The 56256-nt window shown below is 72.4% G+C and carries 51 protein-coding genes (1 of these 51 only partly in view); 25 read left to right on the top strand and 26 right to left on the bottom strand.

Annotated elements, in window-relative coordinates:
- Positions 1-666, bottom strand: the 5' portion of a protein-coding gene (locus ACGFQC_RS07110) for an adenylate/guanylate cyclase domain-containing protein (protein WP_363092916.1). Its footprint begins 462 nt before the window's first position; only the first 666 of its 1128 coding nucleotides appear in the window; its start codon is at positions 664-666; its stop codon lies beyond the left edge, outside the window.
- Positions 667-856: 190 nt separating this feature from the next.
- Positions 857-1747, bottom strand: a complete 891-nt coding sequence (locus ACGFQC_RS07115) for a biotin--[acetyl-CoA-carboxylase] ligase (protein ID WP_363092917.1) — start codon at positions 1745-1747, stop codon at positions 857-859.
- Positions 1748-1857: 110 nt separating this feature from the next.
- On the opposite strand from ACGFQC_RS07115, the gene ACGFQC_RS07120 reads away from it, so the two are divergent.
- Positions 1858-3450, top strand: coding sequence for an acyl-CoA carboxylase subunit beta (locus ACGFQC_RS07120; RefSeq protein ID WP_363092918.1), 1593 nt, complete (start codon positions 1858-1860; stop codon positions 3448-3450).
- Between the two features lie 9 nt (positions 3451-3459).
- Complete coding sequence (locus ACGFQC_RS07125) at positions 3460-3666, top strand: acyl-CoA carboxylase epsilon subunit (RefSeq protein WP_363092919.1); 207 nt, start codon at positions 3460-3462, stop codon at positions 3664-3666.
- A gap of 250 nt (positions 3667-3916) precedes the next feature.
- On the opposite strand, the gene ACGFQC_RS07130 is transcribed toward ACGFQC_RS07125, so the two are convergent.
- Positions 3917-5047, bottom strand: a complete 1131-nt coding sequence (locus ACGFQC_RS07130; protein ID WP_363091326.1) for an SGNH/GDSL hydrolase family protein — start codon at positions 5045-5047, stop codon at positions 3917-3919.
- A 116-nt stretch (positions 5048-5163) separates the two neighbouring features.
- Here ACGFQC_RS07130 and mmpB point away from each other — a divergent pair, with 116 nt between their 5' ends.
- Together mmpB and ACGFQC_RS07140 are read left to right on the top strand one after the other, a co-directional pair.
- A complete protein-coding gene (mmpB, locus tag ACGFQC_RS07135; RefSeq protein WP_393287977.1) occupies positions 5164-5292 on the top strand; it encodes a morphogenic membrane protein MmpB in 129 nt (42 codons plus the stop codon).
- A 40-nt stretch (positions 5293-5332) separates the two neighbouring features.
- A complete protein-coding gene (locus ACGFQC_RS07140) occupies positions 5333-5953 on the top strand; it encodes a nucleoside triphosphate pyrophosphatase (RefSeq protein ID WP_363091325.1) in 621 nt (206 codons plus the stop codon).
- Here ACGFQC_RS07140 and ACGFQC_RS07145 read toward each other — a convergent pair.
- Entirely contained in the window at positions 5922-6410 is a 489-nt protein-coding gene (locus tag ACGFQC_RS07145) for a hypothetical protein (protein WP_363091324.1), read from the bottom strand. The two genes, ACGFQC_RS07140 and ACGFQC_RS07145, sit on opposite strands and share 32 nt — an antisense overlap.
- Before the next feature lie 374 nt (positions 6411-6784).
- Between ACGFQC_RS07145 and ACGFQC_RS07150 the strand changes: the two genes are divergently transcribed.
- Positions 6785-8557, top strand: a complete 1773-nt coding sequence (locus ACGFQC_RS07150) for a biotin carboxylase N-terminal domain-containing protein (RefSeq protein WP_363091323.1) — start codon at positions 6785-6787, stop codon at positions 8555-8557.
- 349 nt (positions 8558-8906) lie between these two features.
- Here the strand turns inward: ACGFQC_RS07150 and ACGFQC_RS07155 are convergent, their stop codons facing one another.
- A complete protein-coding gene (locus ACGFQC_RS07155) occupies positions 8907-9869 on the bottom strand; it encodes a DeoR/GlpR family DNA-binding transcription regulator (RefSeq protein WP_363091322.1) in 963 nt (320 codons plus the stop codon).
- Between the two features lie 189 nt (positions 9870-10058).
- Positions 10059-11507: an NAD(P)H-quinone dehydrogenase gene (locus ACGFQC_RS07160; RefSeq protein ID WP_363091321.1), complete on the bottom strand. Its 1449-nt coding sequence runs from the start codon at positions 11505-11507 to the stop codon at positions 10059-10061.
- Between the two features lie 116 nt (positions 11508-11623).
- Between ACGFQC_RS07160 and ACGFQC_RS07165 the strand changes: the two genes are divergently transcribed.
- From ACGFQC_RS07165 to ACGFQC_RS07175, 3 genes are all read left to right on the top strand, one after another.
- On the top strand, positions 11624-12061 hold the full coding sequence (locus tag ACGFQC_RS07165; protein ID WP_363091320.1) for a gamma-glutamylcyclotransferase: 438 nt from the start codon (positions 11624-11626) through the stop codon (positions 12059-12061).
- 120 nt (positions 12062-12181) lie between these two features.
- Positions 12182-13006 carry a purine-nucleoside phosphorylase gene (locus ACGFQC_RS07170; RefSeq protein ID WP_363091319.1) on the top strand — a complete coding sequence of 275 codons (825 nt, stop codon included), beginning with the start codon at positions 12182-12184 and terminating at the stop codon, positions 13004-13006.
- Between the two features lie 237 nt (positions 13007-13243).
- Positions 13244-14875, top strand: coding sequence for a phospho-sugar mutase (locus ACGFQC_RS07175; RefSeq protein WP_363091338.1), 1632 nt, complete (start codon positions 13244-13246; stop codon positions 14873-14875).
- A gap of 271 nt (positions 14876-15146) precedes the next feature.
- Here ACGFQC_RS07175 and ACGFQC_RS07180 read toward each other — a convergent pair whose 3' ends face one another.
- The gene (locus ACGFQC_RS07180; protein ID WP_363091318.1) at positions 15147-15836 is read right to left on the bottom strand and encodes a PH domain-containing protein; all 690 of its coding nucleotides are present in this window, start codon (positions 15834-15836) and stop codon (positions 15147-15149) included.
- 185 nt (positions 15837-16021) lie between these two features.
- On the opposite strand from ACGFQC_RS07180, the gene deoC reads away from it, so the two are divergent.
- From deoC to ACGFQC_RS07195, 3 genes are read left to right on the top strand one after another with little or no spacing between them, the layout of a single operon-like run.
- Positions 16022-16990: a deoxyribose-phosphate aldolase gene (gene deoC / locus ACGFQC_RS07185; RefSeq protein ID WP_363091337.1), complete on the top strand. Its 969-nt coding sequence runs from the start codon at positions 16022-16024 to the stop codon at positions 16988-16990.
- Between the two features lie 5 nt (positions 16991-16995).
- Entirely contained in the window at positions 16996-18432 is a 1437-nt protein-coding gene (locus tag ACGFQC_RS07190) for an aldehyde dehydrogenase family protein (RefSeq protein WP_363091317.1), read from the top strand.
- Positions 18425-19312, top strand: a complete 888-nt coding sequence (locus ACGFQC_RS07195; protein ID WP_363091316.1) for an aldehyde dehydrogenase family protein — start codon at positions 18425-18427, stop codon at positions 19310-19312. The genes ACGFQC_RS07190 and ACGFQC_RS07195 overlap by 8 nt, the downstream gene beginning before the upstream one ends.
- 73 nt (positions 19313-19385) lie before the next feature.
- On the opposite strand, the gene ACGFQC_RS07200 is transcribed toward ACGFQC_RS07195, so the two are convergent.
- Positions 19386-19799: a hypothetical protein gene (locus ACGFQC_RS07200; RefSeq protein ID WP_363091315.1), complete on the bottom strand. Its 414-nt coding sequence runs from the start codon at positions 19797-19799 to the stop codon at positions 19386-19388.
- Positions 19800-19861: 62 nt separating this feature from the next.
- Here ACGFQC_RS07200 and ACGFQC_RS07205 point away from each other — a divergent pair, with 62 nt between their 5' ends.
- Positions 19862-20566, top strand: coding sequence for a uridine kinase (locus ACGFQC_RS07205; RefSeq protein ID WP_363091314.1), 705 nt, complete (start codon positions 19862-19864; stop codon positions 20564-20566).
- Positions 20567-20847: 281 nt separating this feature from the next.
- On the opposite strand, the gene ACGFQC_RS07210 is transcribed toward ACGFQC_RS07205, so the two are convergent.
- On the bottom strand, positions 20848-21642 hold the full coding sequence (locus ACGFQC_RS07210) for a SigE family RNA polymerase sigma factor (RefSeq protein ID WP_363091313.1): 795 nt from the start codon (positions 21640-21642) through the stop codon (positions 20848-20850).
- 683 nt (positions 21643-22325) lie between these two features.
- On the opposite strand from ACGFQC_RS07210, the gene afsQ1 reads away from it, so the two are divergent.
- The 5 genes from afsQ1 (at position 22326) to ACGFQC_RS07235 (ending at position 26077) form a co-directional block, all read left to right on the top strand.
- Positions 22326-23003: a two-component system response regulator AfsQ1 gene (gene afsQ1, locus ACGFQC_RS07215; RefSeq protein WP_363091312.1), complete on the top strand. Its 678-nt coding sequence runs from the start codon at positions 22326-22328 to the stop codon at positions 23001-23003.
- Positions 23000-24556, top strand: a complete 1557-nt coding sequence (locus ACGFQC_RS07220; protein ID WP_363091311.1) for a HAMP domain-containing sensor histidine kinase — start codon at positions 23000-23002, stop codon at positions 24554-24556. The genes afsQ1 and ACGFQC_RS07220 overlap by 4 nt, the downstream gene beginning before the upstream one ends.
- Positions 24553-25161, top strand: coding sequence for a hypothetical protein (locus ACGFQC_RS07225; RefSeq protein WP_363091310.1), 609 nt, complete (start codon positions 24553-24555; stop codon positions 25159-25161). Before ACGFQC_RS07220 ends, ACGFQC_RS07225 begins: the two co-directional genes overlap by 4 nt.
- Before the next feature lie 67 nt (positions 25162-25228).
- Positions 25229-25777, top strand: a complete 549-nt coding sequence (locus tag ACGFQC_RS07230; protein ID WP_363091309.1) for a VanZ family protein — start codon at positions 25229-25231, stop codon at positions 25775-25777.
- Between the two features lie 96 nt (positions 25778-25873).
- Entirely contained in the window at positions 25874-26077 is a 204-nt protein-coding gene (locus tag ACGFQC_RS07235) for a PspC domain-containing protein (RefSeq protein ID WP_363091308.1), read from the top strand.
- 67 nt (positions 26078-26144) lie between these two features.
- Here the strand turns inward: ACGFQC_RS07235 and ACGFQC_RS07240 are convergent, their stop codons facing one another.
- Both ACGFQC_RS07240 and ACGFQC_RS07245 read right to left on the bottom strand, forming a co-directional pair.
- Positions 26145-26498: an ATP-binding protein gene (locus ACGFQC_RS07240; protein WP_363091307.1), complete on the bottom strand. Its 354-nt coding sequence runs from the start codon at positions 26496-26498 to the stop codon at positions 26145-26147.
- A gap of 133 nt (positions 26499-26631) precedes the next feature.
- Complete coding sequence (locus tag ACGFQC_RS07245; RefSeq protein ID WP_363091306.1) at positions 26632-27795, bottom strand: adenosine deaminase; 1164 nt, start codon at positions 27793-27795, stop codon at positions 26632-26634.
- Between the two features lie 113 nt (positions 27796-27908).
- Here ACGFQC_RS07245 and ACGFQC_RS07250 point away from each other — a divergent pair, with 113 nt between their 5' ends.
- Complete coding sequence (locus tag ACGFQC_RS07250) at positions 27909-28670, top strand: alpha/beta hydrolase (protein ID WP_363091305.1); 762 nt, start codon at positions 27909-27911, stop codon at positions 28668-28670.
- Positions 28671-28687: 17 nt separating this feature from the next.
- On the opposite strand, the gene ACGFQC_RS07255 is transcribed toward ACGFQC_RS07250, so the two are convergent.
- A complete protein-coding gene (locus ACGFQC_RS07255; protein WP_363091304.1) occupies positions 28688-29638 on the bottom strand; it encodes a LysR substrate-binding domain-containing protein in 951 nt (316 codons plus the stop codon).
- A 63-nt stretch (positions 29639-29701) separates the two neighbouring features.
- Between ACGFQC_RS07255 and ACGFQC_RS07260 the strand changes: the two genes are divergently transcribed.
- Positions 29702-31012: an MFS transporter gene (locus ACGFQC_RS07260; RefSeq protein WP_363091303.1), complete on the top strand. Its 1311-nt coding sequence runs from the start codon at positions 29702-29704 to the stop codon at positions 31010-31012.
- Between the two features lie 162 nt (positions 31013-31174).
- On the top strand, positions 31175-32191 hold the full coding sequence (locus ACGFQC_RS07265) for a sigma-70 family RNA polymerase sigma factor (protein ID WP_363091302.1): 1017 nt from the start codon (positions 31175-31177) through the stop codon (positions 32189-32191).
- Here ACGFQC_RS07265 and ACGFQC_RS07270 read toward each other — a convergent pair.
- Complete coding sequence (locus ACGFQC_RS07270) at positions 32075-32461, bottom strand: STAS domain-containing protein (RefSeq protein ID WP_363091301.1); 387 nt, start codon at positions 32459-32461, stop codon at positions 32075-32077. The genes ACGFQC_RS07265 and ACGFQC_RS07270 overlap by 117 nt on opposite strands.
- Before the next feature lie 97 nt (positions 32462-32558).
- On the opposite strand from ACGFQC_RS07270, the gene ACGFQC_RS07275 reads away from it, so the two are divergent.
- Together ACGFQC_RS07275 and ACGFQC_RS07280 are read left to right on the top strand one after the other, a co-directional pair.
- Positions 32559-33161 carry a WHG domain-containing protein gene (locus tag ACGFQC_RS07275; RefSeq protein WP_363091300.1) on the top strand — a complete coding sequence of 201 codons (603 nt, stop codon included), beginning with the start codon at positions 32559-32561 and terminating at the stop codon, positions 33159-33161.
- A gap of 4 nt (positions 33162-33165) precedes the next feature.
- Positions 33166-34338, top strand: a complete 1173-nt coding sequence (locus ACGFQC_RS07280; protein ID WP_363091299.1) for an SGNH/GDSL hydrolase family protein — start codon at positions 33166-33168, stop codon at positions 34336-34338.
- Positions 34339-34510: 172 nt separating this feature from the next.
- Here ACGFQC_RS07280 and ACGFQC_RS07285 read toward each other — a convergent pair whose 3' ends face one another.
- The 12 genes from ACGFQC_RS07285 to ACGFQC_RS07340 all read right to left on the bottom strand — a co-directional run bounded on the left by ACGFQC_RS07285 (position 34511) and on the right by ACGFQC_RS07340 (position 50081).
- Positions 34511-35788: a thymidine phosphorylase gene (locus tag ACGFQC_RS07285; protein WP_363091298.1), complete on the bottom strand. Its 1278-nt coding sequence runs from the start codon at positions 35786-35788 to the stop codon at positions 34511-34513.
- A 97-nt stretch (positions 35789-35885) separates the two neighbouring features.
- Complete coding sequence (locus tag ACGFQC_RS07290; RefSeq protein WP_363091297.1) at positions 35886-36290, bottom strand: cytidine deaminase; 405 nt, start codon at positions 36288-36290, stop codon at positions 35886-35888.
- A complete protein-coding gene (locus ACGFQC_RS07295; RefSeq protein ID WP_363091296.1) occupies positions 36287-37549 on the bottom strand; it encodes an ABC transporter permease in 1263 nt (420 codons plus the stop codon). Before ACGFQC_RS07295 ends, ACGFQC_RS07290 begins: the two co-directional genes overlap by 4 nt.
- Entirely contained in the window at positions 37549-38673 is a 1125-nt protein-coding gene (locus tag ACGFQC_RS07300; protein WP_363091295.1) for an ABC transporter permease, read from the bottom strand. The genes ACGFQC_RS07295 and ACGFQC_RS07300 overlap by 1 nt, the downstream gene beginning before the upstream one ends.
- On the bottom strand, positions 38670-40322 hold the full coding sequence (locus ACGFQC_RS07305) for an ABC transporter ATP-binding protein (protein WP_363091336.1): 1653 nt from the start codon (positions 40320-40322) through the stop codon (positions 38670-38672). The genes ACGFQC_RS07300 and ACGFQC_RS07305 overlap by 4 nt, the downstream gene beginning before the upstream one ends.
- 257 nt (positions 40323-40579) lie before the next feature.
- Positions 40580-41626, bottom strand: coding sequence for a BMP family ABC transporter substrate-binding protein (locus tag ACGFQC_RS07310; RefSeq protein ID WP_363091294.1), 1047 nt, complete (start codon positions 41624-41626; stop codon positions 40580-40582).
- A 557-nt stretch (positions 41627-42183) separates the two neighbouring features.
- On the bottom strand, positions 42184-43254 hold the full coding sequence (locus ACGFQC_RS07315) for a BMP family protein (protein WP_393287922.1): 1071 nt from the start codon (positions 43252-43254) through the stop codon (positions 42184-42186).
- A gap of 275 nt (positions 43255-43529) precedes the next feature.
- The gene (locus ACGFQC_RS07320; protein WP_363091335.1) at positions 43530-44759 is read right to left on the bottom strand and encodes an amidohydrolase; all 1230 of its coding nucleotides are present in this window, start codon (positions 44757-44759) and stop codon (positions 43530-43532) included.
- Positions 44760-45129: 370 nt separating this feature from the next.
- Positions 45130-46218: a hypothetical protein gene (locus ACGFQC_RS07325; protein ID WP_363091292.1), complete on the bottom strand. Its 1089-nt coding sequence runs from the start codon at positions 46216-46218 to the stop codon at positions 45130-45132.
- Positions 46219-46273: 55 nt separating this feature from the next.
- A complete protein-coding gene (locus ACGFQC_RS07330) occupies positions 46274-47212 on the bottom strand; it encodes an N-acetylneuraminate synthase family protein (RefSeq protein WP_363091291.1) in 939 nt (312 codons plus the stop codon).
- A gap of 12 nt (positions 47213-47224) precedes the next feature.
- Positions 47225-48511 carry an N-acylneuraminate cytidylyltransferase gene (locus ACGFQC_RS07335; RefSeq protein ID WP_363091290.1) on the bottom strand — a complete coding sequence of 429 codons (1287 nt, stop codon included), beginning with the start codon at positions 48509-48511 and terminating at the stop codon, positions 47225-47227.
- 208 nt (positions 48512-48719) lie between these two features.
- Positions 48720-50081, bottom strand: coding sequence for a DUF6716 putative glycosyltransferase (locus ACGFQC_RS07340; protein WP_363091289.1), 1362 nt, complete (start codon positions 50079-50081; stop codon positions 48720-48722).
- Between the two features lie 197 nt (positions 50082-50278).
- Here ACGFQC_RS07340 and ACGFQC_RS07345 point away from each other — a divergent pair, with 197 nt between their 5' ends.
- From ACGFQC_RS07345 to ACGFQC_RS07355, 3 genes are all read left to right on the top strand, one after another.
- Positions 50279-51280 carry a glycosyltransferase family 2 protein gene (locus ACGFQC_RS07345; RefSeq protein ID WP_363091288.1) on the top strand — a complete coding sequence of 334 codons (1002 nt, stop codon included), beginning with the start codon at positions 50279-50281 and terminating at the stop codon, positions 51278-51280.
- The gene (locus ACGFQC_RS07350) at positions 51280-52614 is read left to right on the top strand and encodes a polysialyltransferase family glycosyltransferase (RefSeq protein WP_363091287.1); all 1335 of its coding nucleotides are present in this window, start codon (positions 51280-51282) and stop codon (positions 52612-52614) included. The genes ACGFQC_RS07345 and ACGFQC_RS07350 overlap by 1 nt, the downstream gene beginning before the upstream one ends.
- Before the next feature lie 123 nt (positions 52615-52737).
- Complete coding sequence (locus tag ACGFQC_RS07355; protein ID WP_363091286.1) at positions 52738-53898, top strand: acyltransferase; 1161 nt, start codon at positions 52738-52740, stop codon at positions 53896-53898.
- A gap of 116 nt (positions 53899-54014) precedes the next feature.
- On the opposite strand, the gene ACGFQC_RS07360 is transcribed toward ACGFQC_RS07355, so the two are convergent.
- Positions 54015-55595, bottom strand: a complete 1581-nt coding sequence (locus tag ACGFQC_RS07360) for a methylmalonyl-CoA mutase family protein (RefSeq protein WP_363091285.1) — start codon at positions 55593-55595, stop codon at positions 54015-54017.
- Positions 55596-56256: the final 661 nt, after the last annotated feature.

Here is a 56256-nt window from a genome sequence, read left to right on the forward strand (position 1 = left end):
CAGGTCGGCGGCGGTGGTCTCGAAGGCCTCGACCAGTTCGCCGAGCTCCTCCTCCTCCATGCGGCGGGTCAGCCGCGTGAAGCCGACGAGGTCGGCGAAGCCGACCGCGAGCCGGCGGTCGACCATCTCCTCGTCGTCCGCGGCCTGCACGACCCGCCCCGCCGAGGCGGCGAGCTGCCGGCGCCACACGTAGACGAGGAACTCCTCCAGTTCGGGCAGCAGCAGCTCGACGATCGGGTACGTCACCTCGGTGCGGGTCATCCCCGGCTCGGGCGGCTCGGTCAGCCCCTCCAGGAAGGAATCGATCTGCCACTCCGCCAACCGGGCGGTGGTCTGCCCGGTGGACCGCGCGACCTGCACCGCCATGGCCTCGCTCAGCAGCCCCGCCTCGACCAGACCGGCGAGGCGGCGCAGGGCCAGTACGTCGGCCTCGGTGAGCGCCTTGGCCTGCCCGATGTCGGCGAAGCCCATGGCCCGCCAGAAGCGGGAGGCCAGCTCCATGGAGACACCGGCGCTGCGGGCCGCCTGGAAGGGGGTGTAGCGGCGCTCGGCGCCGAGGATGAGCTGCTCGAGGCGCAGGGCGAGAGGGTCGTCACCGGGGTCGGCGGCCGGCACGTCAACCCGGCCGTCCGCGCCCTCGTCGGAGCCCGTGTCGTCGACGGTCACGCCTGCTGCCCTTCCGATCTATCGCGGTCAGGTTTCGACCGGCCCCAACTCTACGGCAGGTGTGCGCCAGCTCACTCCGTTCGGAGAAGCGGCCCGTTCCGCTCCCGGCCGCCCCGCCGGCCGGCGATCAGCCGTGCCGACGCCGCCGCGGGCCGACACGCCCGGGCCGCCCGGGCCGCCCGGGCCCGGCTCACGCCGGCCGCAGGTGCACGATGTCGCCCGCGCCCACCGGCTCGCGCACCCCCTCCTCCGTGGCGATGACCAGCCGCCCGTCCCCGTCCACGGCCACGGCCTCCCCCACCGTCGAGCGCTCCCCGGGCAGCTCCGCCCGCACGGTCCGCCCCAGCGTCGCGCACCCCGCCGCGTACGCCTCCTGGAGCCCGGACAGGGACGGGTCCCCGCCGGCCGACCGCCACCGCCCGTACCACTCCTCCAGCGAACGCAGCACGGCCCGCAGCAGCGGATCGCGGTCCGTGCTCACCGCCCCGGCCAGCACCAGCGACCCCGCCTGCGGCACCGGCAGCTCCTCCGCACGCAGGGTGACGTTGATGCCGACGCCCACCACGACCCCGTCCGCCCCGGCCCGCTCCGCCAGGATCCCCCCGGCCTTGCGCTCCTGGCCGCCGACGGTCACCAGAAGGTCGTTGGGCCACTTCAGCGCCGTGTCGACGCCCGCCGCCCGGGACAGGCCGGTGGCGACCGCGACGCCGGTCAGCAGCGGCAGCCAGCCCCACCGCGCCACCGGCACCTCGGCCGGCCGCAGCAGCACGGAGAAGAACAGCCCCGACCGCGGGGGCGCCGTCCAGCGCCGGTCCAGCCGCCCCCGGCCGGAGGTCTGCTCCTCCGCCACCAGGACGGTGCCCTCGTCGGCCTTCCCGGCGGCGGCGAGCGCGACCAGGTCGGAGTTGGTGGACCCGGTGCGGGGCACGATGTCGACCGCCGTCCACAGCCCGCCCTCGCGGAGGAGTCCTCGTCGCAGCGCGACGGCGTTGAGGGGCGGGCGGTCCAGATCGGACCACCGGCTGCCGTGTCCTGAATTTCCTGGGGTTCCGGGTCTTCCTGCTGCATCTCGCGGCGTCATGCAAGCCACCCTAGGTGTGGTAAATGCCGCACTGCCGATCGGTGGGGCCGCCACTACCCTACGAATGAGTAACCGTCCCCCCTTTTGAGCAGGCAGGGAGCCGCATCCCGATGTCCGAGTCGGAAGAGATCGACATCCACACGACCGCGGGAAAGCTCGCGGATCTCCAGCGCCGCGTCACGGAGGCGACGCACGCCGGCTCCGCACGCGCCGTCGAGAAGCAGCACGCCAAGGGCAAACTGACGGCCCGTGAGCGCATCGAACTCCTCCTCGACGAGGATTCGTTCGTAGAACTGGACGAGTTCGCCCGGCACCGCTCCACCAACTTCGGCCTGGAGAACAACCGCCCGTACGGGGACGGTGTCGTCACCGGGTATGGCACCGTCGACGGCCGGCCCGTCGCCGTGTTCTCGCAGGACTTCACCGTCTTCGGCGGTGCTCTCGGCGAGGTCTACGGCCAGAAGATCGTCAAGGTCATGGACTTCGCGCTGAAGACCGGCTGCCCGGTCATCGGCATCAACGACTCCGGCGGCGCCCGCATCCAGGAGGGCGTGGCCTCGCTGGGGGCGTACGGCGAGATCTTCCGCCGCAACACCCATGCGTCCGGGGTGATCCCGCAGATCAGCCTGGTCGTCGGGCCGTGCGCGGGCGGCGCGGTCTACTCGCCCGCGATCACCGACTTCACCGTCATGGTCGACCAGACCTCGCACATGTTCATCACCGGTCCGGACGTCATCAAGACGGTCACCGGCGAGGACGTCGGCTTCGAGGAACTGGGCGGCGCGCGCACCCACAACTCCACGTCGGGTGTGGCCCACCACATGGCGGGCGACGAGAAGGACGCCATCGAGTACGTCAAGCAGCTGCTGTCGTACCTGCCGTCGAACAACCTCTCCGAGGCCCCGGCGTTCCCGGAGGAGGCGGACCTCGCCGTCACCGACGAGGACCTGGAGCTGGACGCGCTCGTCCCGGACAGCGCCAACCAGCCGTACGACATGCACACGGTGATCGAACACGTCCTGGACGACGCCGAGTTCTTCGAGACGCAGCCGCTGTACGCGCCGAACATCCTGACCGGCTTCGGCCGGGTGGAGGGCCGTCCGGTCGGCATCGTCGCCAACCAGCCGATGCAGTTCGCGGGCTGTCTGGACATCAAGGCCTCCGAGAAGGCGGCCCGGTTCGTGCGCACCTGCGACGCGTTCAACGTCCCGGTCGTCACCTTCGTGGACGTGCCCGGCTTCCTGCCCGGCGTGGACCAGGAGCACGACGGCATCATCCGCCGCGGCGCCAAGCTGATCTACGCCTACGCGGAGGCGACCGTCCCGCTGATCACGGTCATCACCCGCAAGGCCTTCGGCGGGGCGTACGACGTCATGGGCTCCAAGCACCTGGGCGCCGACCTCAACCTGGCCTGGCCGACCGCCCAGATCGCGGTGATGGGCGCGCAGGGCGCGGTCAACATCCTGCACCGCCGCACGATCGCCGAGGCGGAGTCCGCGGGAGACCTCGAGGCGACCCGCGCCCGGCTGGTCCAGGAGTACGAGGACGCGCTCCTCAACCCCTACATCGCCGCCGAACGCGGTTACGTCGACGCGGTGGTCATGCCGTCGGACACCCGCCGGCACATCGTGCGGGGCCTGCGTCAACTGCGCACGAAGCGGGAATCCTTCCCTCCGAAGAAGCACGGCAACATCCCCCTGTGAGGAGCCTTCGTGATCAAGGTCGTACGGGGCAATCCGACCCCGGAGGAGCTGGCCGCCGCACTGGCGGTGGTGCGCGCCCGCGCCGCGGCGGCGACGGCCGAGCCGTCCGGCGCGCAGGACGCCGGGGACGCCTGGTCGGACCCCTCCCGCATCGCGGCCCGCCGCCTGCCCCGGCCGGGCCCGGCCGCCTGGGGCCGCACGTACTGGCCGGGCTAGGGCGTGTCTGGCAATTCGTGTCGGATCAGCGCGCGGCGTCCGGTGCTGGGGGCACCTCCCACGCCGTTCGGGCAGTGGGGGAGGATCGCAAGGCGGAGGATCGCCCGTGTACCGGATGTACTCGGGTGATCCGACAACGCGGCGCGGGGGTGCCCCCGGCCGAAGGCCGGGGGAGTGCCGTGCCAGGCGTCGCGCGCCCGACGGGAATCGTCAGACACGCCCTAGCCGGGCCGGTCCGGCCGCCCGCCCCTCACAGACGGGCGGCCACGGCTTCGGCCATCACCGCGTATCCCGCGTCGCCCGGGTGCAGGTGGTCGCCGGAGTCGTAGGCGGGGTGCAGCCGGTCCGGGTCCGCCGGGTCGGCCAGGGCCCGGCGCAGGTCCACGACCGCGTCGTAGGCGCCGGAGCCGCGCACCCACGCGTCCACCTCGCGGCTCACCCCGGCCGCGTGCCCGCCCCAGTGGTCCGAGCCCCCGAACGGCAGCAGGGTCGACCCGATCACCCGCAGGCCCCGCCCGCGCGCCTGCCGTATCAGCTCCCGGTGCCCCGCGATCAACTCGTCCGCCTCCACCACGGGGGCGGGCTTGTACGTGGGCTGCTCGTCCGTCTCGCCGAAGCCGACGTCGTTGAGGCCGAGGAGCACCACGAGGGTGTCCACGCCCGGCTGGTCCAGCACGTCGCGGCGCAGCCGGTGCAGGGCCTTCTCGCCGTACCAGGCGGAGTCGTTGAGCAGCAGGTTCCCGCCGATCCCGGCGTTGAGGACGGGGCGTCCGGTACGCCGGGCCAGCTGGTCGGACCAGCGCCGGTCGGCGCCGGGTGTCGAGCCGAAGCCGTCGGTGAGGGAGTCGCCGAGGAGGGCGATGCCGTCCGCCCGGCCCGCGTCGGTCTCGACGGCGGTGAGGAAGTACCAGGACTCGCTCCTCGCGTCGAAGCGCTCCCCGCCCACGTCCGCCGTGAGGTCGCCCTCGCCGCGGTGGCTGGTGGTGAAGGCCTGCGCGTGGAAGGTGGCGGGGCCGGTGACCGCGTCGAAGTGCAGGGTCAGCGTCAGCGCCTGTCCGGGGGCCACGGCGAGGGGGGCCGGGTCGCTGAGCAGGTGGCCCCGGGCCGGGATCGCCGCGGGCCCCGCGCCCCCGAAGGTGAGGCGGGTGACGGAGCCCGGCTCGACGGCGGCGGCCGCGGCCGTGCGGGCCACCGTGGCGGCGGCGATCCTGACCGGGGAGGTGCCGTAGGCGTTCGACAGCCGGACGCGCACCCGGTCGCCGCCCGCCGTCAGCCGGACGGTCTGGCGCACGGACTGGCGCCAGAAGCCCTCGCGGGACCAGTTGGGGGTGAAGCCCTCGCTGGGGAGCTGGGGCGGGGCGGTCCAAGCGGTGGTGAACACGGGCGTGTCCTCTCGTCGGCCGACACGGTGAGGCCTTAATGAAACCACAGTCCCGTTTAGAGGAGTTGAGTATGCGTACTCAGGCGGCCGCCACCGCGTCGTCGCAGGCTGGACGCATGCTGTGGTCCGACCCCGAGAACGAACCGCCCGAGGAGCTGCGCGACACGCAGGAGATGCTGCGGCGGCTCGGGGTCCTCATGGCGCTGGCCATGGTGCTCGCGATGATCGTCATCGGCCTCGGATGACCGGGGTGAACGCGGCGCGGCGCGCCGATACCCTGGCCGCATGACCGATCAGCCGCGCCGCCGTCTCGTGCTCGCCTCCCAGTCCCCCGCCCGGCTGGGCCTGCTGCGCCAGGCGGGCCTCGACCCCGAGGTGATCGTCAGCGGGGTCGACGAGGACGCCGTGACCGCCCCGAACCCCGCCGAACTGGCACTCGCCCTCGCCGAGGCCAAGGCCTCCGTCGTGGCCGCGAAGCCCGAGGTCCGGGGCGCCCTGGTGATCGGCTGCGACTCGGTCCTCGACCTGGACGGCGAGGCCCTCGGCAAGCCCGCGGACGCCGAGGAGGCCACCGCCCGCTGGAAGTCCATGCGCGGCCGCGTGGGCACGCTGCAGACCGGCCACTGCGTCTACGACACCGTCACCGGGCGCTACACCTCCGCCGTCGCCTCCACCGTCGTCCGCTTCGGCGAGCCCACGGACGAGGAGATCGCCGCGTACGTCGCCTCCGGCGAACCCCTCCACGTCGCCGGGGCGTTCACCCTGGACGGCCGCTCGGCGCCGTTCATCGACGGCATCGACGGCGACCACGGCAACGTGATCGGCATCAGCCTGCCGCTCGTACGCCGGCTGCTGACACAACTGGGCGTGGGCATCACGGAGTTGTGGGCGCCGGCGGACCGCTGACCGGGGCCGGCCCCTGGCCCTTCGGCCCCTCGTCCCGGGGCCCGGCGGCGGGCGCGGCGGGCCCATCGTGGCGGTCGTACGTCATCAGCAGCAGCACGATGAGCGCGAGCACGACGACCATGGACAGGAAGGCGGGCCACCCCACCAGCCCCCACGCGGCGGCGGCCAGCAGCCCGTGCACCACCGCGGCGCTGATCAGCAGGACGCGGCCGAAACCGGCCGGCGGCCGGTCGCGGACCGCCACCAGCAGGGCGACCAGCCCGCAGAAGGCGAAGTAGAGACCGAAGACGATCCCGCCGGCCTTCGACGACGTCGACATCACGTCCGGGTCCAGGCCCGCCAGGGACATGTCCTGACGGTCGACGACGATCCCGAGGAACCAGTTCAGCGCGGCGACGCCGAGTGCCTCCACGACGAGCACGACCGCCACGACGACTGCCACCGGTCTGCGCACCACCGGCCCCACCCACTTTCGACCCGGCCCGTACGGGCTCCCTAGTTACCCCGAGTAGCGTTCGAGACGTCACGAACGCTACTAACGGGTAAACCAAGGGACAAGGGTCCTGCCCGCGGCAAAGAATCATTGGGCCATTCGTAGGGACTCCACAAAGAAACGGAGTGGGCCGCAGCACGTGCTCACAGAGACCTTGGCCACAGTGGAGGGCTAGGGTTTCCGGAAGGAGTGCTGCGTACGGCGGTACTGCAAGGGATTTCGCAATCGAGTGAGCCTGACATCACGCTCCGTGTGGGCAAGCTCACCATCGAGGACGGGTCGATGAGTCGTGTCGGCAGTCCCTAAACTCGGCTTGTTTCAAGGAGGGAGCCTCAATCGTGCGCAAGGTGCTCATCGCCAACCGTGGCGAAATCGCAGTCCGCGTGGCCCGGGCCTGCCGGGATGCCGGTATCGCAAGCGTCGCCGTGTATGCCGAACCGGACCGGGACGCTCTGCATGTCCGCGCCGCGGATGAGGCGTTCGCCCTGGGCGGTGACACTCCCGGCACCAGCTACCTCGACATCGAGAAGGTGCTGAACGCCGCCCGCGAGTCCGAGGCGGACGCGATCCATCCCGGCTACGGGTTCCTCTCGGAGAACGCCGAGTTCGCCCAGGCCGTCCTGGACGCGGGCCTGATCTGGATCGGCCCGCCGCCGCAGGCCATCCGCGACCTCGGCGACAAGGTCGCCGCCCGGCACATCGCCCAGCGCGCCGGCGCGCCGCTGGTGGCGGGCACGCCGGACCCGGTGTCGGGCGCCGAGGAGGTCGTCGCCTTCGCCGAGAAGCACGGCCTGCCCATCGCGATCAAGGCCGCCTTCGGCGGCGGCGGACGCGGCCTCAAGGTCGCCCGCACCCTCGAAGAGGTCCCCGAGCTGTACGACTCGGCGGTCCGCGAGGCCGTCGCCGCCTTCGGCCGGGGCGAGTGCTTCGTCGAGCGCTACCTCGACAACCCCCGGCACGTCGAGACCCAGTGCCTCGCCGACACCCACGGCAACGTCGTCGTCGTCTCCACCCGTGACTGCTCCCTCCAGCGCCGGCACCAGAAGCTGGTCGAGGAGGCCCCGGCGCCGTTCCTGTCCGACGAGCAGATCGCCGAGCTGTACTCCTCCTCCAAGGCCATCCTCAAGGAGGCCGGCTACGTCGGCGCCGGCACCGTGGAGTTCCTCGTCGGCATGGACGGCACGATCTCCTTCCTGGAGGTCAACACCCGTCTCCAGGTGGAGCACCCGGTCACCGAGGAGGTCGCCGGCATCGACCTGGTGCGCGAGATGTTCCGCATCGCCGACGGCGAGGAACTCGGCTACGACGACCCGGCGCTGCGCGGCCACTCCTTCGAGTTCCGCATCAACGGCGAGGACCCGGGCCGCAACTTCCTGCCCGCCCCCGGCACCGTCACCACCTTCGACGCCCCTTCGGGGCCGGGTGTGCGGCTCGACGCGGGCGTGGAGTCCGGCTCGGTCATCGGCCCGGCCTGGGACTCCCTGCTGGCCAAGCTGATCGTCACCGGCCGCACCCGCAAGGAGGCCCTCCAGCGGGCCGCCCGCGCCCTGGAGGAGTTCCAGGTCGAGGGCATGGCCACGGCCATCCCCTTCCACCGCGCGGTGGTGAAGGACCCGGCGTTCGCCCCCGAACTCACCGGCTCCGACGCCCCCTTCACGGTCCACACCCGCTGGATCGAGACGGAGTTCGTCAACGACATCAAGCCCTTCGCGGCCCCCGCGGACACCGAGGCCGACGAGGACGCGGGCCGCGAGACGGTCGTCGTCGAGGTCGGCGGCAAGCGCCTGGAGGTCTCCCTCCCGGTCTCGCTCGGCATGTCCCTGGCCCGCACGGGCCTCGCGGCGGGCGCCAAGCCCAAGCGGCGCGCGGCGAAGAAGTCCGGCCCCGTCGCCTCCGGCGACACCCTCGCCTCCCCGATGCAGGGCACCATCGTCAAGATCGCGGTCGAGGAGGGCCAGGAGGTCAAGGAGGGCGACCTGATCGTCGTCCTGGAGGCCATGAAGATGGAACAGCCCCTGAACGCCCACCGTTCCGGCACCGTCAAGGGTCTCGCCGCGGAGGTCGGTGCCTCGATCACCTCGGGCGCCCCCATCTGCGAGATCAAGGACTGACCCGACCGGTCCGACCCCGTTCCCCGCGCCCACGGAAGAGGGCGCGGGGTTCCGTCGTCGCACACCCCCGCCGGTCGGCCGACGGCCCCTGGAATTCGCCCCCGGGGACGCGGGACCGTGTCGCACAGCGGCTCCGTCGCGCGGGCACGCCCCCACCGGCAGGACACGGCAACCGGTCGACCCGCGACACCCCCGCCCGCCCAGGGACGCGGGACCCTACCCATAGTGGCTCCGCCACAGAGGCCCATAGCGGCTCCGCCGCAGAGGCGCGACCGGCCACGACGGACCGCCACCCGCCCACGCACCTCACCACCCCCGGCGACAAGGCGCACCGGCCGACCGCCGGAGGCTATCGCCGCCGCATGTCCGCGACCCGCGCCCGCTCGGCCCCCGGCGCCTGCTCACCCAGTACCGCGGCCGCCCGCAGAGCCGTCGCGGCGCCTTGCATCTGCCCCCGCCGGGGAGCCGGCAACGGTACGTCCCGACGCTGCTGCCGCCGCGCCGGGACCGTCTCACCCCCCGGACTCCCCGCCGACCCCGCCACGGCGATCTGCACCCCCTGGTCGGCGAGGGCCTGGAGTTCGGTGCCGGCCCGGTCCTCGTGCGCCGGGGGCTCGTCGGTCACCAGGCGGGTGATGACGTCCGTCGGCACCGTCTGGAACATGGTGTCGGTGCCGAGCTTGGTGTGGTCGGCGAGCACGACGACCTCGGCGGCGGCCTGGACCAGGGCCCGGTCGACCGACGCCGACAGCATGTTGGAGGTGGACAGACCGCGCTCGGCGGTCAGGCCGCTCCCGGACAGGAAGGCCTTGGAGACCCGCAGTCCCTGGAGGGACTGCTCGGCTCCGCTGCCCACGAGGGCGTAGTTGGAGCCGCGCAGGGTACCGCCGGTCATCACGACCTCCACGCGGTTGGCGTGCGCCAGCGCCTGGGCCACCAGCAGGGAGTTGGTGACGACGGTGAGTCCGGGGACCCGGGCGAGCCGACGGGCCAGCTCCTGGGTGGTGGTTCCCGCCCCGACCACGATGGCCTCGCCCTCCTCGACGAAGGTGGCGGCGAGGTCGGCGATGGCGGTCTTCTCGGCGGTCGCGAGATGGGATTTCTGCGGAAAGCCGGACTCGCGGGTGAAACCGCCCGGCAGTACCGCACCGCCGTGCCGGCGGTCGAGGAGTCCTTCTGCCTCCAGTGCGCGCACGTCCCGCCGTACGGTCACTTCGGAGGTCTGGACGACGCGGGCGAGTTCACGGAGCGACACGGCTCCGTTGGCTCGCACCATTTCGAGGATCAATTGGCGACGTTCTGCAGCGAACACGAAACTGACAGTAACGCGGGCGACCGTCTGCTTTCAGCTCTTTGCGCCGAATAGCGGAAGTTGTTCGCAGAGCGGCACACGAAGTGGTATACAGCCCCGCCCATACCTCCCGCGCCACCCGCACGCACCCCAACGTCCCGTGAACTCCCCGCGAACAGCGGGGAGTTGACACCGGCCGCCGGATCGGCGCTACGCGTCGCTGCCCGTCTTCCGGGTGTGCAACTGCCGTGCCACTTCCGCGATCGAGCCCGAAAGGGACGGGTACACCGTGAAGGCGTTCGCGATCTGCTCGACCGTCAGATTGTTGTCGACGGCGATCGAGATGGGGTGGATGAGCTCGGAGGCGCGCGGTGCCACGACGACACCGCCGACGACGATCTCCGTGCCCGGACGGCAGAAGATCTTGACGAAGCCGTCGCGGATGCCCTGCATCTTGGCGCGCGGGTTGCGCAGCAGCGGCAGCTTCACCACGCGGGCGTCGATCCTGCCGGCGTCGACGTCGGCCTGGGAGTAGCCGACGGTGGCGATCTCGGGGTCGGTGAAGACGTTCGAGGAGACGGTCTTGAGGTTGAGCGGGGCCACCGCGTCGCCGAGGAAGTGGTACATGGCGATGCGGCCCTGCATGGCGGCGACGGAGGCGAGCGCGAAGACGCCGGTCACGTCGCCCGCGGCGTACACGCCGGGGGCGGTGGTGCGGGAGACCCGGTCCGTCCAGATGTGGCCGGACTCGCGGACCCTGACGCCGGCCTCCTCCAGGCCGAGGCCCTCGCTGTTGGGGACGGCGCCGACGGCCATCAGGCAGTGCGAGCCGGTGATGACCCGGCCGTCGGCGAGGGTGACCTCGACGCGGTCGCCGACGCGCTTGGCGGACTGGGCGCGCGAGCGGGCCATGACGTTCATGCCGCGGCGGCGGAAGACGTCCTCCAGGACGGCGGCGGCGTCCGGGTCCTCGCCGGGCAGCACGCGGTCGCGGGAGGACACGAGGGTGACCTTGGAGCCGAGGGCCTGGTAGGCGCCCGCGAACTCGGCGCCGGTGACACCGGAGCCGACCACGATGAGTTCCTCGGGCAGTTCGCGCAGGTCGTAGACCTGGGTCCAGTTGAGGATGCGCTCGCCGTCGGGCTGGGCGTCGGGCAGTTCGCGGGGGTGGCCGCCGGTGGCGAGGAGGACGGCGTCGGCGGTGAGGGTCTCCTCGGTGCCGTCGGCCGCGGTGACGACGACCTGGCGGGAGCCGTCGAGGGCCTGCATGCCCCGGAGCCGGCCTCGGCCGCGCAGGACGCGGGCGCCGGCCCGGGTGACGGAGGCGGTGATGTCGTGGGACTGGGCGAGCGCGAGCCGTTTGACACGCCGGTTGACCTTGTCGAGGTCGACGCCGACCACCCGGGCCGACCGCTCCAGCGGCGGGGTGTCGTCGGCGACGATGATGCCCAGCTCCTGGTGGGAGGAGTCGAAGGTGGTCATCACCTCGGCCGTGGCGATCAGGGTCTTCGACGGCACGCAGTCGGTCAGCACCGACGCCCCGCCCAGACCGTCGCAGTCGACGACGGTCACCTCCGCGCCGAGCTGGGCGGCCACCAGGGCCGCCTCGTATCCGCCGGGTCCGCCACCGATGATCACGATCCGAGTCACGTACTCCATTGTCCCGCACGGGCGGGGGTGCTACTTCCCCGGGGGGCCGGGGGAGGTACGTCCGTTGCCGGAGGGGCTCCGGACGACGGCCGTGACGTGCGGACCGGCTGACGTAGTCTCGTCGCATGTCGCTCTACGCCGCGTACGCCGGCAACCTCGACTCGCGGCTGATGTCCCGGCGCGCTCCGCACTCGCCGTTGCGCGCCACCGGCTGGCTGAACGGGTGGCGGCTGACCTTCGGGGGCGAGCAGCTGGGCTGGGAGGGCGCGCTCGCGACGATCGTGGAGGATCCCCTCTCCCAGGTCTTCGTCGCGCTGTACGACCTGGCGCCGCCGGACGAGGAGTCGCTCGACCGGTGGGAGGGCGTGGGCCTCGGCATCTACCGCCGGATGCGGGTGCGGGTGCACACCCTGGACGGCGAGGAACAGGGCTGGGTGTACGTCCTGAACGGCTACGAGGGCGGACTGCCCTCCGCCCGCTACCTGGGCGAGGTGGCCGACGCGGCGGAGTCGGCGGGGGCACCGCACGACTACGTGATGGAGCTGCGCAAGCGCCCCTGCTGAGGTCCCGGCCCCTTTCGCCCCCCCTTCCCGCCGTCCTCGTCGGAAACGACAAGACAACGATCGCCATCCCGTGGGCTCTGTCATCTACGCGCGTAGGCCCGGACCGGCTACCCTCATCGCGTGAACGCATCTCTTCTCCCGGACGACATCCAGGGCGACCCCCACACCGCCGCCGACGCCGCAGCCGCGCGCCTGCGCGAACTGACGGGCGCCGAGACCCACGACGTCGCCCTCGTGATGGGCTCCGGCTGGGCGCCGGCCGTGGACGCCCTGGGCGCCCCCGACGCCGAGTTCCAGGTCACCGAGCTGCCCGGTTTCCCGCCGCCGGCGGTCGAGGGCCACGGCGGCAAGATCCGCTCGTACCGGATCGGCGAGAAGCGCGCCCTGGTGTTCCTGGGCCGCACGCACTACTACGAGGGCCGCGGGGTGGCCGCCGTCGCCCACGGCGTCCGTACGGCGGTGGCGGCCGGCAGCAAGACGATCGTGCTGACCAACGGCTGCGGCGGTCTCCGCGAGGGCATGCGGCCCGGTCAGCCCGTGCTGATCAGCGACCACATCAACCTCACGGCGACGTCCCCGATCGTCGGCGCGAACTTCGTCGACCTGACGGACCTGTACTCGCCGCGGCTGCGGGCGCTGTGCAAGGAGATCGACGACACGCTGGAGGAGGGCGTCTACGCCCAGTTCCCCGGCCCGCACTACGAGACGCCGGCGGAGATCCGGATGGCCCGGGTGATCGGGGCGGACCTCGTCGGCATGTCGACGGTGCTGGAGGCCATCGCGGCGCGCGAGGCCGGCGCCGAGGTGCTGGGCATCTCCCTGGTGACCAACCTCGCCGCGGGGATGACCGGCGAGCCGCTGAACCACGAGGAGGTCCTCCAGGCCGGCCGCGACTCCGCGACCCGCATGGGAGCCCTGCTGACCCGGGTCCTCGACCGGCTGTAGGGGACGCAGGCCCCCTCGGCCTTCCCCTCCCCCCGTCCGCCCGGTGAGCTGGAGAGCGCCGTCCGACTTCTCGGCCCGTCCGGCGCCCGAGGAGGGGGCCGTTCAGGCCGAAGCGGGGCCCGGGGCGGCAGCCCCCGGGGACGACGGGGGTCCCCCGCTCGGACGAAGCCGGGAGCGGGGGAGGGAAGCGTCGGCGGGGGCGAGACAACTCACGTACGACTCGAGAGGTTGACCACCGTGCACGACGACCTGATCGCTCGCGCCCGCACCTGGCTCGCCGAGGACCCCGACCCCGAGACCCGCGAGGAACTCGCGGCCCTCCTCGACGCCGGGGACCACGCCGGACTCACCGCCCGCTTCGCCGGCACCCTCCAGTTCGGCACCGCCGGCCTGCGGGGCGAACTCGGCGCGGGCCCCCTGCGCATGAACCGCGCCGTCGTCATCCGCGCCGCCGCCGGCCTCGCCGCGTACCTCCGCAAGCAGGGCGGCCACGACGGCCTCGTCGTCATCGGCTACGACGCCCGCCACAAGTCGGAGGCGTTCGCCCGCGACACCGCCGCCGTGATGACCGGCGCGGGCCTGCGCGCGGCCGTCCTGCCCCGCCCGCTGCCGACGCCGGTCCTGGCCTACGCCATAAGGCACCTGGGCGCGGTCGCCGGCGTGGAGGTCACCGCCAGCCACAACCCGCCCCGCGACAACGGCTACAAGGTCTACCTGGGCGACGGTTCGCAGATCGTCCCGCCCGCCGACGCGGAGATCGCCGCCGAGATCGACGCGATCCGCTCCCTGGCCGACGTGCCCCGTCCGGACGGCGGTTGGGAGGTCCTGGACGACTCCGTGCTCGACGCCTACCTGGCCCGCACGGACGCCGTCCTCGCCACCGGCTCGCCCCGCACCGCGCGCACCGTCTACACGGCGATGCACGGCGTGGGCAAGGACGTCCTGCTGGCGGCCTTCGCCCGGGCGGGGTTCCCCGAGCCGGTCCTGGTCGCCGAGCAGGCCGAGCCGGACCCGGAGTTCCCGACCGTCGCGTTCCCCAACCCGGAGGAGCCCGGCGCGATGGACCTCGCGTTCGCGAAGGCCCGCGAGACCGCCCCCGACCTGGTCATCGCCAACGACCCGGACGCCGACCGCTGTGCCGTGGCCGTCAAGGACGGCGACCGGTGGCGGATGCTGCGCGGCGACGAGGTCGGCGCCCTGCTCGCCGCGCACCTGGTGAGCCGTGGGGCGCGCGGCACGTTCGCCGAGTCGATCGTCTCCTCCTCCCTCCTCGGCCGGATCGCCGAGAAGGCCGGCCTGCCGTACGAGGAGACCCTCACCGGCTTCAAGTGGATCGCCCGCGTCGAGGGCCTGCGCTACGGCTACGAGGAGGCCCTCGGCTACTGCGTCGACCCCGACGGCGTACGCGACAAGGACGGCATCACCGCCGCGCTCCTCGTCACCGAGCTGGCGTCCGAGCTGAAGGAACGCGGGCGCACGCTGCTCGACCTGCTCGACGACCTCGCCGTGGAGCACGGGCTGCACGCCACCGACCAGCTGTCGGTGCGGGTGGAGGACCTGACGGTCATCGCCCGTGCGATGGAGCGGCTGCGCGAGAAGCCCCCGACCGAGCTGGCCGGGCTGGCGATCACCCGCGCCGAGGACCTCACCCTGGGCACGGACCGGCTGCCGCCCACCGACGGGCTGCGCTACACGCTCGACGGGGCCCGCGTGATCGTACGGCCCAGCGGCACCGAGCCGAAGCTGAAGTGCTACCTGGAGGTCGTGGTGCCGGTCGGCTCGCCCGACGGCCTCCCGGCGGCACGCGCCCGCGCGAGCGAGCTGCTCGCGGCCGTGAAGCGGGACCTGTCGGCGGCGGCCGGCATCTGAACCGCGGGGAGGGGTGCCGCCGGGCCGGCGGCACCCCGACCGGCGGGTCCGAGCCGTGGCGAGGAGACGCCGCCACGCCGTGACACCCCCACCCGCGGCTGAGCCGTAGGCCGGCAGCACCCCCGACCGGCGGGTCCGAGCCGTGGCGGCAATCCGGCGCGCAAGCCCACGCGCCCTCCGTCGTCCTCCTGCCGGACGGGCCCCGTGTCCTTCGCCGGCCGTCCGCCGGACAGGCCCCCGCGTCCCCCTCAGTCCCGCCGAGGGCCCGAGGTCATCCCGCGGCCAGCAGGATCGCCAGCAGCAGCGCCCCCGTGGCGGCCGGGCCCACGATCTCCCAGGCCCAGCGCACGGTGACCTCGCCCTGCGCGGACTCCGCCTCCTGCCGCGTCTCCCACAGTTCGCGCAGCTCGTCCATGGCCTGGTCGGACGGGGCGCGCGCGGGCCCTTCGGGGACGTCCGGGCCCGGGCGCGAGGACAGCGCGCCGCCGAAGCCGCCGCTCCCGCGGTGCGGCCGCCCCTCGCGGCCGGTGGCCCGGCCCGCGGCGAGGCGGTCCCGCTGCCGGGCGGCCCGCTTGCGGGCCCGCAGCGAGACCGGGATCGACCAGAGCTGGAACTTCTGCCCGGAGTCGGCGACGACCTCGTTGGAGTACCCCGACCGCAGCGAGGCGACCCGCCCCCAGGGCAGCACGACCACGCGGAACGGGTTGCGCACCCGCAGCCGGTCCCCGTCGGCGAACACGGCCGGCCGCAGGGTGAAGGCGGAGACCAGCGGCACCAGCAGGATCAGCGCGGCGAGCGCCAGCCACGGTGTCCGGCCCTCCCCGGCGAAGATCGCGTCCACGCAGAGCCAGCCGGCCAGGCCGAGCAGCAGCGCCCCGCCGGCCATCCCCGCGGACGACCGGTACACCCGGTCGCCGGCCCCGGTCCCCGGCACAGACCCCTGCTCATCCGAACTCGTCATGCCCCCGATTCTGCACGACCCGCCGAACCGCCTCCCCCGACGCCCCCGCCCGACGGCGTACCCCGGCCGACGGGCCCGGCGCGGGCCGGCCCGCGCGGCCCCGCGCCCGCCCGCCCCGCCCCGCCCCCGGAGCCTCCCGAGGGCTGTACACCCGCTACGCGCGTAGATATGCTCGTCTGGTGACCATGCCCACCAACGCACCCGCACCCACCGCGGCACCCCCCCTCCCGGACATCACCTCGTCCGACGCCACGCTGCGCCGTTTCCTCCACGGGCTCCCCGGCGTCGACGCGGTCGGCCTGGAGGCGCGCGCCGCGGCCCTCGGCACCCGTTCCATCAAGACGACCGCGAAGGCGTACGCCATCGACCTCGCCATCTCGATGGTCGACCTGACGACGCTGGAAGGCGCGGACACCCCGGGCAAGGTCCGGGCGCTCGGCGCGAAGGCGGTCCACCCCGACCCGACCGACCGTACGGCCCCCTCGACCGCCGCGGTCTGCGTGTACCCGGACATGGTCGCCACCGCGAAGGCCGCCGTCGCCGGCTCGTCCGTCAAGGTCGCCTCCGTCGCCACCGCCTTCCCGGCGGGCCGCGCCGCCCTCGGCGTGAAGCTGGCGGACGTCCGCGACGCCGTCGAGGCGGGCGCCGACGAGATCGACATGGTCATCGACCGCGGCGCGTTCCTCGCGGGCAGGTACCTGAAGGTGTACGACGAGATCACCGCCGTGAAGGAGGCCTGCGGCACGAGCGCCCGCCTGAAGGTCATCTTCGAGACGGGCGAGCTGTCGACGTACGACAACATCCGCCGCGCCAGCTGGCTCGGCATGCTCGCCGGGGCGGACTTCATCAAGACGTCCACCGGCAAGGTCGCGGTGAACGCGACGCCCGCGAACACCCTCCTGATGCTGGAGGCCGTCCGCGACTTCCGCGCGCAGACCGGCGTGCAGGTCGGCGTGAAGCCGGCCGGCGGCATCCGCACCACCAAGGACGCCGTCAAGTTCCTGGTCCTGGTCAACGAGACCGTGGGCGAGGGCTGGCTGGACAACCACTGGTTCCGCTTCGGCGCCTCCTCGCTGCTGAACGACCTGCTGATGCAGCGTCAGAAGCTGGCCACCGGCCGCTACTCCGGCCCCGACTACGTGACGGTGGACTGATCACCATGGCTTCTCTGTTCGAGTACGCACCGGCGCCCGAGTCCCGCTCGGTCGTCGACATCGCGCCCTCCTACGGCCTGTTCGTCGACGGCGAGTTCACCGAGGCCGCCGACGGCAAGGTCTTCAAGACGGTGTCCCCGTCGACCGAGGAGGTCCTGTCCGAGGTCGCGCGGGCCGGCGCCGAGGACGTCGACCGCGCCGTGCGGGCGGCCCGCAAGGCGTTCGAGAAGTGGTCGGCGCTGCCCGGTTCGGAGCGCGCGAAGTACCTGTTCCGCATCGCCCGGATCATCCAGGAGCGCAGCCGCGAACTGGCCGTCCTGGAGACGCTGGACAACGGCAAGCCGATCAAGGAGACCCGCGACGCCGACCTCCCCCTGGTCGCCGCGCACTTCTTCTACTACGCGGGCTGGGCCGACAAGCTGGACCACGCCGGGTTCGGTGCGAACCCGCGCCCGCTGGGCGTCGCGGGCCAGGTCATCCCGTGGAACTTCCCGCTGCTGATGCTGGCGTGGAAGATCGCCCCGGCGCTCGCGACCGGCAACACGGTCGTCCTGAAGCCGGCCGAGACCACCCCCCTGTCGGCGCTGTTCTTCGCGGACATCTGCCGCCAGGCGGGCCTGCCCAGGGGCGTCGTCAACATCCTCCCGGGCTACGGCGACGCGGGCGCGGCTCTGGTCGCCCACCCGGACGTGGACAAGGTGGCCTTCACCGGTTCCACGGCGGTCGGCAAGGAGATCGCGCGGACCGTCGCGGGCACCCGCAAGAAGCTCACGCTCGAACTGGGCGGCAAGGGCGCCAACATCGTCTTCGACGACGCACCCGTGGACCAGGCCGTCGAGGGCATCGTCAGCGGCATCTTCTTCAACCAGGGCCAGGTCTGCTGCGCGGGTTCGCGCCTGCTGGTCCAGGAGTCGATCCACGACGAGCTGCTGGACTCCCTCAAGCGCAGGCTCGCCACCCTGCGCCTGGGCGACCCGCTGGACAAGAACACCGACATCGGCGCGATCAACTCCGCCGAGCAGCTCGCGCGCATCACCTCGCTGGTGGAGCGCGGCGAGGCGGAGGGCGCGGAGCGCTGGTCCCCGGAGTGCGAACTGCCCACCTCCGGCTTCTGGTTCGCCCCGACGCTGTTCACGAACGTCACGCAGGCGCACACGGTGGCCCGCGACGAGATCTTCGGTCCGGTCCTGTCGGTCCTCACCTTCCGCACCCCGGACGAGGCCGTCGCCAAGGCCAACAACACGCCGTACGGCCTGTCGGCGGGCATCTGGTCGGAGAAGGGCTCCCGCATCCTCGCGGTCGCGAGCAGGCTCCGGGCCGGTGTCGTCTGGTCCAACACGTTCAACAAGTTCGACCCGACCTCGCCGTTCGGCGGCTACAAGGAGTCGGGCTTCGGCCGCGAGGGCGGCCGCCACGGCCTGGAGGCGTACCTCGATGTCTGACCGTTTGAGCGTCTTCAAGACCTACAAGCTGTACGTCGGCGGGAAGTTCCCGCGTTCCGAGAGCGGCCGGGTGTACGAGGTGTCGGACTCGAAGGGCAAGTGGCTGGCGAACGCGCCGCTCTCCTCCCGCAAGGACGCCCGTGACGCGGTCGTGGCCGCGCGCAAGGCGTTCGGCGCGTGGTCCGGCGCGACGGCCTACAACCGGGGCCAGGTCCTCTACCGGGTCGCCGAGATGCTGGAGGGCCGCAAGAGCCAGTTCGTGCACGAGGTCGCCGACGCGGAGGGCCTGTCGAAGTCGAAGGCCGCCGAACAGGTCGAGGCCACGATCGACCGCTGGGTCTGGTACGCGGGCTGGACCGACAAGATCGCCCAGGTCCTGGGCGGCGGCAACCCGGTGGCGGGCCCGTACTTCAACCTGTCGTCCCCGGAGCCGACGGGCGTGGTCGCGGTCCTCGCCCCGCAGGAGTCGTCGTTCCTGGGCCTGGTCTCGGTGGTGGCCCCGGTCATCGCCACGGGCAACACGGCGGTCGTGATCGCGAGCGAGCGGTCCCCGCTCCCGGCCCTGTCCCTGGGCGAGGTCCTGGCCACCTCCGACCTGCCCGGCGGCGTCGTCAACGTCCTCTCGGGCCGTATGGCGGAGATCGCGGCGCCCCTCGCGGCGCACCAGGACGTCAACGCGATCGACCTGGCCGGCGCCGACGACGTGCTGGCGAGGGAGCTGGAGGTCGCGGCGGCCGACAACCTCAAGCGCGTCCTGCGTCCACAGCCTGTGGACGACTGGCGGGCGACGCCCGGCACCGACCGCATGACGGCGTTCCTGGAGACGAAGACGGTCTGGCACCCGACGGGTTCGCTGGGCGCGTCGGGCTCGTCGTACTGAGCCGTCTCGAGACGCCGGAGGGCCGCGCCCTCTCCCCGCCCGGGGAGGCCGCGGCCCTCTCCGCACGCGCGGGCTACGACCGGCCGCCCAGCAGCCCCGTCACCTGCCCGAGCACCGGGACGGAACCGATCGACGGCGCCTGCGCCACCGGCCCCGTCAGGGCCTGCGAGGTGAGCGGCCGGAAGTCGCCGAGCTGGGTGCCGACGCCGTTGTCGAGCGGGTCGACGCCGGTGCCCGCGAGCGGGTTGGGCTTGAGGTCGGCGAGCGGGCCGGTGACGTAGCCGACCGTGCCGGTCAGCGCCCGCAGGCCGGCCTGCGGGTCCACGTCGCCGAGCGAGGTCGGGCGGGTGTGCAGTGCGCCCGTCAGCGTCCCCGCCTCGTCCGCGGATGCCGTCGTCGCGCCCGCTCCCAGCGCCACTCCGACGGTCGCGAGGGCGATCAGGGCGCGCTGGGCGGTGGGGCTGTGGGGGGAGGCGTGTCGGGCCATCGGTGATGCCACCTTCTAGTGCACTGGGTAATCCGGTCGACACGTAGGGTAGTTGTGGTGTGATGCGCGCTGCAAAGCCGACCCGCGGGGTCGTGACCGCCCCGGCCGATGCCTCACACTGGTGTCCCGTGAGTCCCCATCCGCCCGTACCCACGCGAGTCGTGCTGCTCTGCGGCCCTTCCGGCTCCGGCAAGTCCCTCCTCGCGGCCCGCTCCGGCCTCCCGGTGCTGCGCCTCGACGACTTCTACAAGGAGGGCGACGATCCGACGCTGCCGCTGGTCGCGGGAAGCTCCGACATCGACTGGGACGACCCCGGTTCCTGGGACGCGGACACGGCCGTCGCCGCCATCGTCGACCTGTGCCGCACGGGGCGTACCGAGGTGCCCGTGTACGACATCTCGCTGAGCGCCCGCACCGGCACGGAGAGCGTCGGGATCGGACGGACCCCGCTGTTCCTCGCGGAGGGCATCTTCGCCGCCGAGATCGTCGACCGCTGCCGTGAACTGGGCGTGCTGGCCGACGCGCTGTGCCTGAGCCGCGGCCCGGTGAAGACGTTCCGCCGCCGTTTCCTGCGGGATCTGCGGGAGGGCCGCAAGTCCGTGCCGTTCCTGCTGCGCCGCGGCTGGCGCCTGATGCGCGCCGAACGCTCCATCGTGGCCCGCCAGAGGGCGCTCGGCGCCCACGCCTGCGACCGCGACGAGGCGATGGGCCGCCTGGCGTCCGCGGCGGCCGGCCACCGCTCCCCGGCGGCCCGTACGGCGGCGTAGACCGCCCGCGGGGCGCGGGGAGGACGGGGACACCCGCCCCATGACGCGGGAAAGCGGGACTGGACGGACCCCCCGGCCCTCCAGCCCCGCTCCCCCTCCGTGCTCCCCCGTGTCCCCCCGGTGGTGCTCCCCCGTACACGTGCGCGGTACCGCTCGTTCCCCACGTCCCCCGTCGGGCCCCCCGGTACCGCTTCCCCCGTTCCCCCGTTCCCCCGTTCCCCCGTTCCCCCGTTCCCCCGTTCCCCGGCTTCCGTGACCGGAAGCCGGATCCCCCGTTCGCCTCAGGCGACCAACTCGCCGAAGGCGTCTTCCTCGTCACGGCCGAAGCTGAGGACCTCGTCCTCCCGCAGCCGGCGGAGCGACCGCCAGATGCTGGACTTCACCGTGCCGACACTGATGCCGAGGATGCCCGCGATCTCCGGGTCGGTGCGGCCCTCGTAGTACCGCAGGACCAGCATCGTCCGCTGGAGTTCGGGCAGCCGGGCCAGCGCCTGCCACAGGACCGTGCGCAGTTCGGTGCCGCGCATCGCGTCCGTGTCGCCGGCCGTCTCCGGCAGTTCCTCGGTCGGGTACTCGTTCAGCTTGCGGCGGCGCCACGCGCTGATGTGCAGGTTGGTCATGGTCCGCCGGAGGTATCCGCCGACGGCCGCCTTGTCACTGATCCGGTCCCACGCCCGGTAGGTCGAGAACAGCGCGCTCTGGAGCAGGTCCTCGGCCTCGAAGCGGTCACCGGTGAGGTGGTAGGCGGTGGCGTACAGGGAGGCGCGGCGCTCCTGGACGTAGGCGGTGAACTCCGCCTCGGTCAGCGAGCGACGCTCCCCCGTGTCCTCCCTGTACGCGGCTCCCCCGGCCGTACCCGTGGCGGCTGCCGCCGCGGGCGTCTCCCCCGTGTTCGCGTCGACCACCGTCATGAACCCGGTGTGCTGACGCCCGGCGCCGCGGGCGCACCCCCGCCCCCCGCGCTCGAAACCGGCGCGGGAGGCACCCCCGTCGGCACCGGACCTCTCCGAACCCCGGTTCACGTCGTGCAGGCGCGTGATCACTGCGCTGGTGTTCAGGCCGTGCAGCGTGTTCATCTCGCGCCCCCCGTCGTGGACTTGCGGTGATTCGGTCTGTCGTTCCGGGCTCGGCGTCCTGCTTCCCTGCCCGTGCCGAGAAGCTTGCCGACGCCACTTCATCGCCGTGTCCGTCGACTGTCACAGACCTGTCACAGGGGCCCGTCACAGCGACACCACAGAGCCCGCACAGGTGTTGCCGGTAGTCGTGTGGTGCGACTTCGTTCAGGCGGGCGCGGAAATGTCTGCAGGGGAACGCCTGCGGGGGAATGCCCGCGGGGGGTGCGAGCGGCCGGGCGGCGAGGGCCGGCCGGTGCTCCGCGGCCCGGCCGGACACCTCGGTCCGCACGCGTGCGGACCTGTCCGCGCACGCGCGGCGCTCCGCCCGTTCGGCGTCTTCGACCATCGAAGCGCCCGCCCGGGTCCGCGCACGCGCGGCGCTCCGGCACCGCGTCCGACCTGTGACACCTCCGGCCGCCCTCGGTCCGCGCACGCGCGGCGGGCTGCCCGAAACTGTTCGAACAAGCAGGTCCGCGGGCCTCCGGCGGTACGGGTGCCGGCCCCGTCCCGGCCCCCGTACCGGCGCTCGCGGGGTGCCCCGCGAGCCGCCGCACGCCGCGCGCGGAGCGGAAACCGCGCACCTGCGGCACCCGAGCCCGGACCACGGGTCGAACGACAGCCCCTCCATGGGCCAGAATGAGCCCGTGCCTTCCCTGTTGCTGATCGAGGACGACGACGCCATCCGTACGGCCCTGGAGCTCTCACTGACGCGCCAGGGACACCGGGTGGCGACCGCTGCGAGCGGTGAGGACGGTCTGAGGCTGCTGCGCGAGCAGCGGCCGGACCTGATCGTGCTGGACGTGATGCTGCCCGGCATCGACGGGTTCGAGGTGTGCCGCCGTATCCGGCGCACCGACCAGCTGCCGATCATTCTGCTCACCGCGCGCAACGACGACATCGACGTGGTGGTGGGACTGGAGTCCGGCGCCGACGACTACGTCGTCAAACCGGTGCAGGGGCGGGTCCTCGACGCCCGGATCCGGGCCGTGCTGCGGCGCGGGGAGCGCGAGTCGAACGACGCCGCGAGCTTCGGCAGCCTCGTCATCGACCGTGCGGCGATGACGGTGACGAAGAACGGCGAGGACCTCCAGCTCACCCCGACCGAGCTGCGGCTGCTGCTGGAGCTGAGCCGGCGCCCCGGACAGGCACTGTCCCGGCAGCAGTTGCTGCGGCTGGTCTGGGAGCACGACTACCTGGGCGACTCACGGCTGGTGGACGCGTGTGTCCAGCGTCTGCGCGCCAAGGTCGAGGACGTCCCGTCCTCCCCCACGCTCATCCGCACCGTGCGCGGAGTCGGCTACCGCCTGGACGCCCCTCAGTGACACGAGCGCGAGGGGGGGTCCGCGGCTGGTCCGCGGGGCGCAAGGGACATCTTTCACGGCTGCGGTTCACCAGTCTGCGGCTGCGGCTCGTCATGGTCTTCGGGGCGGTGGCACTGACCGCCGCGGTGTCCGCTTCGGGCATCGCGTACTGGCTCAACCGCGAGGCCGTGCTCACGCGCACCCAGGGCGCGGTGCTGCGGGACTTCGAGCAGGAGATGCAGAACCGGGCGGGCTCGCTGCCCGAGCACCCGTCGCAGGACGAACTCCAGCACACCGCCGGGCAGATGGCCAACAGCAGCCAGCGATTCAGCGTGCTGCTCGTCGGCGAGGACGCCACCGGCACGACCGTGTACGGCAACTCCGGGGGCCTGAACGGCTTCTCCCTGGAGGCCGTGCCCGAGTCGCTGCGCGCGGCCGTCAACAAGGAGCAGGACGCCTCCTCCGGTGACAAGTCGCCGTACCACCTTTACTGGCAGCGGGTGGTCGACCACGGCACGCCGTACCTGGTGGCCGGCACGAAGGTGATCGGCGGCGGCCCGACCGGCTACATGCGCAAGTCGCTCGAGCCGGAGGCCAAGGACCTCAACTCCCTCGCCTGGTCGCTGGGGATCGCCACCGGTCTCGCGCTGATCGGCGCGGCGCTGCTCGCGCAGGCCGCCGCCACGACCGTGCTGAAGCCGGTGCACCGCCTCGGGGTGGCCGCCCGGCGCCTCGGCGAGGGCAAGCTGGACACCCGGCTGCAGGTGTCGGGCACGGACGAACTGGCCGATCTGTCGCGCACCTTCAACAGAACGGCCGAGGCCCTGGAGAAGCGGGTGGCGGACATGGCGGCCCGCGACGACGCGTCCCGCCGCTTCGTCGCGGACATGAGCCACGAACTGCGCACCCCGCTCACCGCGATCACCGCCGTCACGGAGGTGCTGGAAGAGGAACTGGACGCGGAGTCCGGCAGCATCGACCCGATGATCGAACCGGCGGTCCGCCTCGTCGTCAGCGAGACCCGGCGCCTCGGTGACCTGGTCGAGAACCTGATGGAGGTCACCCGCTTCGACGCCGGAACGGCCCGCCTGGTCCTGGACGACGTCGACGTCGCCGACCAGATCACCCACTGCATCGACGCACGCGCCTGGCTCGACGCGGTGGAGCTGGACTCCGGGCGCGGCGTCCACGCCCGCCTCGACCCGCGCCGTCTGGACGTGATCATGGCCAACCTGATCGGCAACGCACTCAAGCACGGCGGCTCGCCGGTACGCGTCTCGATCCGGGAGTCGGAGGACGAGGTCGTCATCGCCGTCCAGGACCACGGCCCCGGCATCCCCGAGGACGTCCTCCCGCACGTCTTCGACCGCTTCTACAAGGCGAGCGCCTCCCGCCCCCGCTCCGAGGGCAGCGGCCTGGGCCTGTCCATCGCCCTGGAGAACGCCCACATCCACGGCGGCAGGATCACTGCCGCCAACTCCCCCGACGGCGGCGCGGTGTTCACCCTGCACCTGCCGCGGGACGCTTCGGAACTGGCGGAACAGTCCGAGAAGGACAAGGGGGACGCCTCGTGAAGAGGGGCCGTGTACGCCGTCTGCTCGCCCTCCCCCTGCTCGCCGGGCTGCTCGCCGGCTGCGGGATCCGGGCCACGGAGGTGCCGACCGACTTCGGCCCGGCACCGTCACGGGTGCGCTGCTCCCTCGCCGAGCCCGAGGTGACGACCCCCGCGAGGGGCGTACCGGTCCAGGTGTTCCTCCTGTGCGGCTCGTCCCTGGTGGCCGTGGACCGCGCCCTGCGGGTGCCCGACGGTACGACGGACTCCGGACGCCGGGTCCTGGTGGCCCAGGGCCTCCTGGACGAGCTGGCCGAGTCGCCGTCCGCCGCCGAGAAGGAGGCCGGCTACAGCACGGACGTGCGCGGCGGGACGAAGGTGAGCGGTCCGGCTCCCGGGGACCCCGACGACACCCTGCGCCTGGGCACCTCCCCCGGCGCCCTCACGTCGTACGCCCTGGCCCAGCTGGTGTGCACCTTCTCCGATTCGGCGGCGGCGGAGGGCGACGGCTCGGTGGTGCTGGGCGGCCCCGCGCCGGAACGCCCCCGCCGCTACGAGTGCACCGACGAGGTCCGCTCCCGCCCCGGCTCGGCGGAACCCCCGTCGACGGAGGCCGCGAACAACTGACGCCGGACGGCGTGACGCCCCCCGCCACCCCGGAACCGATCCTGCCGCCTTCCGCGTCTAGGGGAACGTGCAGCGTCAAGGCATCGGCGGCAGCGCCGTGATCCGCATCCGTGCGGCCGGGAGTGTCCTCCTGGTCGTACATCTCCTGTTCGTAGCCTGGCTCACGCTGCGCCCACTGGACGTGCCCTGGGTGATGCCGACCAACCTGCATCCCTTCGCGGGCATCCGGGCGGACCTGAGGCTGGGCCGGTCCGAGGCGGCCCGCCGCATCGGTGAGGACCTGGCCCTGCTGGCTCCCCTCGGCGTCCTCCTCCCACTGGCGCACGGCAGGCTGGCCGTCTCCCCGCTGGCCTCCCTGGTCCGCACGGTCACGGCGGGCACCCTGCTGTCCCTGGCGGTCGCCCTGCTCCAGACGGGCGTGCCCGGCCGCGTGGTCGACGTCGACTCGGTGCTGCTGAACGCGACGGGCGTGGCGCTGGCCCACGTGACGCTGGTCCCGGCGGCCCGGTCCCGGCTGCGTCGGCGCGGTGCGCGGCGGGGGCCGTACGGCGCGGGCCCGGAGGAGCCGGCTCAGGGTCTGACCCCGACGATTCCCAGGGTCGGGATCGCCCCGTAGAGCGACGTTTCATCCGCTTCGTCTTCGTAGCGTTGTGTTCACCGGGGGCGGCCGACCAGGACCCGCCCCGGCCCGACGCTCACGAAGGAGCCGCAGATGTCCAGCAGCCTCGCCCGCCCCACCCACGGCCGCATGATCGGCGGAGTGTGCGCCGCGCTGGCCCGCCGCTTCGGTACGTCCGCCACGACCATGCGCGTGATCTTCCTGCTCTCCTGCCTCCTGCCGGGCCCGCAGTTCCTGCTCTACATAGCGCTGTGGATCTTCCTTCCCTCCGAGGACGAAGCCCGCACGGCCTGGTGAGCCCACACGGCGTCGGGGCGCACCCGGGAGACCGGATGCGCCCCTACGGCGTGCGGGCGGGGCCGGTTCAGCCCAGCGGGATCCCGTTCACCGGCAGGCCGTGCGTGGGCAGGCCCTGGAGCGGCAGACCGCCGAGCAGACCCGCCACGGGGGCGGTGGGACCTTGGGCGAGGAGCTGCTGGGCGACGGGCTGGGCGGCGGTCAGGCCCGCACCCAGCGCCGGCTGGGCCTGCGTCAGCGCGTCCCCGGCGACCGGCAGGGCCTGGGCGACGTTCTCCGCCGGCAGCGTCCTGGTGACACCGTCCAGGGCCTGGGCGGCGTCCGGGACGGCCGGCGCGGCGTTGGCGGCGCCCGCACCGGCGGCGGCGAAGGCGGCGCCGAGGGCGGCGGCGCCGAGGGTCTTGACAGCAGACTGCTTCATGATGAATGCGTCCTCGAATACGGGGAAATGAGCGGTCCATGACCGTAGACACGGGATACCGGTCACCGCAAACGTCGAAATGCGGACGGATCGTGAAGGCCCGTCCGCACGAAAAGCCCGGGGAAACGGAATGTCAGCCCTCTTCACCGGAAGAACCGCTGGTGGATGCGGTCTGCCGGAACAGCCATTCGGACTTCAGTTCTGCGTAACCGGGCTTGATCACGTCATTGATCATGGCCAGCCGTTCATCGAAAGGAATGAATGCTGACTTCATAGCATTGACGGAGAACCACTGGAGATCATCGAGCGTATAACCGAACGCGTCGACAAGGTGCTCGAATTCCAGGCTCATGCTGGTGCCGGACATCAGCCGGTTGTCGGTGTTCACCGTGGCCCGGAAGTGCAGCCGCCGCAGCAGCCCGATCGGGTGCTCGGCGTACGAGGCGGCGGCCCCGGTCTGGAGGTTGGAACTGGGGCACAGCTCCAGCGGGATGCGCTTGTCGCGGACGTACGAGGCGAGCCGTCCGAGCTTCACCGAGCCGTCCCCGGCGATCTCGATGTCGTCGATGATGCGGACGCCGTGCCCGAGCCGGTCCGCGCCGCACCACTGGAGGGCCTGCCAGATCGACGGCAGCCCGAAGGCCTCGCCGGCGTGGATGGTGAAGTGGTTGTTCTCGCGCTTGAGGTACTCGAAGGCGTCGAGGTGCCGGGTGGGCGGGTAGCCCGCCTCCGCGCCGGCGATGTCGAAGCCGACGACGCCCCGGTCGCGGTAGCGGTTGGCGAGTTCGGCGATCTCCAGCGCGCGGGCGGCGTGCCGCATCGCGGTGAGCAGGGCGCCGACGCGGATCCGGTGGCCGTTCTCGCGGGCGAGCCGCTCGCCGTCCCGGAAGCCCTCGTCGACGGCCTCGACGACCTCTTCGAGGGTGAGGCCGCTGTCGAGGTGCTGCTCGGGCGCGTAGCGCACCTCGGCGTAGACGACGCCGTCCTCGGCGAGGTCCTCGGCGCACTCACGGGCGACCCGGACCAGCGCCTCGCGGGTCTGCATGACGGCGACGGTGTGGGAGAAGGTCTCCAAGTACCGTTCCAGCGAACCGGAGTCGGCGGCCTCCCGGAACCAGATGCCGAGCTTGTCGGGTTCGGTCTCGGGCAGACGGGTGTACCCGGCGTCCCGGGCGAGGTCGACGACGGTCCCGGGTCGCAGCCCGCCGTCGAGATGGTCGTGCAGCAGAACCTTGGGCGCCCGGCGGATCTGCTCCGGGCTGGGAGCGGCGCCCCTCTCGATGCTCTGGCTCGTCATTTCCGCACTCTAACTCCTACGCGCGTAGACCGCCCGGCGGGCGACTCGGTCGATACGCAACGGTGACCGCACGGCCGGGTGGAGTACACCGACGCTTCTGACACTGTTCTGTCATGGGACAGCAAGCGACGCCGCTTCGGTCGGCCAGCCTGGGGAGGGTCATCGGTCCGGAGCCGCGGACGGTGAGCGGGGCGGTACTGCTGCTCCCCGGCGGTGAGGAGGTCTCCGGCCGCAGACCATCGCCCCTGTGGCCGACCGCCTCCGTCCGCGCCCTCGGGCGCAAACTCGCCCGCGCCGGACGGGAGGAGGGCCTGGCCGTGCACGTCGTGCGGTACCGCTACCGCGGCTGGAACGGCAGCGAGGCCCATCTGGCCGCCGACGCCTCCTGGGCAGCCGACGAGACCGTACGGCGCTACGGGGACGTCCCCGTGTGTCTGGCCGGCGTCGACATGGGCGGGCGGGCGGCGCTGCGCGCGGCCGGCCACGAGGCCGTCAACTCCGTGCTGGCCGTCGCTCCCTGGCTGCCCGAGGAGGACGTGGCGGTACCACCCGAACCGGTGAAGCAGCTGGCGGGGCGGCGGGTGCTGATCGTGCACGGCACCAACGACGAACGGACCGATCCGGAGCTGTCGTTCCGGCTGGCGGCGCGGGCGAAGAAGGCGAACCGGGACGTGTGCCGGTTCGAAGTGCACTCGGACGGACACGGCCTGCATCAGCACCGCGCCGAAGTGCTGTGCCTGTGCGAGGACTTCGTGATGGGGGCGTTGTTCGGGAAGGGTTTCTCCCGGCCCGTCGAGGACGCGTTCGCCGCCCCGCCGCCGCTGGGGCTCCGGATGCCGCTGGCCTCGGGGTTCGGGCGGTCGTTGCGGCGTTAGGCGACGGGGATCCCGGTCTAAGGCAGCAGGTTGCCCCTCCTCGACAGCAGGAACTTCTTGAAGGCCGCCACCGGCGGGGTGTCGGGGTGGCCGTCCAGCCAGGCCACCCCGATCTCGCGGGCCGCCCTGGGGGCGGTGACCGTCAGTTCGACCACGCCGGGGCGGGGGACGGCGGGGGGCGGCAGCAGCGCCACGCCGAGGCCCGCGGCCACCAGGCCGCGCAGGGTCTCCGCCTCCTCGCCCTCGAAGGCGACCCGCGGGCGGAAGCCCGCCTCCTGGCAGAGGTCGTCGGTGATGCGGCGCAGGCCGTAGCCGGGTTCCAGGGTCACGAAGGTCTCGTCGGCGGCCTCGGCGAGACGGACGCGCCGGCGGGCGGCGAGGCGGTGGTCGGCGGGCACGACCAGGCGCAGCTTCTGTTCGTCGAGGCGGCGGGCGACGAGGTCGGGGGCGTCCGGCACCGGCGAGGTCAGGCACAGGTCCAGTTCGCCGGCGCGCAGCCGTTCCAGCATCGCCTCGCCGTAGTTCTGGACCAGGCTGAAGCGGACGCGGGGGTGGTCCGCGCGGAAGGCGTGGATCAGGCCGGGGACGGTCTCGGCGCCCATGGTGTGCAGGAAGCCGAAGGCGACCTTGCCGGTGGCCGCGTCGGCGTCGGCGCGCACCTCGTCGGCGGCGCGCTCGACCTCGGCGAGGGCGCGTTCGACGGAGGTGAGGAAGGTGCGGCCGGCGGGGGTGAGGGAGACGGTGCGGCCGCGGCGGGCGAAGAGGTCGACGCCGAGGTCCTGTTCGAGGCGGACCATGGCGCGCGACAGGGTCGACTGCGGGACCTGCATCTCCTGCGCGGCTCGCGTGACGTGCTCGGTGCGGGCGACGCCCGCGAAGTACGCGAGCCGCGGGGCGAGCAGTGTGACGATGTCTTCTGTGTCACCGGACGGTGACAGCTGACCCTGTGACCTCTGCTGATGCGCCATGGGAACGATTATGGGGTTTCCGTGCATTGGACGGATGAGCGGGGCGGTCCCTAGGTTCGAGGCATGTCTCCCGCCAGTACCGGGGCGTCCACCACCGTGGGCGCCGTCGCGACCGTTCCCGCCGTCTCCACCCCCTCCGCCGTCTCCGCCGGTTCCGCCCCCTCCGCCGACTCGCGGATGGCTCCGGGCGGTCCCGGCTACCGCCGGATGAGCTTCGCCCTGTTCCTGGCCGGGGTGGCGACCTTCGCCCTGCTGTACTCCACGCAGGCGCTGCTGCCGCTGATCTCCGGTGAGTTCGGGGTCGCGGCGAGCGACGCGAGCTGGACGGTGGCGGCGGCGACCGGCGGACTGGCCCTGTTCGTCCTGCCGATGAGCGCCCTGTCGGAGCGCTACGGCCGCCGTACGGTGATGACCGGCTCGCTGGCGGTCGCCGTCGGCCTGGGGCTGCTGGTCCCCTTCGCGCCGTCGCTGGACGCCCTGGTGGTGCTGCGCGGTCTGCAGGGGGCGGCGCTGGCCGGTCTGCCCGCGTCCGCCACCGCCTACCTCGCGGAGGAGGTCCGTCCGCGGGCCCTGGTCACGGCGATCGGCCTGTTCGTGGCGGGCAACAGCGTCGGCGGGATGAGCGGCCGGGTCATCACCGGCTGGGTCGCGCAGGAGTGGGGCTGGCGGGTCGCGGTCGCGGTGATCGGCGCGGTCGCGGTGGTCTGCGCGGTCGCTTTCCGCCTGCTGCTGCCGGCGCCGCGGCACTTCACGCCCGGTTCGCTGCGCCCGCGGGTGCTGGCCCGTACGGTCCGCGATCACCTGGCCGATCCGCTGCTGCGCCGCCTGTACGCGATCGGCGCGCTGTTCATGACCGTCTTCGGCGGCGTGTACACGGTCATCGGCTACCGGCTGACCGAGGGGCCGTTCTCGCTGCCGCAGGGCATCGTCGGCTCGATCTTCCTCGTCTACCTGGTGGGCACGGTGTCCGCGTCGACGGCGGGCCGGCTGGTCGGCCGCCTGGGCCGGCGCGGGGCCCTGTACCTGGCGGGCGGCACGACGGCCACCGGCCTGCTGGTCTCCCTCGCCGACTCGCTCCCGCTGGTCCTGCTGGGCCTGGTGCTGATCACGGCGGGCTTCTTCGCGGGGCACGCGGTGGCGTCCTCGGCGGTCGGCAGGACGGCGAAGACGGGCCGCGCGCAGGCCTCGGCGCTCTACCAGTCCGCGTACTACATCGGTTCCAGTGCGGGCAGCACGGTCGGCGCGGCGGCGTTCCACGCGGGCGGCTGGGGCGGCACGGTCGGCGTGGGCGTCCTGGCGGTGGCCGGCGTCGTGACGATCACGGTGTTCGGTTCGCGGGCGGCGCGTCGGCAGCCCCTGGCCGCCGCGCACTGAGGTCCGCGTGTCCGGGCGCTCTCCGGCATTCGCCTCGCCATCCCTCCTCCGAGCTGCGGTTTCGCCGGCTCGAGGGGCCGTTGTCAGTGGGCTGCGGTAGCTTCCGAAGTACTGGGGCGCACAGGCGCGTGACAGAACGGCCACAGGGGCGGGTGGACGACGATGAGCAACAGTACGGCGACGGTGGAGGACCTCGACGCCAGGCTGGAGAGACACCGGGTCGAGCTGACGGGGTACTGCTACCGCATGCTCGGTTCCTCCTTCGAGGCGGAGGACGCGGTGCAGGACACCCTGGTGCGCGCCTGGCGGAGTTACGACAGGTTCGAGGGCCGTTCCTCGCTGCGGTCCTGGCTGTACCGCATCGCGACCAACGTCTGCCTGGACATGCTGTCCGCGGGCAACAAGCGGGCCCGCCCCATGGACCTCTCCGAGTCCACGCCGCTCGCCAGGGCCGCGCTCTCCCCCCGTCCGGACCACACCTGGCTGGAGCCCGTGCCCGACGCGCGCGTGCTGCCCACGGTCGAGGATCCGGCGGAGGCGGCCGTCGCCAAGGAGTCGGTGCGGCTGGCGTTCATGGCCGCGCTCCAGCAACTGCCGCCCAAGCAGCGGGCCGTGCTGATCCTGCGCGAGGTGCTGGCGTGGCGGGCGAGCGAGGTCGCCGAACTGCTGGAGACCTCGGTCGCCTCGGTGAACAGCGCGCTCCAGCGGGCCCGTGCGACCCTCGCCGAGCGCGCCGACTCCGCCGCCGACGCGGCGGTCTCCGACCCGTTGGACGAGGAGCAGCGAAAACTCCTGGAGCGCTATGTGGCGGCCTTCGAGGGGTACGACATGCCGGCGCTGACGGCCCTCCTCCACGAGGACGCCGTCATGACGATGCCGCCGTTCGACCTCTGGCTGACCGGCCACGACGACATCGCGGGCTTCATGACCACGATCGGCTCGGCCTGCGAGGGTTCGCGCCTGCTGCCGGTCCAGGTCAACGGCCTGCCGGGGTTCGCGCAGTACAAGCCGGACCCGGAGAAGGGCGGGTACACGCCCTGGGCGGTGCAGGTGCTGGAGATCTCAGACGGCCGCCTCACCGGATTCCACTTCTTCCTCGACACCCGGCGGTGGTTCCCGCTGTTCGGGGTCCCCCTCCACCTCGAAGCGGAGCCCGACCAGGTCGAGCAGGGCGAGTAGCGCCGGGTCGGGAGCGCGCAGGCGTATGCGCCCCCCGCCCCGGCCGGCCGTCAGCCGGAGCCGCGCCAGCAGGTCGACGGCCATGAGCCCCGGCGTCCCGAGCCCCGCGGCGTCGCAGACGACCACGGTGCCCGCGGCGTCCTCCAGCAGAACCCGCAGGTCGTCGCAGAGCCCTGCCACCCGGCTCCGGGTGACGGGGCCGGTCAGGGTGAGTACGGGGGGTGTCGTCGCGTCCACGGGGGGTAGACCGGACGGGCGTGCACAACTCATCGCACCGTCGGGCTACGCCATGCACCTGTTTGCCTAAAACCTTTAGCCAGATGCAGACTTACCTCAGGTATCTGGCGAGAAGGCATGGAGAACTGTCATGGTGCGCGCAGGCCTGACCCCGGAGCGGCTGACCCGGGCGGGCGCGGAGATGGCCGACGAGGTCGGCTTCGACCAGGTGACCGTCTCGGCGCTGGCCCGCCGGTTCGACGTCAAGGTCGCGAGCCTGTACTCGCACGTGCGGAACTCGCACGACCTGAAGACGCGGATCGCGCTGCTGGCCCTGGAGGAACTGGCCGACCGGGGCTCCGCCGCGCTGGCCGGCCGCTCCGGCAAGGACGCCCTCACCGCCCTGGCCGACGTCTACCGCGACTACGCCCACGAACACCCCGGCCGCTGTGAAGCCACCCGGTTCCGGCTCACCCCGGAGGCCGCCGCGGCGAGCGCCGGGGCACGGCACTCCCAGATGACCCGGGCCATCCTGCGCGGCTACGACCTCACCGAACCCGACCAGACGCACGCCGTGCGGCTGCTCGGCAGCGTCTTCCACGGCTACGTCAGCCTCGAACAGGCCGGCGGCTTCAGCCACAGCGCGCCCGACTCCCAGGAGTCCTGGTCCCGCGTCCTCGACGCCCTCGACGCGCTGCTGCGCAACTGGCCCGGTCCGGACCTCTCCCCCACGCCCCGTCGAAACGCAGGATGAAGCGATGTCCTCCGAGATCCACTGGATCACCACCCCCCTCACCGACGACCTCCTGCGCGGGGCCCTGGAGACCGAGCGCACCGAGCACGGTCTGCTGCCGCACCGGCTGCCCGCCCGGGCCCGCGCCCAGTGCGCCGACGGGCAGCTGGCCATGGCCGAGTCCCAGCCGTCCGGCGTCCGGCTGGTCTTCCGCACCCGGGCCACCGCCGTCGAGCTGGACACGCTGCCCACCAAGCGGGACTACGTGGGCGCGCCGCCCCGGCCGGACGGCCTGTACGACCTGGTCGTCGACGGACGCCTGGTGGGCCAGGGCACCGTGACGGCCGGTCACGTCCTGACCGTCGACATGGCGGCGGGGACCTTCGAACGCCACCCCGGCCGCCCCGGCACGCTCCGCTTCACGGACCTGCCCGAGGGCGTCAAGAAGGTCGAGATCTGGCTGCCGCACAACGAGACCACCGAACTCGTCGCCCTGCGCACCGACGCCCCCGTGGAGCCGGTGGGCGCTCCGGACCGCCGGGTCTGGCTGCACCACGGCAGTTCGATCAGCCACGGCTCGGACGGCGCGAGCCCCACCCGCATCTGGCCCGCGCACGCCGCCGGGCTCGGCGGAGTGGAGCTGATCAACCTCGGGCTGGGCGGGAGCGCCCTGCTCGACCCGTTCGTCGCGCGGGTGCTGCGGGACACTCCGGCCGACTTGATCAGCATCAAGATCGGCATCAACCTCGTCAACACGGACCTGATGCGGCTGCGGGCCTTCGGGCCGGCCGTGCACGGCTTCCTCGACACCGTGCGGGAGGGGCATCCCGACACGCCACTGCTGGTCGTGTCGCCCATCCTGTGCCCCATGCACGAGGACACGCCCGGTCCCACCGCGCCGGACACGCGGGGGCTGGAGAAGGGGGTGCTGCGGTTCGTTCCCCTGGGGGACGCGGCGGAGGTGCCCGGCGGGAAGCTGACCCTGCGGGTCGTCCGGGAGGAGCTGGCGCGGATCGTCGGGGAGCGGGCCGTCGACGATCCGGAGCTGCACCACCTCGACGGGCGGGAGCTGTACGGGGAGCGGGACGTCGAGGAGCTCCCGCTCCCCGACCAGCTGCACCCGGACGCGGCGACGCACCTGCGGATGGGTGAGCGGTTCGCCGCGGCCGCCTTCGGCGAAGGGGGAGCGTTCGGGTGAGGGCGGCCGGGGCCCCCGCCGCCCCTTTCCGAGGGCTGCCGCCCCCGGACCCCCGCTTTCGGCCTGGACGGCCTCGTCCTCAAGCGCCGGACGGGCTGGTGGGACCGGCCCTCGCCCGCAGAGCACCGCGGGCCCGGCCCACCCGCCCGTACCGGCTCCCGGATGCCGGCTCTCAGGCGATGCGCTCCAGCACCACCGGCGACGCCGTGTACGGCGTTCCCGGCGCGGCGATGTCGTAGGAGCCCGCCACCGACTCCAGGGCGTAGGCGAACCGCTCGGGGGTGTCGGTGTGGAGGGTCAGCAGGGGCTGGCCCTCGGTGACGGTGTCGCCGGGCTTGGCGTGGAGTTCGATGCCGGCGCCCGCCTGCACCGGGTCCTCCTTGCGGGCGCGGCCCGCGCCCAGGCGCCAGGCGGCGACTCCGACGCCGTAGGCGTCCAGGCGGGTGAGGACACCGGTGGCCGGGGCCTTGACGACGTGCTGTTCCCGGGCGGTGGGCAGGGGGGCGTCGGGGTCGCCGCCCTGGGCGGTGATCATGCGGCGCCAGGCGTCCATCGCGGAGCCGTCGGCCAGGGCCTTCGCCGGGTCGGCGTCCCTGAGGCCGGCCGCGTCCAGCATCTCGCGGGCCAGCGCCAGGGTGAGTTCGACGACGTCGGCCGGGCCGCCGCCCGCCAGGACCTCGACCGACTCACGGACCTCCAGGGCGTTGCCCGCGGTCAGGCCGAGGGGGGTGGACATGTCGGTGAGGAGGGCGACCGTGCGGACGCCGTGGTCGGTGCCGAGGCCCACCATCGTGGAGGCCAGCTCGCGCGCGTCCTCGACGGTCTTCATGAAGGCGCCGGTGCCGACCTTCACGTCCAGGACGAGGGAGCCCGTGCCCTCGGCGATCTTCTTCGACATGATCGAGGAGGCGATCAGGGGGATCGCCTCGACCGTGCCGGTGACGTCGCGCAGGGCGTACAGCTTCTTGTCGGCGGGGGCCAGGCCGTCGCCCGCCGCGCAGATCACGGCGCCGGTGGTGTCGAGGACGTGCAGCATCTCCTCGTTGGAGAGGAGGGCGCGCCAGCCGGGGACGGACTCCAGCTTGTCGAGGGTGCCGCCGGTGTGGCCCAGGCCGCGGCCCGAGAGCTGCGGGACCGCCGCGCCGCAGGCGGCCACCAGGGGGGCCAGCGGGAGGGTGATCTTGTCGCCGACGCCGCCCGTGGAGTGTTTGTCGGCGGTCGGACGGGACAGGGACGAGAAGTCCATGCGCTCGCCGGAGGCGATCATCGCGGCCGTCCAGCGGGCGATCTCGCGGCGGTTCATGCCGTTGAGCAGGATCGCCATGGCGAGCGCGGACATCTGCTCGTCGGCGACCTCGCCACGGGTGTACGCGTCGATGACCCAGTCGATCTGTGCGTCGCTGAGTTCGCCGCGGTCCCGCTTGGTGCGGATGACGGAGATGGCGTCCATGGCCATGGGTTTCCTTCCGAGGTGCAGAAGACGGTGCGTGGAAAAAGTGTGCGGCCCCTCCGCCCGGTTCACGCGGGTCGGAGGGGCCGCACGGGAGTCACTTGGCGAGGTGGTCCGGGCCGAAGGCCTGCGGGAGCATCTCGGCCAGCGGCAGGATCCCGGCCGGGGTCTCCAGCAGCAGTTCCGGTCCGCCGAACTCGTGGAGCAACTGGCGGCAGCGGCCGCACGGGACGAGGATCTCGCCCCGGCCGTCCACGCAGGTGAAGTGCGTGAGCCGGCCGCCGCCGGTGCGCTGCAGCTCCGAGACCAGCCCGCACTCGGCACACAGGCCGATGCCGTAGGAGGCGTTCTCGACGTTGCAGCCGGAGACGGTACGGCCGTCGTCGACCAGGGCCGCCACGCCGACCGGGTACCCCGAGTAGGGGGCGTACGCGTGGCTCATGGCCTCGCGGGCCAGTTCGCGCAGGGCGTCCCAGTCGACGCCGGCGGCGGCCGGGGTCACTTGCCCTGGCCCTTGCGGTAGGGCAGACCGTCGGCCTTGGGCATGCGCAGGCGTTGCGCGGAGAGCGACAGCACCAGCAGCGTCACGACGTACGGGGCCGCCGAGACGACCTGGCGCGGCACCTCGTCCACGCTGGTGTACCAGAAGAACATCACGGCCGAGATCACCGCGGTGACGACGGCGGGGACGTACTTCTTCTGCCAGGCCAGGTAGGCCGCGCCGACCACCAGCAGGATCGCGAGGAGCAGGATCAGGGCGTGCACGTTGGTGGTGCCGCCGCGCAGGTTGAGGCTGTCGGTGTAGCCGAACAGGCCGGCGCCGAGGGCGAGGCCGCCCGGCATCCAGTTGCCGAAGATCATCGCGGCGAGGCCGATGTAGCCGCGGCCCGCGGTCTGGCCGTCGAGGTACACGTTCGAGGCGACGATCGACAGGAAGGCACCGCCGAGGCCGGCGAAACCGCCCGAGACGATCACGGCGATGTACTTGTACTTGTAGACGTTGACGCCGAGGGACTCGGCGGCCACCGGGTTCTCGCCGCAGGAGCGCAGGCGCAGGCCGAAGGCGGTCCGCCACAGCACCCACCAGGTGGCGGGGACGAGCGCCACCGCGACGACGGTCAGCGGGGAGAGGTTGGTGACCACGCCGCCGACCAGGCCGGCGATGTCGGAGACCAGGAACCAGTGCTTGCCGTTGAGGGTCTCCAGCCAGCCGGACAGGCCGGGGACGTCGAAGGTGCCCAGCGACTCGATCGGCGGGGACTGCTTGGAGGAGCCCTGCGGGGCCTCCTCGAAGGTGAACTTCGACAGGTACCGGGTGGTGCCCAGGGCCAGGATGTTCAGCGCCACACCGGAGACGATGTGGTTGACGTTGAAGGTGACGGTGGCGACGGCGTGCAGGACGGCGCCGAGCGCGCCGCCGATGATGCCGAAGGCGACACCGGTCCAGGGCCCCCACTGGTAGCCGGCCCAGGCGCCGAACCAGGTGCCGAGGATCATCATGCCCTCGAGGCCGATGTTGACGACGCCCGCCCGCTCGGCCCACAGACCGCCGAGGCCGGCGAGACCGATCGGCACGGCCAGGCGCAGCGCGGTGGACGTCTGGCCGGTCGAGGTGATGCCGTCCGCACCGCTGATCAGGCGGACGATCGAGACGAGGACCAGCACGCCCGCGATGACCAGCAGGAGTACGGGGAGAGACATGCGGCGGCCGCCCTTGCCGGGCTGCTTCGCCTGCGGCTTGGCGATGGTCACGGTGGACATCAGGCCGCCACCTCCTTCTTCGGGTTGTTGTCGGCGGCCGCGGCGGCGAGCTCCGCGCCGACCCGGTGCTGCTGGCGGCGCAGGCCCCACTGGCGTACGGCCTCGTAGGAGATGACGACCGCGAACACGATCAGGCCCTGCATGATGGTGGCGATCTCCTTCTCGTACGCGACCGGGGTGGCGTAGTCGAGGGCGGGGGACGCCTTGTCGAGGAAGGCCCACAGCAGGGCCGCGAGCGCGATGCCGCCCGGGTTGTTGCGGCCGAGCAGGGCGATGCCGATGGCGGTGAAGCCGAGACCGGCCGGGAAGCTGAGGCTGTAGGTGTGGGCGGAGCCGAGCAGCAGCGGCAGGCCGGAGATGCCGGCGACCGCGCCGGAGATCAGCATCGCGGTGAGCACCATGCGCTTGGCGTCGACGCCGGAGGCCGCGGCTGCCGTCTCCGACTCGCCGGAGGCGCGCAGGTCGAAGCCGAAGCGGGTGCGGTTGAGGACGACCCAGTAGCCGACGCCGAGGGCGACGGCGAGGAAGACCAGGCCGTAGATCTCGCCGACGTCCGGGCCCAGGTCGAGGCCGGGCACCCAGCCGGATTCCTTCATCACGCCGGTGGTGACGTTGTCGCCGAGCGCGACTCCGAAGTTGTCGCGGAGGGTGAGGTAACCGATGAGGCTGGTGGCGATCGCGTTGAGCATGATCGTCGCGACGACCTCGCTGACGCCCCGGGTGACCTTGAGGACACCCGCGATGCCGGCCCACATGGCGCCGGTGAGCGCGCCGACCAGCAGCAGCAGCGGGATCTGCAGGAAGGAGGGCAGCGCCACGTGCGCGCCGACCACCGCGGTCATGAAGGCACCCAGCCGGTACTGGCCGTCCACGCCGATGTTGAACAGGTTCATGCGGAAGCCGAGGGCGACCGCGAGGGCGGCGATGTAGTACAGCGACGCCTGGTTGACGATCAGGACCTGCACGTCGGAGTAGCCGAGCTGCTCCAGCATCAGGCTGTAGGGCTCGATCGGGTTCTTGCCGGAGGCGATCAGCACGACCGAGGTCAGCAGGATCGCCGCGACGAGCGCCAGGACCGGGCCGGCCACGGCGAGGAGCAGGCGCTCCTTGTCGAACTTCTTCATCGGGCCTCGTCCTCCGGGGCGGCTTCTTCTTCGACGTGCTCGAGGTGCCCGGACGCGGCACCGGTCATGGCCGAGCCGAGTTCCTCGGGGGTGACGGTCGCCGGGTCGGCGTCGGCGACCAGCCTGCCGTCGTAGATCACCCGGAGGGTGTCCGACAGGCCGATCAGCTCGTCCAGGTCGGCGGAGATCAGCAGCACGGCCAGGCCCTCGCGGCGGGCCTCGCGGATGCGGTCCCAGATCTGCGCCTGCGCGCCGACGTCCACACCGCGGGTGGGGTGGGCGGCGATCAGGAACTTGGGGTTGTGGCTCATCTCGCGGCCGACGATCAGCTTCTGCTGGTTGCCGCCGGAGAGGGAGGCGGCGGTGACGTCGATGCCGGGGGTGCGGACGTCGTACTCCTCGACGATCCGGCGGGTGTCGGCCTGCGCGCCCTTGGGGTCGAGCCAGAAACCCTTGGCGTTGGGGGCCTCGGTGACGTGGCCGAGGATGCGGTTCTCCCAGAGGGGGGCCTCCAGGAGCAGACCCTGGCGGTGGCGGTCCTCGGGGATGTAGCCGATGCCGGACTCACGGCGCCTGCGGGTCGACCAGGGGGTGATGTCCTCGCCGAGGAAGGCGATGGTGCCGGAGTCGGCGTTCTTGGTGCCGATCAGGGCGTCGATCAGCTCCGTCTGGCCGTTGCCCTCGACGCCGGCGATGCCCATGATCTCGCCGGCGTGGATGGTGAAGCTGACGTCGTCGAGGGCCTTCTTGACCACGCCGGGCGCCTCGACGAGGGAGCCGGGGCCCACGGGCTCGGCCTCCACGCCCAGGGAGGCGCCGCCACCGGCGTAGACGGTGAGGTTCTCGACCGTGATGACGGGCTGGTCGGTGACCGTCGACTCGGCGGTCTCCGGGGTGGGGAGTTCGCTGCCGACCATCATCTCGGCGAGCTGGCGGGGGGTCGTCTCGGCGGGTACGGCCGTGCCCACGGTCGTCCCGCGCCGGATGACCGTGATGTCGTCGGCCACCGACAGGACCTCGCCCAGCTTGTGGGAGATGAAGATGACGGAGATGCCCTCGGACTTCAGTTCGCGCAGGTTGGCGAAGAGCGCGTCGACCTCCTGCGGGACCAGGACGGCGGTCGGCTCGTCGAGGATGAGGTGGCGGGCGCCGCGGTAGAGGACCTTGAGGATCTCCACGCGCTGGCGGTCGGCGACACCGAGGTCCTCGACCAGGGCGTCGGGGTGCACGCCGAGGCCGTAGCGGTCGGAGATCTCCTTGATCTTCTTGCGGGCGCCGCCGCCGATGCCGTACAGCTTCTCGCTGCCGAGCACCACGTTCTCCAGGACGGTCAGGTTGTCCGCGAGCATGAAGTGCTGGTGGACCATGCCGATACCGAGCGCGATGGCGTCGGCGGGGCTGGAGAAGCTCACCTGCTCGCCGTCGACCGCGATGGTGCCCTCGTCCGGCTTCTGCATGCCGTAGAGGATCTTCATCAGGGTCGACTTGCCGGCGCCGTTCTCGCCGACGAGGGCGTGCACGGTGCCCTCACGGACGGTCAGGTGGATGTCGTGGTTGGCGACGACACCGGGGAATCGCTTGGTGATGCCCGTCAGCTCCACCGCGACGGTCGACGGGGCGGTGAGCGGAGGGCTGCTGGACGCGTCGATGGCGCACTCTCCTCGGGAAAGGGGTCGCTCTACGCGCGTAGCGCCCCTGCTTTAAATAGTGCCCGGACCTGATCGATCTTGATGACCGGCCTTTCGGTCGGTCCTGATCCGTTCCGAGCATTCTGCCGCGCGAACGGGGCGCGGGGAGTCATCGTCTCCGCACCCCGTTCCGAGGTCGTAACGCTGCCATTACAGCGCTTCTTCGGCCATGCCTTCGACAGTTCTCGAGGGGTCTCGACAGGCCGACGACACGGTCGTCAGGAGGTCTTCACCTTGATGGTGCCGTTCTTGATGCCTTCCTCGGCCTTCTTGACGGCGTCCTGGATCTCCTTGTTGCCCGCGAAGGTCGGGTTGGAGTTCGCCAGGCTCACGCCGCCGTTGGCGAGGTCGCCGCGGACCACACCGGTGGCGGGCTTGCCGTCCTCGACCGACTTGGCGAGCGTGAAGACCGCGCCCTCGACGTTCTTCATGGCGGAGGTGAGGATCGAGTCCTTGTACGCCTTGAGCGCGTCCTGCTTGTACTGGTCCGAGTCGACGCCGATGGCCCAGATCTTGTTGGCGCTGGCGGCCTTGATGACGCCCTGGCCGGAGAGGCCGGCGGCGGCGTAGACGACGTCCGCGCCGGCGTCGATCTGACCGTCGGCGGCGCTCTCGCCCTTGTCCGGGCTGGAGAAGCCGCCCTCGGCCGCGGTCTCGGTCAGGTACTGCGACTTGACCGTGACGCCCTTCTTGGTGTCCGCGACGCCCTGCTTGTAGCCGGCCTCGAACTTGTGGATCAGGGGGACGTCCACACCGCCGATGAAGCCGACCACGTTGGACTTGGTCGCCTTGGCGGCGGCGACGCCCGCCAGGTAGGAGGCCTGCTCCTCGGAGAAGACGAGGTCGGCCACGTTGTCGGCCTTGGTCTGCTCGTCGTCCACGATGCCGAAGGTGGTCTTCGGGTACTTGGCCGCGGCCTCCTTGACGGCCGGCGCGTAGGCGAAGCCGACGCCGATCACCGGGTTGTAGCCCTGCTTGGCGAGGCTCTCCAGGCGCTGCACCTTGTCGGCGTCGGACTCGCCGTCCTGCGGTTCCACGGCGGTCGACTTGTAGCCGAACTCCTTGTCGGCCTTCTCCATGCCCGCGGTGGCGGCGTCGTTGAAGGACTGGTCGCCCTTGCCGCCGATGTCGTACGCGAGGGCGAGGCCCAGGTTCTTGTCGTCACCGGAGGAGGACGACGTGGACGAGCTTCCGCAAGCGGAAGCGGTGACAGCGAAGGCTGCGGTAGCAACACCAGCAACCGCGATACGGGACACCCGGCGCATGGAACGTGACTCCTTTGTGCAAGCGCCCATACCAGGCGCTGGTTCCGCCGCAGCGTAACGCGCGTAGACCAGACGGAAAAACCCTTCTGTCCGGTCCGTTACCGAGCTGTGGCCACAGTTCGTACTCCAGAGTACGGACCCTGGAGCGCCATGTACGGGAGGGCAGGGCCGCTGGTCTGCGAGGACGCCCTCGATGGACGTGGGCGGGGGGCTCCGCGGGCGGCTCCGCCGGTGACGGGGGCTCCGGGCCGGGGTGTGCCCCGTGTGGCGGACGGGCGCCCTCGGGCGGGTCGGGGGCGGGGTTCTCGCCCCCGACCCGCCCCGACCCTGGGGCCGCCGTCCCGGGCCCCCGCTCCCGGCCTGAACGGCCTCCTCCTCGAGCGCGGGACGGACTGGGAGCCGGGCCTCTCCGTCGTTCGGGGAGCGAGGCCGGAGAACGCGGGACGGGCTGGAAGCCGGCCTCTCCGGCGTTCGGGGAGCGAGGCCGGAGAACGCGGGACGGCCCCGCTCGCGCGCCCCCGGGTGAGGGCGGGCGGGCAGGGCCGGGGCGAGGCGGGTCACTTCGTGTCGACGGTGACCTTGCCGTCGATGATGTCCTGCCTGGCCTTGTTCACGGCGTCGACGACGTCCGTCATGGCCTTGTACTTCGGGTTGGTGTCGGCGAAGCCGACGCCGTCGTTGGAGAGGCTGCCGCGGACCACGCCGGCCAGGGGCTTGCCCTCGTGGACGGACTTGGCGAGGTCGTAGACCGCGCCGCCGACGTTCTTCAGCGCCGAGCCGAGGATGTAGTCCTTGTACGCGGCCAGCGAGGTCTGGGAGTACTGGTCGGAGTCGACGCCGATGGCCCACACCTTCTTGCCGGCGGCCTCGGAGATCACGCCCTGCCCGGACAGGCCGGCCGCGTGGTAGATGACGTCCGCGCCGGCCTCGATCTGGCCGCTCGCCCCCGCCTTGCCCTTGTCGGGGCTGGAGAAGCCGCCCTCCTGGGGCGTCTCGGTCAGGTACTGCGACTCGATCTTGATGGCCGGGTTGACCGACTTGGCGCCCTGGATGTAGCCGGCCTCGAACTTGTGGATGAGCGGGATGTCCACGCCGCCGATGAAGCCGATGTGCGCCTTCTTGGAGGCCTTCGCGGCGGCGACGCCGGCCAGGTAGGAGGCCTGCTCCTCGTGGAAGACGAGGTCGGCGACGTTCTTCGCCGTCACGGTCTCGTCGTCGATGATGCCGAAGGTGGTGTCCGGGAACTTCGCGGCGACCTCCTTGACGGCCGGCGCGTAGATGTAGCCGACGCCGATCACCGGGTTGTAGCCCGACTGGGCGAGCTGGGTCAGCCGCTGGACCTTGTCCGCGTCCGACTCGCCGTCCTGGGGCTCGACGTCCCGGCCGCCGATGCCGAACTCCTTGTCGGCCTTCTGGAAGCCGGCGTACGCGGCGTCGTTGAAGGACTGGTCGCCCTTGCCGCCGATGTCGTACGCCAGACCGATGCCCTTGCCGGAGTACTTGCCGGACTCCTTGTCGTCGGCCTTGGAGCCGGTGCTCGACTCGCCGCAGCCGGTGGCCACCAGGGCCACGACCGCGACGGCCGCCGCCGCCCGGACGGACCCGGTCCTTCGAGATATGAGACGCACAGCAGCACCCTTCATCCCCACGGCGCCGTCACCGGCCCGCATTCCCCAATGTGGCGCCTCCGGCACGGCTCCCCAACAGGCCGTCCCGAGGGGCGATTTCGGCGCACAGTAACGCGCGTAGAAGGGGAGGGGAACGGGGTTCCCGGTGGCCGTTATCGATTCGTGCCGCCCCCGGGTCACCACCGGGTCGGGCGGGTTACGCCCCGGTGGCACAGGCGGACGAAGGGGCGCCTTTCGGGCGCCCCTTCGTCCGGGCCGTCACCGGCGTCCCGTGCTCACTCCGTCCGGGTCGCCGCGTCCAGCAGGGCCGCCGCGGTGAACAGCTCCACCCCCACGGTGATGGCGTGCTCGTCGGCGTCGAAGTCGCCCTGGTGCAGGTCGCGGACGGTGCGCTCGCCCGGCGTACGGACGCCGAGGCGGGCCATGGCGCCGGGGACGCGCTCCAGGTACCAGGAGAAGTCCTCGCCGCCCAGGCTCTGCTCGGTGCCCGCCACCGCCTCCTCGCCCCGCCGGGCGACCATGGCGTCCCGGAGCAGGGCGGTGACGTCGGCGTCGTTGACGACCGGGGGGACGCCGCGGACGTAGTTGATCTCCGACTTGGCGCGGTGCAGGTTGGCGACCTCGTCGATCGCGGCGACGACGAGGTCCGCCGCCTGCCGCCAGGCCTCGATGTCCAGGCAGCGCACGGTGCCGGACAGCTCGGCGTGCTGGGGGATGACGTTCGGGGCGTGACCGCAGTCGATCCGGCCCCAGGTCACCGCGAGGCCGGCCCGGGTGTCGACGCGGCGGCCGACCAGCGCGGGCACGTCGGTGACGACGCGGGCGGCGGCGGTGACGAGGTCGGTGGTCAGGTGCGGGCGGGCGGTGTGGCCGCCGGGCCCCTCCAGGGAGATCTCCAGGCGGTCGCAGGCGGAGGTGATGGCACCGTTGCGCAGACCGATCAGACCGGCGTCCACGCGCGGGTCGCAGTGGACGGCGATGATCCGGCCGACGCCGTCCAGGGCGCCGTCCGCGATGGCGTCGGCGGCACCGCCGGGCAGCACTTCCTCGGCGGGCTGGAAGATCAGCCGCACCGGGCGCGGGAGCCGGCCCTCGCGGTGCAGGCCGGCGAGGACGAGGCCGGCACCGAGGACGACCGTGGTGTGCACGTCGTGACCGCAGGCGTGGGCGCGGTCGGGGACGGTGGAGCGGTAGGCGCAGTCGGTCTTGGTGTCGGGGATGGGCAGCGCGTCGATGTCGGCGCGCATCGCCAGGACGGGGGTGCCGTCGGTCCAGTCGCCGATGTCGCAGATGAGCCCGGTGCCGCCGGTGAGGACGCGGGGCTTGAGGCCCGCCCTCTCCAGGCGCTCCTTGATCGCCGCCGTCGTACGGAACTCCTGGTTGCCCAGCTCGGGGTGCATGTGCATGTCGCGGCGGAAGGCGACGAGCTCGGCGCGCAGGGCCTCCGGCAAGCTGCCGGGGAGCACGGCTTCGCCGGAAGGATCGGCCTCGGACTCTCGGGACATCAGTTGCTTCACCCTCTGAAGGGTAGGACGCCGGGGCGGTCGGCTGACCCTCGATCAACAAAATTTCAACCCGTTAGGGGAAGAAAAGTTGGCCGCTCGGCGCATGGCTGGCATTCGTGCTGGGTAAACTCCGCCGGTTTCCACCGAGTGGATCATGGTTTACCGGCCCGTTCCTCCATCTTCCTCCTCCACGGTTACCACGGCTCACTCGAAGCACGCCCGACTGTCCACGGAGCGGACCACCGGTTGACAGGTGCCGGTGCGTGGAGGGGGTGCGGTGCCGGTGCGTGGAGGAGGTGCGGGGCCTGCCATTCCGCTGGGATCGGGCCCGGGATCAGGTCCGAAATCAGGCCCGGGATCAGGTCCGGGATCAGGCGGTGGCGACCCGGGTCAGGCGGTCCACTCCGCGGGCCGTCCCCGTGACGCCGGAGAGGAAGCTCTGGGCCCGGGGCGACGCGTTCCGGGTCAGCCAGGCGGGGTCGATGTCGCAGACCGCGACGCGGACGTCCGTACCGGCGAGGGCCAGCGGGAGGGTGTGCACGACCGTGGAGGGGAAGCTGAGGACGGTCCTGCCGACGGGACCGCGGCGGGCGATGAGTTCGAGGGGGAGGTCGGGGCGGACGATCTCCAGGCCCGTCTCCACGGCGAGGCGGTGGAGTTTCTCGGCGCTCTCGCGGCGGTGGGCGAAGTAGCGGGCGGCGCCGTGGGCCCTGGCGAGGACGCCGACGGCGTGCAGATAGCGGTCGCCGTCGACGACGCCGGTCTCGACGAGGGACGTACCGACCATGTCGGCGCCGTTCGTCACCCGGGGCGGGCCGAAGCGCTCGCGGGTCCAGGCGAAGGTGTGGGGGGTGACGGACACCCCGTCCGGGGCGTCCGCTATCGGCATGGAGGAGAAGACCTCCACGCGGCGGGCCGGGCCGGGGGTGAGGCGGCGGCGGGCCGAGGAGGACACCGGCGCGAACAGCAGGTCGCGGGGGCCGGGACGGCCGCCCTTGCGGTGCCAGCGCACCAGGCGTTCGCCGCGGGCGAGCTGGCCGACGAACTCCATGGTGGCGGTGCCGTCGTCGACGACGACGAGGTCGTGGGCGCGGGTGATGGTCAGCAGGAGCTGGACGTACCGGGAGAACGGGTCCCCCATGACGATCCGGTCGGCCCGGCGCAGCTCGCGGGCCAGGCCGCCGACGGTCTGGAAGGGGGCCGCGGGGCCGCCGCGGGCCTCCTCCCAGCGGACCTCGTGACCTTCCCGGCGGGCCAGTTCGGCCATGCGGCGCAGCTGGCCGCGGGTCATGGGGTCGGTCGGGGACAGGACGACGAGGGTGAACCCCGCGCCGGGCTCCTCCTGGGGACGCGGTCCCTGGGAGTGCGCCCACTCCAGGACGTTCAGGAGCTGCACCGGACTCTCGACGAACGCGAGGGTGTGGGGGGTGGTGCCGGGGTTCCCGGCGCGAGGGCTCATCGTCGTACGACCGTCCCGTGAGGCACTGGTAGCGGTGACCGGAGGGGGTCCGGGGTCAGACGCCGACGGGTTCGCCGGCCGCCGCGGCGATCTCCGCCTCGGCGACGACGCCCGGGACGCGGCGCAGCTTCTTCATCGGGCCCAGCTCGGACTCGTAGACCTTCTTGACGCCGTCGCCGAGGGAGGACTCGATGGTGCGGATGTCGCGGACGAGGCGGGTGAGGCCCTGCGGCTCCACGGAGGCGGCCTGGTCGGAGCCCCACATGGCGCGGTCGAGGGTGATGTGGCGCTCGACGAAGGTGGCGCCGAGGGCGACCGCGGCGAGGGTGGTCTGCAGGCCCGTCTCGTGACCGGAGTAGCCGATCGGGACGTTGGGGTACTCGGCCTGGAGGGTGTTGATGACGCGGAGGTTCAGCTCCTCGGCCTTCGCCGGGTACGTCGACGTGGCGTGGCAGAGCAGGATGTTGTCGCTGCCCAGGACCTCGACGGCGTGGCGGATCTGCTTCGGGGTGGACATGCCGGTGGAGAGGATGACGGTGCGGCCCGTCGCGCGCAGGGAGCGCAGCAGCTCGTCGTCGGTGAGGGACGCGGAGGCCACCTTGTGGGCGGGGACGTCGAACTTCTCCAGGAAGGCGACGGCCTCGGTGTCCCACGGGGAGGCGAACCAGGCGATGCCCTTCTCCTTGCAGTGCGCGTCGATCTGGCGGTACTCGTCCTCGCCGAACTCCACGCGGTGGCGGTAGTCGATGTACGTCATCCGGCCCCAGGGGGTGTCGCGCTCGATGTCCCACTGGTCGCGCGGGGTGCAGATCTCGGGCGTGCGCTTCTGGAACTTGACGGCGTCGCAGCCGGCCTCGGCGGCCACGTCGATGAGCTTGAAGGCGTTGTCGAGGTCGCCGTTGTGGTTGATGCCGATCTCGCCGCAGATGTAGACGGGGTGACCGGGACCGGCCGTGCGCGAACCGAACTGGCGGAGGCGGGAGTTGGTGCTCATGGGAGGGGTTCCTTACTTGGTGAGGGGGGCGGGGGAGTCGAGAGAGGGGCCGAGGATCCAGCCGGCGATCTCCCGGATCGCGCCGTCGCCGCCGGGGAGGGTGGTGACCGCGCGTGCGGCGCCGCGTACGACGTCGTGGGCGCTCGCGACCGCCACGGGCCAGCCCACGAGGGCGAAGCACGGGAGGTCGTTGACGTCGTTGCCGACGTAGAGCACGCGCTCCGGCGCGATGCCCTGCTCCTCGCACCAGTGCTTGAGTGCGAGGTCCTTGTGGTCGATGCCGTGCAGGACCGGGAGCCTGAGCTTCCGGGCGCGGGCGGCGACCACGGGGTTCTGTTCCGTGGACAGGATCAGCAGCTTCAGTCCGCTCCTGCGCAGGGCGGCGATGCCGAGGCCGTCGCCGCGGTGCACGGAGACGAACTCCCGTCCGTCGGAGTCGATCAGCACCCGGTCGTCGGTCTGGGTGCCGTCGAAGTCGAGGACGACCGCGTCGATGTCGGCGGCGGTCGGGAGCGGACCGGTGGGGGTCCCGCCGCTCGGGCGGAGCCGCGACTCGGGGAGGTCCGCGTCGAAGAGGGGGGCGAGGGCGCGGGCGCGGGCCAGGTCGTGCGGGTCGTCGATCTCCAGCACGCGGGCCGGGTCGGTGCGCACGAGGTCGGTGCGGCCGAAGAAGCGGTGGCCGTGCTCGCGGAAGCCGGCCGCGTCCATGGCGTAGGCGGCGCCGGTCTCCAGGAGGTCCTGGGGGCGGTCCTGGCGGCGCGGGCGGTAGGACTTGTCGTGGTTGACGCCGAAGCCACCGTCCGAGTCGGTGCCGTCCGAGCCGCCGCCGTCGCCGTCGCCGTCGCGCCAGACGAAGCCGTGGAAGGGCGCGACGGTGACGGCGGTGTCGGCACCGTTCTCGACGACCGCGGCGGCCACGCCGTCGATGTCCTCGCGGACGAGGAACGGGCTGGTGCACTGCACCAGGAGCACCGCGTCGACGGCCGCGCCGTGCCGGGCCTCGTGGGCGTCCATGGCGTGCAGGACGGCGGCCTCGGAGGTGGCGGTGTCACCGGCGATGGCGGCCGGGCGCAGCACGACCTCGGCGCCGGCCTCGCGGGCGGCCGCGGCGATGGCCTGGTCGTCGGTGGACACCACGACGTCGGTGACGAGCCGGCCGGCCAGGCACTCCCGCACGGCCCGCGCCACCAGGGGCACGCCGCCGACGGGCGCGAGGTTCTTCGCGGGAACGCCCTTGGACCCGCCGCGCGCGGGGATCACGGCGAGGACGCGGCGCACGCCCGCCTGGGAGGGGGACATGGGCGGGACTCCTTGACGGGAAGGACGGGAAGGACGGGGCGGACGGGCGTCGTTCACGGCGCCCCCCGCACGACACGCCGACGGCGGGCGACGCCACCGCCCCGGCCCGGCCTCGGCGACCGCCGGACGACCGCGCCGCGCACGGGACCCGGGCGTCGGACGGCCGGGCGCCGGAAGGCCGTGTGGCGGACGGCCGTGTGGCCGGCGTTCACAGGTCGCCCATCCGGCGGATGACCGGGGCGACGCGCTGGACGCCGTGGCGGTAGGCGCCGCGGGCGGCGCGGCGGACGATCTGGCGGACCGGTCCGGGTTCCCGGTCCGCCGCCGGGGCTCCGGGCAGCGGGCTGCCGTCGGGGCCGAGGTGGTGGCGGGCCAGGATGGCGGGGAGGTAGCCGGGGGCGGTGGCGGGTGTGTAGTAGGGGGTGAGCGGCGGCAGGCCGCCGGGGCGGTCGAGCAGCTCGGTGATGCGTGCGCGGGCCGTGTCGAAGGCGCGCTCGTACGAGCCGCCCTCGGCGGCGACGCCCTGCCGGGCCACCCATTCCTCGTCGGGGACGGGCAGGTGCCCGGCGTCGAGCTGGTCCCAGGAGGCGAGGCAGCCGGAGCCGACGAAGTGGTGGTTGCCGAGCGCCTCGCGCACCCCGAGGTCGGTGAGGACCACGGTGGGGATGCGGCGGTGCAGGGATTCCAGGGCGGCGGTGGAACTGACCGTGACCATGAGGTCGGTGCGGTCGAGGACCTCGCCCATGTTGCCGTACACGAGGCGGAAGTTGGCGGGCGGGTCGAGCCGCTGTGCCAGCTTCTGGTACGGCAACTCCTCGATGTGGGTGGTGTGTTCGCCGGGCCGGGAGCGCAGCTTGAGCAGCACCTCGCGCTCGGGGTGCAACCGGGCGTGCCGGACCAGCCGTTCGAGGAGGTAGGTGCGGTCCCTGCGGTTGTCGGGCACGGAGGGCTGCGCGGCGAAGACCACGGTGTGGGGGTCGTGCCCGCCGGTGTAGGGGGCGCCGCCGAGGAACGGCAGGGCGACCTCGGTGACCGAGGAGGCGTCGGCGCCGACCCCCTCGTACACGGCGCGGAAACGTTCCGCGTCCTGGCGGGAGTTGGCGAGGACGAGGTCGGCGCCGTGCCGCAGCAGCAGACCGTCGGCGAGCTTCTCGTAGACGACGCCCACGTAGCCGGTGACGACGACGGGCCGCTCGGTGCCGTCCTCCCAGATCCGCTTGAGGCCGTGCAGGACCGCCTGGACACCGCCGCCGACCAGCGCGAGGACGAGGACGTCGTACTTCTCGGTCGCCATGGTGCGCAGGAACTCGACGGCCGTCACCTCGCGCAGGGAGTCGGCGCGCACGCCGACCTCGGCGAGCTGACGGGGCGTGGGGGTCGCCCGGCCGCGCAGGAGGTAGCCGTCGAGGACGGGGGCGACCTGCGCGCCGTCCTGTGGTCCGCCTTCCGTGGACGGGCCCGGCTGTCCGCCCGGAGCGATCCGGCCCGCGGTCGCCGCACCCCATTTCCAGCGGGTGTCGGAGTCCGCGAGCACGGCGATCCGTGGGGGCTTCGAAGTACGTGGTGGCACGCCGAAGACGCTAGGAAGCAAAACCCGGGATTTGTCCAACCGCGACGCAACGGAAAGTTAACAGCACGCCACCGGTTCCCGAACCGGCTCGTCAACTCCGGGGAAATACACGCGATGCACTGATCCGACACATCGCGTTCATCGTCCGTACCCTTACCGGAAATTTCCACCGCCGGGCGCGCTCCTAGGATTTCGGCGTGCCCAAGCTTTCCGTGATCGTGCCGTTCTACAACGTCCAGCAATACGCGCCGGACACCCTCAGAAGCCTTCTCCTGAACGCCCGCCCGGACTTCGAGTTCGTGCTGGTCGACGACCGTTCGAAGGACGGGACGCCGGCCATTCTCGAGCGGGCCGCCGAAGAGCTGTCGAAGGTCGCCGAGGTGCGTCTGATCCGTCACGAGGAGAACGGGGGGCTCGCCACCGCACGCAACACCGGACTGGATGCCGCGCGGGGCGAGTACCTGACGTTCCTGGACGGCGACGACTGGCTCGCGCGCGGCTATCTGACCGATCTCGTCACCGCGATCGAGGAACTGGGCTGCGACTTCGTGCGCGTCGACCACGTGCAGGCCACCGCGCGCGCCCGCACCCTGGTACGGCATCCGCACGGGCTGCGGGGGGAGGTGCTGAACCCGCGCGAGGCGATCCTGCCCGCGGACCGCTCGACGTCGGTGGACTACCCCTACGCCTGGGCCGGCGCCTACCACCGCCGCCTCGTCGACCGCGGGCTGCTGCACTTCACCCACGGGCTGCGGACCGCCGAGGACCGGCCGTGGATCTGGAAGCTGCACCGGGAGGCGGAGTCGTTCGCCGTGCTGAGTCTGCTCGGCGTGTTCTACCGGCGCGGGGTCGCCTCCTCCCTCACCCAGATCGGCGACGCCCGCCAGCTGGACTTCATCCGGGCGTTCGACCAGGTCGTCGAGGAGACCGCGCGGGACCCCGAGGCCGACCGGCTGCTGCCCAAGGCGGTGCGCACCTACTGCGCGATCATCGCCCACCACCTCGGCGAGATCGAGAAGTTCGAACCGCCGGTGGCCAGGCAGCTGCGCACGATGAGCGCGGCCGCCGTCAGGCGCCTGCCGCAGGACCTGTTCGCCGAGGTCCTGGACACGATGGACCTGGAACGATCGTCGACCCTGCGCCGGCTGCGCCGCAGGATCGCCTCCTCACAGACCGGCACCCCGAAGGCGGCCGCCTGATGCCTCGTACGACCCAGATCTTCTGCGCCTCCACGCTGTACGGGGTCGCCACGCTGGCCGCCGCGCTGGATTCCGGCGGTTTCCCCGCCGCGGACCGCCGGGTGCTGCTGGTGTGCAACAACACGACGACCCCGGAGACCACCCCGTCGCTCGACGAGATGCCGGGCTTCGCGCCGCTGCGGAACCGTTTCGACGCGGTGCTGTCCTGGAACGAGGCGATCAGCCCCTTCCACCCGGGCGCCTGGGCGCCGCGCCCGGACGACGCGCCGCTCCTGGAGCGCCATCTGCGGCTGCTGTGGGGTCTCGGCGGGGACCGGGTGGAGCTCGTCCTGGAGTCGATCCAGGTCAACCCCGCGCAGGCCGTCGCGCAGGTGTTCCCCGGAGCGCCCGTCGACGTGTACGCCGACGGGCTGATGAGCTACGGGCCGACCCGCAACAAGCTCGACCCGCTGATCGGCACGCGCGTGCGCCGGCTGCTCCACCTCGACCTGGTGCCGGGGCTGGTGCCGCTGCTGCTCACCGAGTTCGGGGTGCCCGCGCAGACCGTGCCGACCAGCGGCTTCCTGAAGGTCCTCGGCGAGATCGGTGAGGCCGTGGCGGACCTGCCCGCGCTGCCCGACGACGCCGCGCTGCTGCTGGGCCAGTACCTGTCCGCGCTCGACATCCTCACCGTGGAGGAGGAGGAGGACCTGCACGTACGGATGATGCGGGGGGCGGTCGCCCGCGGGCACCGCGCGGTGGTGTTCAAGCCGCACCCCACCGCACCGGCCCGCTACAGCCGGGTCCTGGAGGCGGAGGCCGGGAAGCTCGGCGTCGACCTCACGGTGCTGGACACGCCGGTCCTCGCCGAGGTCCTGTTCGCCAGGGCCCGGCCGGCGCTGGTGGTGGGCTGCTTCTCCACCGCCCTGTTCACCGCGTCGACGTTCTACGAGCTGCCGGTCGCCCGGATCGGCACCGAGCGGCTGATGGACCGGCTGGCCCCCTACCAGAACAGCAACCGGGTGCCGGCCGTGCTGGCGGACGCGCTGCTGCCGGACCTGGAGGACGGCGAGGGCGAGACGCGCATCCCCGAGGAGTCGCTGACCGATCTGGTCAGGACGGTGGGCTATGTGATGCAGGCCCAGATCCATCCGGGCCTGCGCCCGGAGGCAGAGCGGTATCTGCGCACCCGTCTCGGGCCGCGCACCAAGCGGTACTTCAAGCGCCGGCGGCTCACCGCGCTGGGCCTGCCCGGCGGCATCCCGGAACGGCTGTCGTTCCTCCCGAGGAATTCCACCGCGCGCCGGGTGGTGCGCCGGGCCCGGGCACTGCGGAAGGCGGCGCGACGGGTTTAGACGGTATTCACCGGGAGTTTGCTCTGCGTTGCCCGTCGCGGAGAGGCCACTCGCTCTTTCTCCACGTCGGGCGTATTCCAGCGTTCGGAAAAAGAACCCACGGGCTCTGCGAGGGACATCAACGTGACCGAGACGGTCGTGAGCACATCGAAACCGGAGGCCGGCGCGGCCGCGCCCGTCCGGGAGCCGGGCGTTCCGCTCCCGCCCGCGCCGGCACCGGCCCGCCGGGAGGGCGGCAGGCTCCGCGCGCTGGACGGACTGCGGCTGGTCGCCGCGCTGATGGTGGCGGTGTACCACTACGCCGGCCGCGGCGGCCACGTCACCGAGGCCTGGGGCACGTCGCCCGAGCACCAGTTCCCCACCCTGCACGAGTTCGCCGCCTACGGGTGCCTGGGCGTCCAGGTGTTCTTCGTGATCAGCGGGTTCGTGATCTGCATGAGCGGCTGGGGCAGGTCCCTCACGTCGTTCTTCGCCTCCCGCGCGTCCCGGCTGATGCCGGCCTACTGGGTGGCCGTCCTGCTCGTGACGGCGGTGTTCGCGCTGCCGCCGGTCGTCTACGAGGCCGTGTCGCCGAGCGACGCCCTGGTGAACCTGACGCTCCTTCAGCAACCGCTGGGCACGGACCGGGTGCTCGGCGTGTGCTGGACGCTGTGGGTGGAGATCCGCTTCTACGCCCTGTTCGCGCTGTGCGTCGTCCTGCCGGGGGCGAACCGCCGCCGGGTCGTCATGTTCTGCGCGGGCTGGACGCTGGCCGCCGCCGTCGCACAGGCCGCGCACCAGCCGCTGCTCGACCTCGTCCTGATGCCGCAGTACGCGCCGTTCTTCATCGGCGGCATCGGCCTCTACCTGGTCCACCGCGACCGCCGGGACGCCTACGCCTGGGGCATCGTGGCCGTCAGCTTCCTGATCGGCCAGCACTACGCGGTGGGCGAGCTGTGGAACGCCTCGGACCCGGACGCCTTCGCCCACCGCACCACCACCGGCATCGTCGGCGTGGTCGCGTTCGGGTTCGTCGCCGTGACGGCGATCGCGCTCGGCCACCTGAGCTGGGCGAACTGGCGCTGGCTGACGGTGGCGGGGGCGCTGACGTACCCCTTCTACCTGGTGCACGAGCACCTCGGCTGGGTGGTCATCCACGCCCTGCACCGCACCCTGGGCCTGCCGGCCGGGGTGACCTTCTCGCTGACCGTGACCGCGATGCTGGCCCTGGCCTGGCTGATGAACCGCTTCGTCGAGAAGCCGCTGACCCCGCGACTGCGCGGGGTGCTCTCCCGGCCGCTGTGAGCCGGGACGGCGGCTCACCTCCCGCTCACCGGATGCCGTAGCCGGATGCCGTCGCGGGCGGGATCCCGGCGAGGACGGCCTTCAGGTCCTCACCGGGATCTCCGCTCCGGCGCGACTCAGAACGCGTCGCTGGGCACGTAGGTGCCCCAGATCTCGCGCAGGGCGTTGCACACCTCGCCGACCGTGGCGCGGGCCCTGAGGGCGTCCTTCATCGGGTAGAGGACGTTGTCCTCGCCCTCGGCGGCCTTCTTCAGCTCGGCGAGGGCCGCGTCGACCGCCGCCTGGTCGCGCCCGGCGCGCAGCTCGGCGAGGCGGTCCGCCTGCTGGGCCTCGATCGCGGGGTCCACGCGCAGCGGCTCGTAGGGCTCCTCGGCGTCGAGCTGGTAGCGGTTGACGCCGACCACGACCCGCTCGCCGGAGTCGGTCTCCTGGGCGATGCGGTACGCGCTGCGCTCGATCTCGCCCTTCTGGAAGCCGTGCTCGATCGCGGACACCGCGCCGCCGAGGTCCTCGACCTTGGCCATCAGCTCCAGGGCGGCGGCCTCGACGTCGTCGGTCATCTTCTCGACGACGTAGGAGCCGGCGAAGGGGTCGACGGTCGCCGTCACGTCGGTCTCGTAGGCGAGGACCTGCTGGGTGCGCAGGGCGAGCCGGGCCGACTTGTCGGTGGGCAGCGCGATGGCCTCGTCGAAGGAGTTGGTGTGCAGGGACTGGGTGCCGCCCAGGACGGCCGCGAGGCCCTGGACGGCGACCCGGACCAGGTTGACCTCGGGCTGCTGGGCGGTCAGCTGCACCCCGGCCGTCTGCGTGTGGAACCGCAGCATCAGCGACTTGGGGTTCTTCGCCCCGAACTCCTCCTTCATGACCCTCGCCCAGATCCGGCGGGCGGCGCGGAACTTGGCGACCTCCTCCAGGATCGTCGTGCGGGCGACGAAGAAGAAGGACAGGCGGGGGGCGAAGTCGTCGACGTCCATGCCGGCCGCGACCGCCGTGCGCACGTACTCGATGCCGTCGGCCAGGGTGAAGGCGATCTCCTGCGCGGGCGAGGCACCCGCTTCCGCCATGTGGTAGCCGGAGATCGAGATCGTGTTCCACTTCGGGATCTCGGCCCTGCAGTACTTGAAGATGTCCGCGATCAGACGCAGCGACGGCTTCGGCGGGAAGATGTACGTCCCGCGCGCGATGTACTCCTTCAGCACGTCGTTCTGGATCGTGCCGGTGAGCTGGTCGGCGCCGACGCCCTGCTCCTCCGCGACGAGTTGGTACAGGAGCAGCAGCAGTGCGGCCGGCGCGTTGATGGTCATCGACGTGGACACCTTGTCCAGCGGGATCCCGCCGAACAGCACCCGCATGTCGTCGATCGAGTCGATGGCGACGCCGACCTTGCCGACCTCGCCGGAGGAGATCGGGGCGTCGGAGTCGTGGCCCATCTGGGTGGGCAGGTCGAAGGCGACCGACAGGCCCATCGTGCCGTTGGCGATGAGCTGCTTGTAGCGGGCGTTGGACTCCGTCGCCGTGCCGAAACCGGCGTACTGGCGCATCGTCCACGGCCGGCCGGTGTACATCGACGGGTACACACCCCGCGTGTACGGGTAGGCCCCCGGCTCGCCCAGCTTCTCCGCCGGGTCCCAGCCCCGAAGGGCGTCCGGCCCGTAGACCGGTTCGATGGGCAGTCCGGACTCAGACTCGCGCGCCATGGTGTGTTGCCTCCCGCTGAACGTTGCTCACCAGTTACCGGCTGGGCCTGCCCGGCACGTTCCCGTCGTCCGGCCGCAGGCCGGGCCCTGCGGCGTCCGGTGCGTGCGATCGCAAGGCGCCGGAGCGCCCTCGTGACGGAACCACGCGGGCGGTCGGGCGACACCGCGAGCGTGCGTGCCGGGCGTCGCAGGGCAGGCGGGAACGTGCCGGGCAGGCCCTCAGTACGGTCCGACCCTTCGACGGACTGTAGCGGTGGGCGTGCACCCGGTGGAGGGGAGCACGCTGGGACCTTGCTCACAGACTCGCTGCGGTCCCCGTCACCACCATGCCGGGCCGTTCCCGCGGCGTCATCCCGGGGCACGCGTGCGGGGATCACCCGCGGCGCCGGCGGGCGCGCCGAAGGGCGTGGTGAAGGGCGTGGTGAAGGGCGTGGTGAAGGGCGTGGCGGAGATCGCGGAGCTGCGTCGGCGCGGGTGGGGGACGTCGTCCCGGGAGGAGAGGTATGGGGCGCGGGCGGGACCGGGGGAACGTGTCCCGCCCGCGCCAGGTGCACGAGCCGTGGGTACGGGGGGAACCCCGGCTCAGTGCGAGGGCCGATGACCAGTCGGCTCACTAGTTACTGCGGCTGGGCCGCCGAAAACGTCACACCCTGCGGCCAGA

The organism is Streptomyces sp. NPDC048734, assembly GCF_043198675.1.
Taxonomy (GTDB): Bacteria; Actinomycetota; Actinomycetes; order Streptomycetales; family Streptomycetaceae; genus Streptomyces.

Bases quoted from the DNA above. Each gene is read 5' to 3' on its own strand.
- ACGFQC_RS07200 (WP_363091315.1), bottom strand. From the start codon at position 19,799: ATGGCCCGACACGCCTCCCCCCACAGCCCCACCGCCCAGCGCGCCCTG.
- ACGFQC_RS07160 (WP_363091321.1), bottom strand. From the start codon at position 11,507: ATGGAGTACGTGACTCGGATCGTGATCATCGGTGGCGGACCCGGCGGA.
- ACGFQC_RS07265 (WP_363091302.1), top strand. From the start codon at position 31,175: ATGAGCAACAGTACGGCGACGGTGGAGGACCTCGACGCCAGGCTGGAG.
- ACGFQC_RS07140 (WP_363091325.1), top strand. From the start codon at position 5,333: ATGACCGATCAGCCGCGCCGCCGTCTCGTGCTCGCCTCCCAGTCCCCC.
- ACGFQC_RS07240 (WP_363091307.1), bottom strand. From the start codon at position 26,498: ATGAAGCAGTCTGCTGTCAAGACCCTCGGCGCCGCCGCCCTCGGCGCC.
- ACGFQC_RS07120 (WP_363092918.1), top strand. From the start codon at position 1,858: ATGTCCGAGTCGGAAGAGATCGACATCCACACGACCGCGGGAAAGCTC.
- ACGFQC_RS07310 (WP_363091294.1), bottom strand. From the start codon at position 41,626: ATGCGCCGGGTGTCCCGTATCGCGGTTGCTGGTGTTGCTACCGCAGCC.
- ACGFQC_RS07205 (WP_363091314.1), top strand. From the start codon at position 19,862: ATGCGCGCTGCAAAGCCGACCCGCGGGGTCGTGACCGCCCCGGCCGAT.
- deoC (WP_363091337.1), top strand. From the start codon at position 16,022: ATGCCCACCAACGCACCCGCACCCACCGCGGCACCCCCCCTCCCGGAC.
- ACGFQC_RS07335 (WP_363091290.1), bottom strand. From the start codon at position 48,511: ATGTCCCCCTCCCAGGCGGGCGTGCGCCGCGTCCTCGCCGTGATCCCC.
- ACGFQC_RS07280 (WP_363091299.1), top strand. From the start codon at position 33,166: ATGTCCTCCGAGATCCACTGGATCACCACCCCCCTCACCGACGACCTC.
- ACGFQC_RS07195 (WP_363091316.1), top strand. From the start codon at position 18,425: ATGTCTGACCGTTTGAGCGTCTTCAAGACCTACAAGCTGTACGTCGGC.
- ACGFQC_RS07330 (WP_363091291.1), bottom strand. From the start codon at position 47,212: ATGAGCACCAACTCCCGCCTCCGCCAGTTCGGTTCGCGCACGGCCGGT.
- ACGFQC_RS07235 (WP_363091308.1), top strand. From the start codon at position 25,874: ATGTCCAGCAGCCTCGCCCGCCCCACCCACGGCCGCATGATCGGCGGA.
- ACGFQC_RS07350 (WP_363091287.1), top strand. From the start codon at position 51,280: ATGCCTCGTACGACCCAGATCTTCTGCGCCTCCACGCTGTACGGGGTC.
- ACGFQC_RS07270 (WP_363091301.1), bottom strand. From the start codon at position 32,461: ATGAGTTGTGCACGCCCGTCCGGTCTACCCCCCGTGGACGCGACGACA.
- ACGFQC_RS07165 (WP_363091320.1), top strand. From the start codon at position 11,624: ATGTCGCTCTACGCCGCGTACGCCGGCAACCTCGACTCGCGGCTGATG.
- ACGFQC_RS07275 (WP_363091300.1), top strand. From the start codon at position 32,559: ATGGTGCGCGCAGGCCTGACCCCGGAGCGGCTGACCCGGGCGGGCGCG.
- ACGFQC_RS07300 (WP_363091295.1), bottom strand. From the start codon at position 38,673: ATGAAGAAGTTCGACAAGGAGCGCCTGCTCCTCGCCGTGGCCGGCCCG.
- ACGFQC_RS07320 (WP_363091335.1), bottom strand. From the start codon at position 44,759: ATGTCCCGAGAGTCCGAGGCCGATCCTTCCGGCGAAGCCGTGCTCCCC.
- ACGFQC_RS07250 (WP_363091305.1), top strand. From the start codon at position 27,909: ATGGGACAGCAAGCGACGCCGCTTCGGTCGGCCAGCCTGGGGAGGGTC.
- ACGFQC_RS07190 (WP_363091317.1), top strand. From the start codon at position 16,996: ATGGCTTCTCTGTTCGAGTACGCACCGGCGCCCGAGTCCCGCTCGGTC.
- ACGFQC_RS07325 (WP_363091292.1), bottom strand. From the start codon at position 46,218: ATGAGCCCTCGCGCCGGGAACCCCGGCACCACCCCCCACACCCTCGCG.
- ACGFQC_RS07180 (WP_363091318.1), bottom strand. From the start codon at position 15,836: ATGACGAGTTCGGATGAGCAGGGGTCTGTGCCGGGGACCGGGGCCGGC.
- ACGFQC_RS07360 (WP_363091285.1), bottom strand. From the start codon at position 55,595: ATGGCGCGCGAGTCTGAGTCCGGACTGCCCATCGAACCGGTCTACGGG.
- ACGFQC_RS07285 (WP_363091298.1), bottom strand. From the start codon at position 35,788: ATGGACGCCATCTCCGTCATCCGCACCAAGCGGGACCGCGGCGAACTC.
- ACGFQC_RS07295 (WP_363091296.1), bottom strand. From the start codon at position 37,549: ATGTCCACCGTGACCATCGCCAAGCCGCAGGCGAAGCAGCCCGGCAAG.
- ACGFQC_RS07115 (WP_363092917.1), bottom strand. From the start codon at position 1,747: ATGACGCCGCGAGATGCAGCAGGAAGACCCGGAACCCCAGGAAATTCA.
- ACGFQC_RS07255 (WP_363091304.1), bottom strand. From the start codon at position 29,638: ATGGCGCATCAGCAGAGGTCACAGGGTCAGCTGTCACCGTCCGGTGAC.
- ACGFQC_RS07245 (WP_363091306.1), bottom strand. From the start codon at position 27,795: ATGACGAGCCAGAGCATCGAGAGGGGCGCCGCTCCCAGCCCGGAGCAG.
- ACGFQC_RS07260 (WP_363091303.1), top strand. From the start codon at position 29,702: ATGTCTCCCGCCAGTACCGGGGCGTCCACCACCGTGGGCGCCGTCGCG.
- mmpB (WP_393287977.1), top strand. From the start codon at position 5,164: ATGCTGTGGTCCGACCCCGAGAACGAACCGCCCGAGGAGCTGCGCGAC.
- ACGFQC_RS07210 (WP_363091313.1), bottom strand. From the start codon at position 21,642: ATGAACACGCTGCACGGCCTGAACACCAGCGCAGTGATCACGCGCCTG.